Raw genomic sequence first — 57671 nt, 5'->3', positions numbered from 1 at the left:
CAACCGCGATGAAGACTTCATCCATCGGATTCTTCGGGACCACATGGGCCCGGATCTGGCCCGGGTTGTGGTGGACGATGCCGCCGCTGTGAACCGTGTGAGCAGTTTCCTTGGTGCCGAAGCCGGCAATGTGCTGGTGGAGGCTCACAGTGAACCCAGCGAGTTGCTGGAGCACTACAAGGTCAATTCCGCCATCCGCGATGCGCTGAAGCCGCGGGTTGATCTGCCGTCCGGTGGCTACGTGATCATCGAGCCCACTGAAGCGCTCACGGTGATCGATGTGAACTCGGGCTCGTTCACACGATCGGCCAATGCGCGCGAAACCGTCCTGTGGACCAACTGTGAGGCGGCGATCGAAATCGCTCGCCAGCTCAAGCTTCGCAACATCGGTGGGGTGATCATCATCGACTTCATCGATATGGATTCCCGTCGTGATCAGCTCCAGCTGCTGGAGCATTTCACGACAGCCGTCCGTGACGACTCAGCCCGCCCGCAGATCGCACAGCTCAGCGAACTGGGCCTGGTGGAACTCACCCGCAAGCGTCAAGGGCAGAACATCTATGAACTGTTCGGTCGGGCTTGCCCCAGCTGTGGTGGTCTGGGCCATGTGGCCGTTCTCCCCGGCAAAGACCTGCTTCAACCTCTGGCGACGGCCACAGGATTGGTTCGCTCGGCGGCCTCTGCCCGCGCCGAAGTTGTTGCGCCTGGAGAGAGCGGTGGCAATGGCCGGCGGCGGCGCGGTGGTCGAGCGCGTGGCAGTCAGGATGCCGTCCTTCCTGTCGAGACGTCCGATACCACTGCCCCTGAGGTGTCGACCCAAGAGGCTCAGGAGCCAGCGACCGCCCGTCGTCAGGACCCTGAATTGGTTGCCGTCCCGATGACCGACGAGCAACAGCAGCTGTTTGGTTGGCTGGGATTGAACCCTGCCCTGTTGCTGGAGGAGCCCCCTGCATCCGACAACGTGGTGGTCCGGGTTGTGCGTCCTGGCGAGGACGAGCAGGAGGTGCTGGAGGCGGCGCGTCAGCAATTGGCGGCCAGTTCCGGACGCCGCCGTCGTCGTGGCGGACGGGGTGGTCGTTCAGGGTCCCGCAACGGGGCGAGTCAGCCCACTGCGACTCCTGCCGCTGAGACGCCTGTTGTCGTCACCTCATCCGCCCCGGATGAGTCGGCTCCCCTGATGGTGGAGATCACCCCCTTGGAGGCGGTGACCAACCTGACGATCACCGAACCAGAACCGGCCCCCATCAGCGAACCGGCTGAGCCCGAGCCTGTGGCCGTGGCGGAAACAGCTGAGCCTGATGAGCCTCGCCGTCGCCGTCGCCGCTCCTCGGCTGTCGCCACGGTCTGAGTCGGATGACCGCGCAGGACTCCCTACCCCTCGGGCGGGACGTGGCTGGTGTGGATGAAGTCGGTCGCGGTTGCTTGTTCGGTCCTGTGTTTGCGGCTGCTGTGATGCTCGAAGGCTCAGCTGCTGAAGAGCTGTTGAAGGCAGGGCTGACCGATAGCAAAAAACTGTCAGCCAAGCGTCGGGCTGCTCTGGTTCCGGTGATCCAGTCGCTTTGTGTGGCATCCGGTCTGGGCCAAGCGTCAGCGCGCGAAATTGACGCCTGCGGCATCCGCGTTGCCACGGAACGCGCCATGTTGCGGGCGCTGCAGCGATTGCCGCAGCGCCCTGGGCTCGTGCTGGTGGATGGCAACCTTCCACTTCGGCTGTGGCAGGGCCCGCAGCGCACGGTGATCGCAGGGGACAGCCGATCAGCGGCCATTGCTGCGGCGAGTGTTCTGGCCAAGGAGGCCAGGGATGCACTCATCCGGCGCTTATCGGCTCGCTTTCCTGGTTACGGCCTCGAGCGCCATGCGGGCTACGGCACGGCGCAACATCGTCAGAGCTTGATGGCCTCAGGTCCTACGCCCCTGCATCGGCACACGTTCTTGAGGCGTCTGCTCGGTTGAGCCTTGCCCGTAGGTTTCCCGGCACCAGCTGCGGTAGTCGTCGATCAGTTGCTGGCCAACCCGGGCTTTGATGCCAATGAGGATGCCACTCAAGATTGATTCGCCCGTTGATTCCAGCACCCGTTTGGGGATCAGCTTCAGCAGCGATGGCTGGCTGACGCTCACCGAAAGATGGGCATGTCCCTGAAGTCCGTCGGGTGTGGACGTCAGCCGTGCTTCCAGGTTCAGGGCGAAGTCATCAACAATCCCCAGACCCTCCAGTTCGCAGTCGAGGGCCTGCATCACCAAGGTGTCGCCTTCCATGTGGATCTGGAGGGACACCACGGGTTTCACGTGGAGCTGGAAGACCTGCAGGCTGGTTACCACATAGCGGTAGCGCCCTGACTGCAGGCGGGTGAGCTGTTTGGCATCCAGCAGGGCCCCAAGGACGCGCTCCTCCTCCAGCAGGTAAGCGGGAAGCCGCTCTGCTCCGGTTCGGACAGGCAGATCAAGCTTTTGACTGGCTTCGAAGGCCAGGGGCATGGTCTTCACCTGACGCGGCATGATCTTATCGAGTCCATCCAGTGCGGCTTCGATGCCTACACGTCTCGCATTCCTTGGCCCAGTCGGGACCTATGGCGAGCAGGCCGCCCGGGTGTTGATCGAACAGGACGCTCTCGAGGATGTCCAGCTCGTTCCCTGCGTGGGGCTCCGATCGGTGGTGGAACAGCTGGCCGGAGGGCAGTGTGATGCAGCCGTTGTCCCGATCGAGAACTCGGTTGAAGGTGGGGTGACAGCGACCCTCGATGCGCTGTGGTCCCATCCGGAGCTCTGTATCCGCAGGGCTTTGGTGCTGCCGATTCAGCACGCTCTGCTGGGGAGTGGGCCACTCAGCAAAGTCACCGAAGTGCTCTCCCACCCGCAGGCTCTGGCCCAGTGCAGTGGCTGGTTGGCCCAGCATCTGCCCGACGCCTTGCAACTGCCCACCTCATCCACGGCTGAAGCAGCTCGCATGGTGGCAGGCAGTCCCTTCCGGGCTGCGATCGCCTCCCAGACCGCTGCCCGTGAACACGGGTTGGATCAGCTGGCGTTCCCTGTGAATGATGTTGCGGGCAACCGCACCCGTTTTCTGCTGTTGCGTCGTGGCCAGCGAAGTGAGCATGGCGATGTGGCCAGTCTGGCGTTCTCGCTGCATCGCAATGCGCCGGGGGCTTTGCTGGAGGCTCTGGCCTGTTTGGCTGAGCGGGGCTTGAACATGAGCCGGATTGAATCGCGACCGTCCAAACGGGAGCTGGGGGAATACGTGTTCTTTGTGGATGTGGATCTTCCGCCGGCTCCGTCAACGGCGCTGGCGGACTTGATTGCCCAGTTGCAGCCTCTGTGTGAACATCTCGCCCATTTCGGGGCTTACCCCTCCAGCGATTTGAGCGGCTGTTGAGGATCAGTGGCTTTTGAAAATCAACCTTTTCTGATCCGGAAGACGCCGAATTGCATCAGACCGGTGGCGAAGGCCCAGTGCATCAGCAGCAACGTCGGCGTTTCTCTCAGGCCTTGCAGGACCGCTTTCGGTCCCAGGCTGAGCACCGCCCAGGGACGGCGGACGCCCTCGATGATGGAGTCAATCCATGAGGGGAGCGTGGCCTGGGTCCAGTCACCGGTGACGATCTCGCCACGCTGGTGCACGCTGTTGTCGAGGTTCTGGCGGAACCCCTTGATGCTGGCGAATTCAGGGTGGGCCCATTGGTTGAGCAGCTGACGCATCACCCAGCGTTCGGTTCGCGTCATGCCGCCGTCAGATGGATCCCGGCGGTTCCAGTCGGCCACTGCAAGCAGACCCCCCGGTCGCATCACCCGCAGCAGCTCATCGGCATAACGCTGCTTGTCTGGCATGTGGGGCCCGGCCTCCACACTCCAAACCGCATCAAAGGTCTGATCGGGTAGTTGAAGATCCAAGGCGTCCATCACCTGGAAGCGGCAGCTCAGGCCGGATGGGGTGAGTTGTGTGGCTCGTTCCACCTGGGCAGGGCTGATGCTGATGCCGAGAACGTTCAACCCGTAATCCCGCGCCAGGATTCGGGCACTGCCACCGATGCCGCATCCCACATCCAGCACCCGGCTGCCGGCGGGGAGTTGGTCCAGACCGCTCCATCGCACCAGCTCGTGGACGAAGGCTTCCTTGGCTTCGCGAAAGTCGCAGGAGCCGGGCGGGGTCCCGTAATGGCCGAGATGGACATGCTCTCCCCAGAGCTGCTCCAGCAAGCGGTCTTCCGTCCAGGCGTCGTAGGCGGAGGCGACACTCTCCGACGATTCATAGCGCCGGTCGCGGCGAAGCCACAGCGCAACTCCGGTGGCTCCAATGGCCCCGGCCACCACTAACAGAGATCCCAACATCACTTCAGATCCATCAACACAGTGCGGGCTGCCAGTTGGCGTCGGGTGTGATCCAACATTTCAAATTGCTGACTCAACCGTTCGTGGGTGTCGGTTAGTTCCAGAAGACTCTGTTGCTCCGAAGCGGCCTGATCCAGATGGGCGCTGATCCAGAAGGAGAGTTCCCGCGGTAGATCAGGCAGATCGTCAGGCAGTTCCACCTCTCGGTTCTGCAGTTTGCTAGTCAGCTGAACGACGTCGCTCAAGGCTTCGCTCACCTTGTCCCTCAGGCTGTTGAGCTGGTCGGTGTCGGCCACGGGCTCATCCTCCAGCCAGCTCACCATCCCTGTTCGGTAGGGCGTTTCCCGGGTGATGTTGAGCAGCCGGAACCGCTGTTGGCCCAGCGAAACGATGTAGCTGCGACCGTCTTCTGTTGTTTGGTGCTGAAGCACCTCAGCGCAGCAACCGATTTCGGCCATTTCGCCGTTCTCGGGGTTGATGCGAACGATGCCGAATCGTTTGTCGGTCTCCAGAACCGTCTGGAGAAGCATCCGATAACGCGATTCAAAAATGTGCAGCGGCAGGAGCTGCTGCGGGAACAACACGACGTCCGGCAGGGGGAACAGGGGAAGCTCCCTCACAGAAAAATCGGACACGAACGCCGTGTTGTAGGCAACTGAATCCTAGGAAAATGAAGTTCTGATCGAACGGATCAGAGCTTCACTTCGATGTCCACACCACTGGGGAGATCAAGCTTCATCAGCGCATCGATGGTTTTGGCCGAGGGGCTGTAGATGTCGATGATCCGACGGTGGGTGCGGGTCTCGAAGTGCTCGCGGGAGTCCTTGTCCACGTGGGGAGAGCGCAGAACGCAGTAGATCTTGCGTTTCGTGGGCAGGGGGATCGGACCGATCGCGGTTGCAGCGGTGTTATCGGCCGTTTCAATGATTTTCTCGCAAGAAAGATCGAGCATGCGTCGGTCGAACGCCTTCAGGCGGATGCGGATCTTCTGCTGGGCGATGGCAGTGGACATAGGAAGGGAGCGAAAAAGCTTCGAGATCTAAGCAGGACTTCAGTTGTCGAGGTTCTGAGAAATGTAGGAGATGGGGGGCTGAGCCCCTCCATCTCCTGCCGTGTGGTTCAGCTTGCGCTGATCACTCGATGATCTTGGAGACCACGCCAGCACCGATGGTGCGGCCGCCTTCGCGAATAGCGAAGCGCATGCCTTGCTCGATGGCGACGGGGCAGATCAGCTCACCGGTCATCTGGATGTTGTCACCAGGCATCACCATTTCCACGTTGGAACCGTCTTCCGCGGTGAAGGCAGTGATTTGGCCGGTCACGTCCGTTGTACGGATGTAGAACTGCGGGCGGTAGCCAGCGAAGAAGGGAGTGTGGCGGCCGCCTTCTTCCTTCTTGAGCACGTACACCTGACCCTCGAACTTGGTGTGAGGGGTGATGGAACCGGGCTTCACGAGCACCATGCCGCGCTCGATCTCTTCCTTCTGGATGCCGCGCAGCAGCAGACCAACGTTGTCGCCAGCCATGCCCTCATCGAGCAGCTTGCGGAACATTTCCACACCGGTGACGGTGGTCTTGCGGGTGTCCTTGATGCCGACGATTTCGATCTCTTCGCCGACCTTGACGATGCCGCGCTCGATCCGGCCGGTGGCCACGGTGCCGCGACCGGTGATGGAGAAGACGTCTTCCACTGCCATCAGGAAGGGCTTGTCCACTTCCCGCTCAGGCTCAGGGATGCTGGCGTCAACAGCCGCCATCAGTTCCTCGATCTTGGCTTCCCACTCAGCCTCGCCCTCGATGGCCTTCAGGCCAGAGACCTGAACCACGGGGATGTCGTCGCCGGGGAAGTCGTAGCTGGAGAGCAGTTCGCGGATCTCCATCTCCACCAGTTCGATGATCTCTTCGTCATCGACCATGTCGCACTTGTTGAGTGCAACAACCAGAGCGGGAACGCCCACCTGCTTGGCAAGCAGGATGTGCTCCTTGGTCTGGGCCATAGGGCCGTCGGTGGCGGCACACACCAGGATGGCGCCGTCCATCTGAGCGGCACCGGTGATCATGTTCTTCACATAGTCCGCGTGGCCAGGGCAGTCCACGTGGGCGTAGTGACGGGTCTCGGTCTCGTACTCAACGTGAGCGGTGTTGATGGTGATGCCGCGCTCACGCTCTTCAGGGGCGCCATCGATGTCGGCGTAGTTCTGCACTTCAGCCTGACCCTTCTTGGCGAGCACGTTGGTGATCGCAGCGGTGAGGGTGGTCTTGCCGTGGTCAACGTGGCCGATGGTGCCGATGTTGACGTGGGGCTTGTTCCTTTCGAACTTCTCGCGTGCCATGGGTGTTTAAAGAATCGAGGGTTGGATTTGGAGGAGTTTAGAGATCAGGAATTGCCCTGATTCTTGGAAATGATGGCCTCGGCCACATTGCGAGGAACTTCGGCGTAGTTGTCGAATTCCATCGAGAAAATGCCCCGGCCCTGGGTCATGGAGCGGAGCTCGGTGGCGTAACCGAACATCTCGGCAAGGGGCACCTTGGCCGAGATTTTGGACGTGCCGTCTTCGACGGACTGGCCCTCAACCTGACCTCGACGGGAGGACAGGTCGCCGATGATCGAACCGAGGAAATCCTCGGGAGCTTCGACCTCGACCTTCATCATCGGCTCAAGCAGCACAGGGTTGCACTTCTTGACGCCGTCCTTGAAGGCCATGGATCCGGCGATCTTGAACGCCATCTCCGAGGAGTCGACGTCGTGATAAGAGCCATGCACCAGGGTGCATTTCACATCGATGAGGGGGTATCCGGCGATCACACCGGATTCGCAGGTCTCCTTCATGCCCTGCTCGGCGGGCTTGATGTATTCCTTCGGAACGACACCGCCCACGATCTTGTTGACGAATTCGAAGCCGGAGCCGGGCTCGCCCGGTTCCATCTCGATCACAACGTGGCCGTACTGGCCCTTACCACCGGTCTGACGGGAGAACTTGCCCTCGCCACCTGCGGAACCACGGATGGTTTCGCGGTAGGACACCTGAGGTGCGCCGATGTTGGCTTCCACCTTGAACTCACGCAGCATGCGGTCCACCAGGATTTCCAGGTGGAGTTCGCCCATGCCGGCGATCACGGTCTGGCCGGTCTCTGAGTCGGTGTTAACGCGGAAGGTGGGGTCCTCTTCAGCCAGAGCAACCAGGGCCTTGGAGAGCTTCTCCATGTCGCCCTTGGTCTTCGGCTCAACAGCCACGGAGATCACCGGTTCAGGGATGAACAGGGTCTCGAGAACGATCGGATCGTCCTGGGTGCAGAGGGTGTCACCCGTGGTGGTGTTCTTCAGTCCGAGCACCGCACCGAGGTCGCCGGCACGCAGTGCGTCGACTTCCTCACGGTCATCAGCCTTGAGCACCACGAGGCGGGAGATGCGCTCCTTCTCACCTTTGGTGGAGTTGAGCACGTAGCTGCCCTTCTCGAGGATGCCGGAGTACATCCGCACGAAGGTGAGCTTGCCGTAGGGATCCGCCATCACCTTGAAGGCAAGGGCGCTGAAGGGGGCGTTGTCGTCGGACGGACGCACCGCTTCGCTGCCATCGGGGAGCACACCCTGGATGGGGGGGACGTCGACGGGAGCAGGCAGGTAGTCGATCACAGCGTCGAGCACCAGCTGCACACCTTTGTTCTTGAAGGCGGAGCCGCAGAGCATGGGCACCAAACCGTGCTTGAGCACGCCCTCACGGATGCCTTTCTTGAGCTCGTCAACGCTGAGTTCGCCGGATTCGAGGAACTTCTCGATCAGCGCCTCATCGGTTTCGGCGACGGTCTCCATCAAGGTGTTCCGCCATTCGGCGACCTCGTCGGCCATGTCGGCCGGCACGTCGGCTTCTTCGATGTCGGTGCCGAGATCGTTCTTATAGATGTAGGCCTTGTTGGCAACGAGATCGATGATGCCGCTGAGCTCACCTTCAGCACCGATCGGAAGCTGGATCGGAACAGCGTTGGCTTTGAGGCGATCCTTGATCTGGCCGTGAACCTTGAGGAAGTCCGCACCGGTGCGGTCCATCTTGTTCACGAACACCATCCGGGGAACGGAATAGCGATCGGCCTGCCGCCAGACGGTTTCCGATTGGGGCTGAACGCCACCAACGGCGCAGAAGACGGCGATCACACCATCCAGCACACGCATGGAGCGCTCCACCTCAATGGTGAAGTCCACGTGGCCAGGCGTGTCGATGATGTTGATCCGATGGTCCTGCCAGGACGTCGAAATGGCAGCTGCGGTGATCGTGATGCCACGCTCCCGTTCCTGGGCCATCCAGTCGGTCACGGCGGCGCCGTCATGCACCTCGCCGATTTTGTGAACCACACCGGAATAGAACAGGATCCGTTCTGTCGTGGTGGTTTTGCCGGCATCGATGTGAGCAGCGATACCAATATTTCTGACGCGTTCCAGGGGGAAGTCGCGGGCCACAGGAAATTCTCCGGGGGTGGGGCGTGAAAAGGCGGAGAGACTCTACAGGCCAGCCATGAACATCTGTGTTGATGGCTGGCCTGCGAGGCTCAGTAGCGGTAATGGGCGAAAGCCTTGTTGGCTTCGGCCATCTTGTGGGTTTCTTCGCGCTTGCGAACGGCGTTGCCAGCCTCGTTGGCGGCATCCATCAGTTCGCCAGCCAACTTCTGGGCCATGCTGCGGCCGTTGCGGGCACGGGAGAAGCTCACCAGCCAGCGCAGAGCCATGGCGGTGCCGCGCTCCTGGCGCACTTCCATGGGCACCTGATAGGTGGCACCACCAACACGGCGGGCGCGCACTTCCACCAGGGGGGTGGCGTTCTTGACAGCTGTTTCGAACAGTTCGAGCGGATCTCCGCCGGTGCGCTCGTTGATCAGGCCGAACGCGTCGGACAGGATCCGTTGCGCTGTCGACTTCTTGCCGTGCTGCATCAGGCGCACCACCATCATCGTGGCGAGGCGGCTGTTGAACTGCGGGTCGGGAAGAATCGGGCGCTTCTCAGCGGCGTTGCGGCGTGACATTAGGGATCAGAACTTGATGGGGATGGGGAAGAAACCGGTGATCACTCCTTCGGAGCCTTGGCGCCGTACTTGGAGCGGGACTGACGCCGGTCTTTCACGCCAGCGGTATCCAGGGTTCCGCGGATGATGTGGTAGCGGACGCCAGGGAGGTCTTTGACACGACCGCCGCGGATCAACACCACCGAGTGCTCCTGCAGGTTGTGACCGACACCGCCGATGTAGGCCGTGACCTCAAAGCCAGAGGTCAGGCGAACACGAGCCACCTTGCGCAGCGCCGAATTCGGCTTTTTGGGCGTTGAGGTGTAAACGCGGGTGCAAACACCGCGACGCTCAGGGCAGGACTTCAAAGCCGGGGACTTGGTCTTGGCCTTGAGGCGTGAGCGCTCAGTGCGGATCAGCTGTTGGATGGTTGGCATCGATGGTCGGTGAGCGGTCGGACTCCCGACCTGATTCGACAATCGACCACGATACCGGGTGACGGTCCCCCCTCAAAGGCGGCTGAAGGCACTGCCGCAGGCACAGGGTTCAACCCCATCGCTGTTGCGGATCAGAAAACCACCACCACTGAGGTCGCCGCGGTAGTCCAGGCAAAGGCCTTCAAGCAATTTGAGCTGTTCTGCAGGGGCGTGCAGGGTCACGCCATCGGCCCTTGCGATCGCAACGCCGGCCAGATGTCCTGCCCGGATGCGCAGCACATGTTGTGCGCATTCGCCAGGCGTGAGATCGAGATGCATCTGCCCCGGCGTTCCCGCAACGGCCGCCTGTCGCCCTAGCTCGGCAGCAGCGGCAGCGGTCAGCCGCAGATTGGCAGCCATGCTCAGTTCCTCGGGGCCCCCACTGTTGCAGGTCTCAGAGGGGGATGAGTCCCAGACCGTTGTGGACTCTTGGGGTGCTGCTTCGCCCATTCATCACGGTGCGTCCGGCCACCACGAGGGTTGTGGAGCTGCCGCCATCCATGTTCAAGGCATCGCGCAGCCCCAGTTGCTGGGCTGCCAGGGCTGTTTCCACAAGGGTGGGATCACTGCCGGCAGCGCCACGCAAGGTCATCAGCCACTGACCGCTCGGCCCCTGGGCCACCACCGTTCTTGGTGCCGCCAAGCTCATGAAGCCAGGGCTGAATCCCTCCTGGCGTCCATTCAGCACCACGTTGCCGTTCTGCATCAGCAGTGGACCGCCGCCCAGAACATTGGGTTGTTGCGCGAGGGGAGAGAGTGATCTTTCGGTCACCTGGATCCGATCACCAGGCCGTGCTGGCAGCGGCGTGCGTCCCCGGGCTACCACCAATTCAGCGTCTTTGGGGATGGCGATGCCGCGTTGCAGGCTGTTCTTGTCGACCGTTGCTTCGACGCGGCCGCCGCGAATCAACAGTGCTTCCTCCTCGCCGCTCAGGGCCCGGTAGCGGGGCCCCCATGCAGGTGTGTAGAGGCTCAGCCCCTTCTGGACGTAGCCGCTGTTGAGTGCCATGAGGCTCCAACGGCGACCGTTGTTCACCTGCAGCGTCTGATTCAGACGCAGCCGGCCGAACTGCAGATCCCCTGAGGATCCCCAAGCGATCACACCGCGGTTCAGGATCGGACCGGACAGCCAGACCCCCTGATGCCGCACGGCCCCCAAGGGGAGTTGGTTGATCCGGTTGAAAAAGCCTCCGTTCACTGCGACCAGTGCCCCGGCGGGTTGGGAGAGCTGAGGCAGAAAACGCAGACCCTGTTGCTGCTCGGCTTTGACCAGGGGCTGAAGGGTGATGCCGAGACGGTTCAGCCGTCCGCCGGCACGGAACACCTGAATCGGTTTCACCCCCACCTTGATGGTGCGTTGCTCCAGGACGAAGCCCCGCCTCAGCCACTCGGCCACGGCTGGGTTGCGGAGGGGGAGACGTGCGCGCTGGACCGGGCGGCGACCACCGGTCTGCACACCATCCAGCACCACCCGCCAAGGGGACGCCAGGCTCAGGCTCCTCAGCTTGGTGGCTTGTCCCTTCAGCACAAGGCCGCCGTGGCGATGCAGCTGTGGCGAGAGCCCCCATGCCTTGAGTTGACGTTGCTGGGTCCGCGACAGCTTGAGCTCCAGCAACAGGTCGCCGTTCAAGCGCTGCACCAGGGCGGGACCGTTCAGGTCCAGCACCAACCGATCGGCGGTTGAACCCTTGCCGCGGCGCAGGTTGTTCACCTTTGGTAGGGGCAGCCGAAGCTCCAGGGTCTTTCCCCTCACTTGGGTGCGGACGCCAGTCGTGGCCAGCCAGTCGCTCACTTCGAGGCCGACTTCATCACCGAGTGAACGGGTCGCCAATGCGGTCAATGCGACCGTTCGACCAAACCATTCCAATGCTTCTCCATCGAGACGGGACACCCGCCGGAAACCCAGACGGGATTCCAGAACCTCCAAGGGCAGCCACAGTTCCTCCGGATCTGCGTCGCTGCCCCGCCAGAGCCAAATCGCTTTGCTGCGCTCTTTCCCGATCAGCACCTCCTCACCGCTCTGGTTCGACACAGGGCGAAGCTCAGGCGGTGGCGCGGGAAGTGGGGCAAAGGCCAGCATGAAATGCCTTGGCGGAGAGGCGCCTGCCTAGGATCGTCCCTCGAGATGGATTCTGCAGAGCTCGAAGCTGCAGGCCCATGCGATCGTCCGGTTAAGTTCCCTATGTCTGACGCCATCCGTTCCGCTGTCTGGCCTTACTGCGACAGCCCTGCACCCGAGGTTGTTGCGGGCGAGAAGGATGCGTGTGGCGTTGGTTTCCTGGCCCAGCTCCAGGGGCAGGCCAGTCACTGGGTGCTGCAGCAGGCCCTGCGTGGTCTGGGATGCATGGAGCACCGTGGCGGTTGCGGGGGAGATGGCGACTCCGGAGACGGCGCGGGGGTGTTGTGTGAAATTCCCTGGTCGTATCTGAAAGCCGTCTGGCCCGAGGCGGCTGCAGCACGGGGCCTCGGCATGATGTTCATGCCGACCGATGCCAGCCGTCGTGCTGAGGTGCGGGGCCTGTGTGATGAAGAGGCCAAAGCCCTTGGCTTGCAGCCTCTGGGATGGCGAACGGTGCCTGTCGACCCTGCGGTTCTCGGGCCTTTGGCTCGTGCCACAGCCCCCGTGATCGAGCAGTGGGTGCTGAATGGTGATGCCGACGACGCAACCTTTGATGGCCAGCTGCTGCGGTTGCGGCGCCGTATCGGTGCCCGTGTGCGGGCTGCTCTGGGTGCTGAGGTGGCCCAGGACGTTTATGTCGCCTCCCTGAGCAGCCGGACGGTTGTTTACAAGGGAATGGTGCGATCCGAGGTGCTGGCGCAGTTTTATGCCGACCTGCAGGACACACGATTTGAGGTGAGTTTTGCGGTGTATCACCGCCGTTTCAGCACCAACACCCTGCCGCGCTGGCCCCTGGCTCAGCCCATGCGGCTTCTGGGGCACAACGGCGAAATCAATACGCTGCTGGGCAACCTCAACTGGGCCAAGGCTTCAGAAGCCAGCCTCGAGAACGTCTGGGGTGAGGCGGCTGATGACCTGATTCCGGTGGTGAACCCTGCCTTCAGCGATTCCGCCAACCTGGACGCCACTCTGGAATTGATGGTGCGCAGTGGGCGGTCGATCACCGACAGCCTGATCACACTGGTGCCCGAAGCGTTTCGCAATCAGCCCGATCTCGACAGCCGTCCCGATGTGACGGCGATGTACGAATTCAACGCGGGCATTCAGGAACCCTGGGACGGCCCGGCCCTGTTGGTGTTCGCCGACGGCAAGCGAGTGGGTGCAACGCTCGATCGCAATGGGCTGCGTCCGGCGCGTTGGTGCACCACCGCTGACGGCTTCGTGATCATGGGATCGGAGACCGGCGTGGTGGATCTCAGCGGCAAGACGATTGTTCAGAAAGGTCGTCTTGGCCCTGGTCAGATGGTGGCTGTCGATCTTGAACGCGGCGAGTTGCTCGACAACTGGTCGGTGAAGGAAGACGCGGCGCAGCGCTTCCCCTACGCCGATTGGCTGCAGAAGCATCGCCGCGGCGTGGCGCCCCAGCCCTGGACCCAGGACCGGCAGGTGGGTGAACTCGATCTGCTGCGGTTACAGACCGCGATGGGGTTCACCGCCGAAGACTTCGATCTGATCATCGAGGACATGGCTGCCCTCGGCAAAGAGCCGACCTACTGCATGGGCGATGACATCCCTCTGGCGGTGCTCTCCGACAAGCCCCACCTGCTTTACGACTACTTCAAGCAGCGTTTCGCCCAGGTCACCAACCCTCCGATCGACCCCCTGCGGGAAAAGCTGGTGATGAGCCTGGAGATGCACCTGGGTGAGCGCCGGCCCGCCCTGAAGCCTCAGCCGGAAGCTGCCTCCGTCATCCATCTGGAGACGCCCGTTTTGAACGAGGCGGAACTGGCGGCCATCGGTGAGCAGGGTTTGCCCGCCAAGACGGTCTCCACCCAGGTGGCTGTGGAGTCATGTGCGGGAGGCCTGCAACAGGCCATCGCGGCGCTGTGCAGCGTTGCGGAACAGGCGGTGCGTGACGGAGCCCAAGTTCTGGTGCTGTCTGACCGGGTCGATGGCACGGGGGCGGCTGCCCCGCTGACTCCCACAACGGTGGCGATGCCGGCCTTGCTGGCCGTGGGTGCTGTTCATCACCATCTGCTGCGCCAGAAGCTGCGGCTGCAGTGCTCTCTGGTGGTGGATACGGCCCAGTGCTGGAGCACCCATCACATGGCCTGCCTGATTGGTTATGGCGCCAGTGCCGTCTGCCCCTGGCTCACCTGGGAGACCACCCGCCACTGGCTGGATCACCCCAAGACCAAGAAGCGGATCGAACAGGGCAAATTGCCCGCCCTGGATGCCAATCAAGCCCAGTCCAACGTTCGTGAGTCACTGGAGAACGGCCTGCGCAAGATCCTCTCCAAGATCGGAATTTCATTGCTGGCCAGCTACCACGGCGCTCAGATCTTTGAAGCGATCGGCCTGGGAGCGGATGTGGTGGAGACCGCCTTCACCGGAACGACCAGCCGTGTTGCCGGCATGACGCTGGCCGAGCTGGCGAACGAAACGCTCTCGATGCACGCCAAGGCTTTCCCTGAGCTCAACCGCAGCAAGCTCGAATTCATGGGCTTCGTTCAGTACCGCAGTGGTGCTGAGTACCACCGCAACAATCCCGAGCTCTCGAAGGCGCTCCACAAGGCGGTGGCTCAGGGCCCTGGTTACGACCATTTCTCCACTTACCAGGCCTTGTTGGAGAACCGACCCGTGATGGCCCTGCGGGACCTGCTGGAGTTCAAGTTGGCACCCACCCCAGTGCCCCTGAATCAAGTGGAGAGCGTCGAGAGCATCTGCACCCGCTTCTGCACGGGCGGCATGAGCCTGGGCGCTTTGTCCCGCGAAGCCCATGAAGTGTTGGCCGTGGCGATGAATCGCATCGGCGGCAAGAGCAACAGCGGCGAAGGCGGCGAAGACCCTGCCCGCTTCCAGATCCTCAAGGATGTGGATGGCGAGGGCCGTTCCGCTTCATTCCCCAGCATTGGTGGTTTGCGCAATGGGGACACCGCCTGCTCGGCAATCAAGCAGGTGGCTTCAGGCCGTTTCGGTGTGACGGCGGAATACCTGCGCAGCGGCAAGCAGCTGGAGATCAAGGTGGCCCAGGGCGCCAAGCCCGGTGAAGGCGGTCAGCTGCCAGGGCCCAAGGTCGACAAGTACATCGCCTGGTTGCGCAACAGCAAGCCAGGTGTGGCCTTGATTTCACCGCCGCCACACCATGACATCTATTCGATTGAAGACCTGGCGCAGTTGATCCATGACCTGCATCAGGTGCATCCCGCTGCTCCCGTGAGCGTGAAGCTGGTGGCCGAGATCGGGATTGGCACCATCGCTGCGGGTGTGGCCAAGGCCAACGCCGATGTGATCCAGATCTCCGGTCACGACGGTGGCACCGGTGCCTCTCCCCTGAGTTCGATCAAGCACGCCGGCAGCCCCTGGGAACTGGGCCTCACCGAGGTGCATCGTTCCCTGGTGGAAAACGGTTTGCGCGATCGGGTTCTGTTGCGCGCCGACGGAGGTTTGAAAACAGGCTGGGATGTGGTGATCGCTGCCCTTCTGGGGGCGGAGGAATACGGCTTCGGCTCGATCGCAATGATCGCCGAGGGCTGCGTCATGGCTCGCGTTTGTCACACCAACAACTGCCCTGTGGGAGTGGCCACGCAGAAGGAGAACCTGCGCAAGCGTTTCACCGGCATTCCTGAGCATGTCGTCAATTTCTTCTGGTACGTCGCCGAGGAAGTGCGTCAGCTGATGAGCCTGCTCGGCGTCACCCGCCTCGAGGAGCTGATCGGTCGCACCGATCTGCTCCAGGCCCGCTCGGTTGATCTGGCTAAGACCAAGGGTGTGGATCTCTCCAGCCTGCTGGCCCCGATCAGCGGCGCCGAAGATCGCTCTTGGCTTCGCCACAGCGACGAGGCCCACGGCAACGGACCGATCCTTGAGGATCAGCTCCTCGCCGACGCTGAACTGATGGCTGCCCTGGAGAACCACGGTTCCATCAGCCGCAGCATCGAGATCATCAACACCGATCGCAGTGTTTGTGCCCGTCTGGCCGGTGAAATCGCCCAGCGCCATGGCAACCGCGGCTTCAAGGGACAGCTCGATCTCACCTTCCGGGGGGCAGCAGGCCAGAGCTTCGGGGCCTTCCTGGTGCAGGGCATGCAGGTTCGTCTGGAAGGCGAAGCCAACGACTACGTGGGCAAGGGCATGAACAGTGGTTGCATCACCCTGGTGCCATCAGACGGTTGTGCCTCTCCCGGTGACCAGGTGATCCTCGGCAACACCTGTCTCTACGGGGCCACCGGCGGTGAGTTGTTTGCCCATGGCCGGGCTGGTGAGCGCTTCGGTGTTCGCAACAGCGGCGCCCGCACGGTTGTGGAGGGAGCTGGTGACCACTGCTGTGAGTACATGACCGGTGGCGTTGTCGTTGTTCTCGGCAGCACCGGCCGCAATGTCGGCGCTGGCATGACCGGTGGAGTGACCTTCCTGCTGGATGAGGAGGGGCGTGTCGCTCCTCGGGTGAACCCAGAGATTGTTGAGGTCTGCACCATCACCACCCATGAGCAGGAGTCGCTGCTGAAGGGTCTGCTGGAACGGCATGTGGCGCTCACGGGAAGTGAGAAGGCTGCTGCTCTCCTGGCCGATTGGTCTGCGGCGAAGGGTCGCTTCAAGGTGTTGGTCCCCCCCAGTGAGCGGGAGGCGATGGGATTGGCTGACAAGCAGGCTGTGGCGGCCTAGCGCCGTCCCCAGTCCGTGGCCTGGTTCGTCAAGACCGAAACCTTCACGGCCGTCGCCGCCGCTCTCTCGGTTGAGCAGCGGCGACCCACCCTGGAGGCTCACCGCCATTGGGTTTCAGAGGAAGCTGCAGCAGGCCGCCATCTGCGCAGCGGCTACCTGGTGGATGGCGACCGGCGTCCGGGCGGCGGGGGTTTGTTGATCTTTGAAGCGTCGTCCTATGCCGATGCCCTGGCGTGGGTGCAGAACGACCCGATGATCCGCGATGGCCTCGTGGACTGGCAGGTGCAGGAATGGATCCCCGTCAGCGGGGATGGCTGGCCATGAGCCGTTGCACTTCGCCGGCGTGGTAGCTGCTGCGGGTGAGTGGTGTGCTGACCACCTGGAGGAAGCCCAGCTCCTTTTCTCCCACTGTTCTGTAGGTCTCGAATTGCTCCGGGGTGACAAAGCGGTCGACGGCCAGGTGCTTGGGGCCAGGTGAGAGGTACTGACCGATGGTGACGATGTCGACCTTGTGTTTGCGCAGATCCCGGAGCGTCTCGATCACCTCTTCATCGGTTTCTCCTAGCCCCACCATCAGGCCCGACTTGCTGTAGGCCTTGGGCCATTGGTCCCGCACCCGTTGCAGCAGCTCGAGGGAGCGTTCATAGATGCCCTGGGGCCGCGCCAGGCGGTACATCCGCGGCACCGTTTCAATGTTGTGGTTCAGCACGTGGGGGGCGGCGGCCATCACCGTTGCCAGGGCATCCCAGTTGCCGCAGAAGTCGGGGATCAGCAGCTCAATCGTGGTGAGCGGTGAGCGTTGCTTTACCTGTTCGATGCAGGCCACGAACTGGGACGCTCCACCATCGGCGAGATCGTCGCGGTTCACTGAGGTGATCACCACGTGCTTCAGGCCCAGACGGGCCACTGCCTCCCCAAGCCGTTGCGGCTCGGTGGGATCGAGCTCGCGCACGCTCTTGTCGAAGTCGATGTCGCAGTAGGGGCAGGCGCGGGTGCAGCCGGGCCCCATGATCAAAAACGTGGCGGTGCCGCCTGCAAAGCATTCGCCGATGTTGGGGCAGCTGGCCTCTTGGCAGACCGTGTTCAGGTTCAAGTCCAGCAGCAGGTCGGCCACGGCGCCGATTCGCTCGCGCTGCGGAGCCTTAACGCGCAACCACTCCGGCTTGAGCACGGCGAAGCATCTTCAATCCATGACCCTAGTCGCTGCTGAGATCTGCCTGGATTTCGCTTCACTGCGATCTTTTAAGATTGCAGAGCCGGGATGTGGCGCAGTTTGGTAGCGCACTTCGTTCGGGACGAAGGGGCCGCAGGTTCGAATCCTGTCATCCCGATTCTTGGTTTGCATGTCACTGCCTGGTCTTGACGGAGGCCTGAGCTATGCCGAAAAAGACTTGGCGCTCATTGGAGACTCGCCCCGGGGTAGCCCCGCGGCGTCACCATCCAGCCATCCTCTGCACGGCTGCTGCTGTTCCCGATCAGAACCAGCGTGAGCATGTCCACGGATTCCGGCTTCAAGCGCTCAAGGCTCGTGAGCTCACGGGCTTCCTCTGCGCGGCCCAGCTGCCGCGCCAGCGTCACCGGGGTTGTGGGGGGGCGGTGTTTCAGCAGGATTTCCTTGGCGTATCCCAGCTGCCAGTCCCGGCCCTTGGAGCGTGGGTTGTACAGAGCGAGCACAAAATCTCCAGCGGCGGCGGCCTCCAGTCGCTTTTCGATCACGGCCCATGGCGTGAGGCGATCGCTGAGGCTCACGCAGCAGAAGTCATGCATCAGTGGCGCTCCGGCCCGGGCGGCGGCCAGCTGGAAGGCTGAAATGCCTGGATGCACCGCGAAGCTGGGCCGCTCCTGCTCGGGTTGCTGAAGCAGCAGCTCCAGAGCCAATCCCGCCATGCCGTAGATGCCGCTGTCGCCGGAGGAGATCAGAGCAACCTTGGCCCCTTGTTGGGCCAAGCGCAGCGCTTCGGCACAGCGGTCCCATTCCCGGGTGAGCTGGCCATCGAATCGGACCTGATCCGGGCGGCGCAGGGGTTCGAGAAGATCGAGGTAGAGGTTGTAGCCAACCCAGGCGCAGCAACGGGAGAGGGCCGCTTTGGCGTCTCCGCTGAGCAGGGACAGATCCCCTGGACCGCTCCCCACCAGATGCAGTTCGCCCCTCTCTGGCGCGTGGGGGATGGCAGCCTCGGCAATGGCCACCGTCACGGCACCCTGCTCACCTGTTTCCGGACGGCTGATTCGCTTGGGCTGGATCAGATCACCTTGTTCGCCCGCAGCCAGCAAGGCCGCTGCTTCAGCCACAGACGCGGTCCCCATTTCCTGGCGCACCGCTTCGGAGGGGTTTGGCACGTCGATGGATGCAAGAGCGTGCTCCGCAAAGGTTCGGAACGGCCATGCCCTGGTGCGGCTTAGCTCTTTCAGGGCAGGTTCATCGGATTTCCGGGCTGCGCTGGCGATGCCGGCGATCGCCTCCTCCGCCAGTCCTGCTGTTGCCAAGGCTTCGGCAATGGCCTTCTCCACCAGCGAAAAACTGGTGTTGCGTTCACAGCCGATGCCGATCCAGAGCGTTGCTGGATGCCACTGGCAATCACCCTGACGGCGCGCTCCGATCACAAGATCAGCGGCGTCTGGCACACCCTCGGGATCGATGTTGTGCAGCAAGGGATGGCCTTCAGGGCCTCGCCAGGCGGTGGATCCACTGCTCTGGTGAACGCTGATGCTGGATCCCTGGGATTGCCGCACTATCAGATCGCGCCAATGGGCCACCGATCCGCTGCGTTTCCAGCCCCAGCCCTCGCCAAAGGCATCCAGGGGGAGACGTCCTTCATGGGCGCAGGCGCCCGTGATCACCGCCTGCCCGCCGAGATCCATGGCGATTTCCCGGGCGCGTTGTTCGGCCCCTGCGGAATGGCCTCCCAACAGCGGAATGATGAATTCTCCTTTCGGGTCAAGCACCAGAACGGCTGGATCCTTCTCCTTGCCTTGGATCCGAGCTGCAATCAGGCGCGTCACTGCGCCCACGGCGCCCACGAACAACACGACGTTCTCTGCCGTCCAGTGCCCATCAAGGGCGGTGCTGATGTCTTGATCGGCTGGCTTGATCCGGTCGATGTGGCCGCGCAGCAGCAAACGCTCCAACAGCGGCATGGCGCTGGGGCTCAGTCCTAGGCCCAGAGCGGGAGCGGCAGATGTGGGGTTCAGGGCAGGAAATCCGGATCAGGGCTTGCGCAAGCGCCCATCGCTGTTGAGCAACTCACGGGCTGATCCTCCCAGGCTGCTGCTTGGCTTCAGCTTGGTTTCCTCGTCGGCTGGGTGCAGAGGCTCCGCTGGCTTCTCCGGGGCGGGGGTGGGAGGAGTGGACCGAGCAGTTTCTGCTTTGGACGGCTGTTCAGCACGTGGCTGTTCAGCAAGCGGCTGCTCAACAAGGGGCGGCTCAGACTCCTGCTCGTCTTTTTCCTCTGGTGCCGCGGGCTGGGGGCCGGCCTCGGGCTTGGTTTCAACCTCGTCCTTGACGACGGCCTCGGCTTTGAGCTCAGCCTGAGGAAGGTCTCGGGGCTGTTCTGTCTTCTCTTGTTTTTTCTCCTCAGGCCTTTGAGGAGGCTCTGGCAAGGATTCGACCACCTCCAGAACGTCAGGCTCACGGGAGCCGCTCAGGCGCGCTAGTTGGCTTTCGGTGAGGCGTGGGCGCAGCCAGCCCGGCTTGGGACCGGATGCAGCTTTCAGATGGATCAGCTGGTTGTTGAAGACCGGTGTGATCGGCTCACCCAGCCCATTCAGCAGTTCCATCTGAATGTCGTGGCTGCCTGCGCCGTTGGATCCTTTGAGCCAAAGGGCTTCCTGGTGATCAACCAAAAAGCTGTCTCCATCAATGCTGATGCGGAGCCGCCAGCGTCCATCGCCCTCCCGCAGGTTTTGCAGCGGAGCATTCCAGATCAGCCAATCCACCAAAAGGGGTTGCAGGCCCTGCTCTCCGGCTGGTGAGACGGGGACCAGCCAGGGGGCATCGCGTTCGGGTTGTGTGCCCTGCAGTTTTTGCCAGAGGTGCAAGCGTCCTTGGATTGAGGCTCCCGGTGCTTGAACGGCTTCTCCCCAGGGGTAAGCGGCCCAGGCGCTGAACCGGTGACTGCCCGCTTCAAGGTCATCGATGCGGACCTCTAGGCGGTTTCCTTTGCTTTCGCTCAGCCGTAGGGGAGCGCGGTTGTCGATTTGGAGCACCACATGGGGGCCCAGACCCAGTTCGGGGTCGCTGCTGAGGGGCCAGTCGTCGATTTCGAAACGCAGCTCAAGGGCGTCAGAGGTAACGATGCTGTCGTTGCTTGGATCGATCAGCCGCAAGGAGGGGCGGTGCTGTTGCAGGTTCTGGCGCAGCTGTTGCACTGCCCCTGGAGGAGCCACTTCCTGGAGCTTCCCGCTGGGAGCTGAACTATGCAGCGGTTTGGCAGCGGACCCTGAATCGCGATTGAAGAATCCAGGGCGAGCATGAACAGGTAAGCCGGCACCAAGAAACAGCACTGCTGCCAGCAGAACAGCCCATATCGACTTCAGGCCAGGGCGATGCATCGGGCATGAACAGATCCGATCATTCTGAACAATCCGCCCTTCACTGGCATAGTTTTAGTTATTTAGGAAGCAAATATGCGTGAAATTGTATTGCCTACCGCTTGAGATCTTTGTTGTTTCGCTGATTCTCAGCCTTCTGCAGACGCCTGTCGCTGACTGGCTCGCCACGGGATTGAACCTTTGTAACTCAGGGCCCTTTAACCCCCTTCTCCGCCCCTATGCTTCCGCCAGCGGTCCCCTCTTTGGGGCCCCAGCTTCAGTGCAGGCAAGGGGTTTCGACCCCTTTGCCGTACTGACGCCCGAACGCTGATTCCTTGCGAATCCTTGTTCGGGGCCCCGATTGGCTTCGGCCCTTCGGAGGGGTGGCCCACCACCTCGAAACCCGTCCCTCGAGGAACGACTCGATGACCATCAGCCCACCTGAGCGTGGGAGTGACGCGAAAAGCCAGGTCGAGAAGGTTGACAATCCAGCAACCTTCGAGCTGTTCGGTAAGCCCGGACACTTCGACCGAGCTCTCGCGAAAGGTCCCAAAACCACCACCTGGGTTTGGAACCTTCACGCCAACGCTCACGACTTCGACGCTCACACGAGCGACCTTCAAGAGGTCTCTCGGCGGATCTTTTCCGCCCATTTCGGCCACCTGGCCGTCATCTTCATCTGGCTCAGCGGTGCCTTCTTCCATGGCGCCCGCTTCTCCAACTATTCCGGTTGGCTTGCTGATCCCACCCATGTGAAGCCAAGCGCCCAGCAGGTCTGGGCCGTCTTCGGCCAAGAAGTCCTCAACGGCGACATGGGTGCCGGTTTCCAAGGCATCCAAATCACCTCAGGCCTCTTCCAGATGTGGCGGGCCTGGGGCATCACCAGCGAAACCCAGCTCATGGCTCTGGCCATCGGTGCCCTGGTGATGGCCGGCCTCATGCTCAACGCCGGTGTTTTCCACTACCACAAGGCTGCGCCGAAGCTGGAGTGGTTCCAAAACGTTGAGTCGATGCTGAACCACCACCTGGCAGGTCTGCTGGGTCTCGGTTCACTGTCCTGGGCTGGTCACGTCATCCACGTGTCTGCTCCTGTCACCAAGTTGATGGATGCCATCGATGCCGGCCAACCGCTGGTGCTGAATGGCAAGACCATCGCTTCGGCTGCAGACATTCCGCTGCCCCACGAGTTCTTCAATCAGGACCTGCTGGCGCAGCTGTATCCCGGCTTCAGTGCTGGTGTCGGTGCCTTCTTCTCCGGCAACTGGGCTGCCTACAGCGATTTCCTCACCTTCAAGGGTGGTTTGAATCCTGTTACGGGAAGCCTCTGGATGACCGACATCGCCCATCACCATGTGGCGATTGCCGTGATGTTCATCGTTGCCGGTCACATGTACCGGACCAACTGGGGCATCGGTCACTCCATCAAGGAGATCCACGAAGGTCAGAAGGGTGATCCCCTGCTGTTCCCTGCCACCAACGGTCACGACGGTCTTTACGACTTCATGACCAATTCCTGGCATGCCCAGCTGGCGGTCAACCTCGCCATCGGCGGTTCAGTGAGCATCATCGTTGCTCAGCACATGTACGCGATGCCTCCGTATCCGTACCAAGCGATCGATTACCCCACCCAGATCGGGCTCTTCACCCACCACATTTGGATCGGCGGATTCCTGATCGTTGGTGCCGGCGCTCACGCCGCCATCGCCATGGTTCGCGATTACGACCCCGCCAAGCACATCGACAACGTGCTGGATCGGGTGCTCAAGGCTCGCGACGCCATCATCAGCCACCTCAACTGGGTCTGCATCTGGCTCGGAGCCCACAGCTTCGGCCTGTACATCCACAACGACACCATGCGTGCCCTGGGTCGTCCCCAGGACATGTTCAGCGATTCGGCGATCTCCATTCAGCCGATCTTTGCTCAGTGGATTCAGAACGTGCACGCCGCAGCTGCTGGCAGCACAGCTCCCAACGCCCTCGCGGGTGTGAGTGAAGTGTTCAACGGCTCTGTTGTCGCCGTCGGCGGCAAGGTTGCCGCTGCTCCCATGCCGCTCGGCACAGCCGACTTCATGGTTCACCACATCCACGCCTTCACGATTCACGTGACGGTGCTGATCCTGCTGAAGGGTGTCCTGTACGCCCGTAGCTCTCGCCTCATCCCTGATAAGGCCAACCTGGGCTTCCGCTTCTCCTGCGACGGTCCTGGTCGTGGTGGCACCTGCCAGGTCTCCGCTTGGGACCACGTGTTCCTGGGCCTGTTCTGGATGTACAACTCCCTGTCTGTTGTGATCTTCCACTTCTCCTGGAAGATGCAGAGCGACATCTGGGGAACGGTGAATGCCGACGGTTCCGTCGCGCACATCACCAACGGCAACTTTGCCCAAAGCGCCATCACCATCAATGGCTGGCTGCGTGACTTCCTGTGGGCTCAGGCCGTTCAGGTGATCAACAGCTATGGCTCGAACACGGCCGCCTACGGAATCATGTTCCTCGGCGCCCACTTCGTGTTCGCCTTCAGCCTGATGTTCCTCTTCAGCGGCCGCGGCTACTGGCAGGAACTGATCGAGTCCATCGTTTGGGCTCACAACAAGCTGAAGGTGGCTCCCGCCATCCAGCCCCGTGCTCTTTCCATCATCCAAGGCCGTGCCGTGGGTGTTGCCCATTACCTCTTGGGCGGAATTGCGACCACGTGGGCCTTCTTCCACGCCCACATTCTTGTGGTCGGCTGACCTCACCTGACCTCTCCCTCTAATGGCAACGAAATTCCCTTCGTTCAGCCAGGGTCTGGCCCAGGACCCGACAACCCGCCGTATTTGGTACGGGATCGCCACGGCTCACGACTTCGAGAGCCATGACGGAATGACGGAGGAGCGCCTCTACCAGAAGCTCTTCTCCACCCATTTCGGTCACCTCGCGATCATCGGCCTGTGGGTTTCGGGAAACCTGTTCCACATCGCCTGGCAGGGCAACTTCGAGCAGTGGGTCGGCGACCCACTGCACGTGCGCCCCATCGCTCACGCAATCTGGGATCCCCACTTCGGTCAAGGCGCCATTGACGCCTTCACCCAAGCGGGTGCTTCCTCCCCGGTGAACATCGCCTACTCAGGCCTTTATCACTGGTTCTACACAATCGGCATGAAGACGAATGCCGAGCTGTATCAGGGTTCCATCTTCATGATGATCCTGTCGGCTTGGGCCCTCTTCGCCGGCTGGTTGCACCTGCAGCCCAAGTTCCGTCCTTCTCTGGCCTGGTTCAAAAACGCTGAATCGCGTCTGAACCACCACCTCGCTGTCCTCTTCGGCTTCAGCTCCATCGCCTGGACCGGTCACCTGGTTCACGTTGCGATCCCCGAAGCCCGCGGTCAGCACGTTGGTTGGGACAACTTCCTCAACGTTCTGCCTCACCCCGCCGGTCTTGGACCCTTCTTCACCGGCAACTGGGGTGTTTACGCCGAAAACCCCGATTCTCTGAATCAGGTCTTCGGTAGTTCCGAAGGTGCCGGCACCGCCATCCTCACCTTCCTTGGTGGTTTCCACCCTCAGACAGAAGCCCTCTGGCTGACGGACATCGCCCACCACCACCTGGCCATCGGTTGCCTCTTCGTGATCGCCGGCCACATGTACCGGACCAACTTCGGTATCGGTCACTCCATCAAGGAGATCCTCGAAACCCACAACCCCCCGAAGGGCACCCCCGGTGACCTCGGCGCTGGCCACAAGGGTCTCTACGACACCATCAACAACAGCCTGCACTTCCAGCTTGGACTGGCTCTCGCCTCCCTCGGCGTGGTCACCAGCCTCGTGGCGCAGCACATGTACTCGATGCCGTCGTACGCCTTCATCGCGAAGGATTACACGACTCAGGCAGCCCTGTACACCCACCACCAGTACATCGCCATCGCGCTGATGTGTGGTGCCTTCGCCCACGGTGCGATCTTCTTCATCCGTGACTACGACCCCGAAGCCAACAAGGACAACGTCCTGGCCCGGATGCTCGAGCACAAGGAAGCGATCATCAGTCACCTGAGCTGGGTCTCCCTGTTCCTCGGTTTCCACACCCTCGGCCTCTACGTCCACAACGATGTGGTCGTTGCCTTCGGTACCCCCGAGAAGCAGATCCTGGTTGAGCCCGTGTTCGCCCAGTTCGTTCAGGCCGCCTCTGGTAAGGCCATGTACGGAATGGACGTGCTTCTCTCCAACGCCTCCAGCTCCGCCAGCCTTGCTTCCCAGAACATTCCTGGTGAGCACTACTGGCTGGACGCGATCAATGGCAACACCGATGTGTTCCTGCCCATCGGCCCTGGTGACTTCCTGGTTCACCACGCCATTGCTCTGGGTCTGCACACCACCACCCTGATCCTTGTGAAGGGTGCTCTGGATGCTCGCGGCTCCAAGCTGATGCCCGATAAGAAGGACTTCGGCTACTCCTTCCCCTGCGACGGCCCCGGCCGTGGCGGCACCTGCGACATCTCTGCCTGGGACGCCTTCTATCTGGCTGTCTTCTGGGCCTTGAACACCGTGGGTTGGCTGACCTTCTACTGGCACTGGAAGCACCTGGCCATCTGGTCCGGAAACGTGGCCCAGTTCAACGAATCCAGCACCTACCTGATGGGCTGGTTCCGCGACTACCTGTGGCTCAACTCCTCCCAGTTGATCAACGGCTACAACCCCTTCGGCAGCAACAACCTCGCCGTCTGGGCTTGGATGTTCCTCTTCGGACACCTGGTTTGGGCCACCGGCTTCATGTTCCTGATCTCCTGGCGGGGTTACTGGCAGGAACTGATCGAGACCATTGTCTGGGCTCACCAGCGCAGCCCCATCGCCAACATGATGGGTTACCGCGACAAGCCTGTGGCACTGTCCATCGTTCAGGCCCGTGTTGTCGGCTTGGCTCACTTCACGGTTGGCTATGTCCTGACGTACGCCGCCTTCCTGATTGCCTCGACTTCAGGGAAATTCGGTTGATTCCTTCCTGAATTAACCCGCGACGAGTCGTTCCTCGTTTCAAACGTCCCCATCCGGTTCGCCGGGTGGGGATTTTTGTTGTCTGTGCTTCGCAGTGGTTCTTTTGGACCGCGTTGTTCTCGTCTTGCTCTGGGCCTTCTCTAGCCTCAGTCCTCGATCGGGATCGGGCTGAACGTGGGCGAATGGGAGCACCTGCAGCGCAACGTTGGTGAGTGGCGCGGCTGGTTCGACAGCCTGGACCGGACGCTTCAACGCACCAAGCGCCAGCCCTCCCTGCTCAAGCTCGAACCGGCTCCCTCCGGTGTGCCACTGAATCTGACCCTGCTGCTCTGGCCTCAGGGAGCGGGATCGAGTTCTCCCCATCAACCGCCTACCGGCGAGCCTGAAAAGCGGATTGTTCAAAGTTTCACGCGGCTGGATCCCGACATGGGGGTCTTCGGCACCGGTAGTTTTTCAAGGGGGACGCTGCACCGCTCCACCTGGACCAAGCTCTATGCCGAGTTCGGGTTCTTGCATGAGCAACGCCGTCATCGCTTGGTGCTGCTTTGGGATGGTGCGGGGCAATTGGATCGGATTGTGCTGATCCGTGAGTTCCTCACCGGAAGTTCAGCCCTGGAATGTCCACCCCTGGAGCCAGATCAGCTGATCGGTGACTGGCGCTGCGACCACCCTTCGCCAGGGGACAACATCTGTTTTGGCGCAAGCGATCTTGATCGCTGGATCTTTTTGCCGGATGGAGGAGCCTTTCTGGCGCCTGCCCAGATTGATCCCCATCAGCCCTTCAACATCGAAGCGCTTTGGCTATCGAGTGCAACGCGCCTCGAGCGCATTTCACGTCGTTATTCAGAACACGGTGCCCTGACCTTGGTGAACCATCAATTGCTCACCCGTTGAGGCTGGGTTGGCTAGGGGGTGTTGCTTAAGTCAGCCCGGCCTCTGTTGCTGAAGGCAATGTCGAGAGTGCGCAGATAGGTGTGCAGGCCGGCATCCTGAATGGGCAGCACGTAGGCGTCGGCGCCGGATTCGTTGTGGTGAGAGTGCCAGTAGCCGGGCGGGGTCACGAAGGCTGCGCCGGCTGCCCAGTCTTCCCGGTGCCCATTGCGGATCATTCCGTTCTCATCCAGCTCGGTGCCGATCATCGTGTAGCAACCCGGTCGGCAGGCCACCGCAAAATCAAGGGCGATTGACTGGTGTCGGTGGGGCCGCTGCACCTGGCCTGCGGGGAGGATTCCCAACATGGCCCAGAGGGTGTGGGTGACGGTGCGCGTCTGAGGGAAGGCGTTGTTTCCCAACAGCACACTCACGCGATTGGCGTTGGCTCCGCGGGGATTGCTGGCGATGGCATCTAACTGCGCGCGAGCATCCTGGTGGCTGTAGAAGCAGGGTTCGAACACCGGTTTCACGGTGCTCACCCCCAGATAACGAAGCAGGGGAGCATCGTGCACCCAATACAGGCCGGCATGCGATTCGCTGCTGTGAATGGCTTCACCGCCAGCCGGAAGCACGAATGTGTCTCCCTCGCTCCAGTGATAAACCTGACCACAGGCTGCAGTTTGTCCATGGCCTCGGGCCACAAAGAACAGCTGACTGGTCGCATCCGCATGGGTGCGCAGGGATTCCTGATCCAGTCGGATGAAGTTGCCGCAGAGTGATGGACCGGTTGCCGGGCCTTCGCAGTGCAAGTCGGCACTCAAATCAAGAGGTTGCAGGGCCGTTCCGGCTTGATCAAAAAAACTGGCCGAAAAGCTGCGGTAGGGGATCGTGCTGATCAGCCCTTGCTGCAGGGGATTGGCTGCTGAGGCGTAATCGAAGAACTGCGCCTGGGAACTGGTTGCCGTTGTCGCCCGTGGGGTGATGGTCATCGTTCCCTCCAGCAGCAGAACCCTTGGATCGAGATCGCACCCTACGCGGTGGGCCTTCGATCGCGTTTCAGCATCAGATAGACGGCAGGGACGGCAAACAGGGACAGCAACGAGGCCACCAGCAGTCCGCTGAACACCACGGTGCCAATGCTGACCCTGCTGGCTGCTCCTGTGCCCTGGGCAAACAGAAGGGGCAGGAAACCCGCCAGGGATGTGACCGCCGTCAGCAGGATTGGGCGCATCCGGTTCACGGCTGCATCCACAACGGCCTCGCGCAGGGCCAGGCCTGCCGCCATCCGCTGGTTGGCGAATTCCACGATCAGAATTCCGTTCTTGGCCGCCAGGCTCACAAGCACCAGGAGTCCCATCTGGCCGTAAACATCCAGTGGAAGGCCCCGCAATTTCAAGCCGATCAGAGCCCCGAGCAGGGCCATCGGCACCGTGAGCAGGATGATCAACGGGTCAATGAAACTCTCGTAAAGAGCGGCCAGCAGCAGATAGACCACCGTCACGCCAAGGGCGAACAGCACCCAGGTCACCTGCCCAGCCCGTTGTTCCTCCAACGCCAGGCCCGTGAAGGCCAGGCCGATGTTGCTGCCTCCAATGCGATCACCGGCCTGGGTGAGGGCATCGATGGCTTCACCGCTGCTCACGGTTGGCGCCGGGATGGCTGTGATCCGGATGGCCCGGTTGAGTCCGTAGTGGCGAATGTTGTTGACGCCCTCCTCGCGGGTCAGGCTTGCCACGCTGGCCACCGACACCAGCTCACCGCTGCGGTTGCGCACCATCAGCCCGGTGAGGTCTTCCGGCCGACGTCGCTCTCTGCCTTCCAGCTGCAGAACAATCGAGCGGATGCGACCGTCGTCGTAGGTGTCATCGATGTAGCGGCCGCCGAAGGCGGTGCCGATCTCCCGCAGGGTTGCGCCGTAGTCGAGATCGAGAGCAGCCAGTTGGTCGCGGTTGAGCTCCAGCCGCCAGCGGGGGAAGCTGGCATCAAAGCGGGAGCTCACCCGTTCAAAGCGGTCCGTCGCCTTGGCCGTCTGGATGAAATTCTGGGCCACTTGGCCGAATTGCTCCAGGCTGAGTTGCCCTCCGCTGCGGTCCAGCAGTTCCAGCGAAAGTCCTGATTCACTGCTGAAGCCCCGCACGGTTGGTGGGGTGATCAGCACGACCCTGGCCTCACCAACCCGTTGCTGAATCTTGCGATTGAGACGGCGTTTGATGGCGTTGCTGCTCTGCTCTTTGCCAGGTCGATCCTTGCGTGGCTGGAGGCGCAGGTAAAATGAACCACGGTCTTCTCCGCTCTGTCCGAAGGAGCTGCCGGCATAAAAGTTGCCGGTGCGTACCAGGGGCTCATCGCTGACGACCCGTCGGATGTCGTCCATCACGGCCACGCTGCGTTCAAGGCTGGCGCCATCGGGCAGGGTGAAGTAGCCGCGGATCTGGCCTTGGTCGTCATCAGGGATGAACGCCGTTGGCATCACTGCCAATCCTGAGGCCGTGATGACAAGGCCGCTCAGCAGTACGAGTGCGATGCGTCGCTTGCGCTGAAGCCAGTGCTCGAGTTGTTTCGCGTATTGGGATTGCAGGGTTTGCATGCCCTGCCGAAGCCAGTGGCTGAGCTTGCCGATGGCCCCAGGAAGACGGCCGCCCCCTGGGCCCAACACCCGGGCGCAGGCCATCGGGGTGAAGCTGAGCGCATTCAAGGTGGAGAACAGAATCGCTCCGCTGATGGCCAGGGCGATCGGTTGATAGAGGCGTCCGATCGATCCGGGAATGAGCAGCACGGGCAGGAACACGGCTGCCAGAACCAATGAGGTGGCCACAACGGCCGTCGCCAGCTCAGCCATGGCGTCTTCGGCCGCCTGTTCGGGGGGTCTGCCCCGTTCGATGCGTCCGGCAATGTCTTCACTCACGACGATGGCGTCATCCACAACGATCCCGGTGGCCAGCACCAGGCCAAACAGGATCAGGCTGTTGAGATTGGAACCGCTCAGTTTCACCAGGCTGAGGCTTCCCACCAGCGCCACCGGCACGGCAAGGCCAGGGATCAGGGCGAGACGCCAGCGGCCCAGAAACAGCACCAGCACCACCAGCACCAGCAGCACGGCATCGCGCAAGGTGATGAAGGTGCGATCGAGGTTGGCCTGAACCGTGTCGGCCACATCCACGATCATTGAGACCTCGATGCCCGGGGGAAAGCTCGCTTCCAACTGCTTCAGCTTGCGCTTGATCGCCCTGCTCACCTCCAGGGCATTGGCCCCATCGCGCTGGTAGATCCCAACGGCCACCGAACGCTCGCCAGCCAGATTCATGGCCTCGCGTCCGTAGTTGCGCTGTCCGAGGGCAACCCGTCCCACATCCTTCAGGCGCAGCAGCCCGCCGTTCTCGAACCGGCGCAAGACGAGATTCTCGAAATCCGATTGGCTGCGAAGACGCCCTTCCGCTTCCACCGGAAGGCTCAGCACTTGGCCCTCTGGAACTGGGGCAGCCCCGATGCTGCCAACGGCAGCTAAAACGTTCTGTTCAGCCAGGGCTCGGCTGACATCGCCAAGGGTGAGGTTGGTCTGTTCGAGGCGTTGCGGATCCAACCAGAGGCGATAAGAGAGTTCACTGCTGCCGAAGATCCGCACATCACCGATGCCTGGTGTGCTGAGCAGCGCGTCCCGCAGGGTCTGGTCCAGCCAGCCCGTTAGAAAGGTGGGGACGTATTGATCCGGCGGGTGGCTGAACCCCAGGATCATCAAGAGGTCTTCCGAGGAGCGCCGCACCTGGAGCCCCTGGCGCGTCACGGCCTGGGGCAGTCGGCGGCTGGCCAGGTTCACCTCGTTTTGAACCTTGATCGCATTCAGCTCGGGATCACCCGCGTTGAAGCGCAACGAGATGCTGGCGCCGCCCTGCCTGCTGGTTGAGCTGATGCTTTCGACCCCCTCAAGGCCATTCAGCTGTTGTTCCAATATCCGGGTCACGCTCTGCTCCACCACCTCCGGTGAAGCCGCCGGGAAGCTGGCGCTCACACTCACGCGGGTGGGAGCGAGGGGCGGAAGATCCTCCAGTCCCAGGCCGAACAACGCCGTGCAGCCCGCCAAAAGGATCAGCAGGCTGCAGACGACCGTCAGAACCGGCCGCCGAAGAAACGGCTGGGAGATCGACCGCACCGGGGCGTCTCAAATGTGAATGAATCCTGCCAGGAAAAATCCCCCGATCGCCTGGAATCAGGCAACCGGGGGATGAATAGTTTTTGTCAGAGGGTTCAGTGAACTGCTTCAGCCGACGCTCCAGACACCAGCAGCGATCTTGAACAGTTCCTGCACGTGAACGGTGTTGCACAGGAACCAGGCGAAAACGGCACCGCCGCAACCACCCAGCCAGAACCCACTGGTGAAGTCAGCCCAACCGGTGCGGGTGAACAGGTCGGCTGGGGGATTCTCAACCGTCACATCTGCAGGGGGGATGTTGGGTTGCTTGCCGGGCTGGTTGTAGAGCAGGAACAGCAGGCTGAGGATGTGCACGGCGCCAATGGCAGCCAGCAGACCAGCGGTTTGCTGGTACTCCGTGGCACGCAGGGGACCACAGATGGTGAAGGGGCCGTAGAGCAGATAACCGAAGGCTGCACCGGTTTCCAGGCCACGGAAGTTCGGGGAAATCCCGGGGCGGTACAGGGGCAGGTTGTTGATCAGGCCCTTGATGAAATAGCCGCTGTTGACGGGTGTCGCAAGGTTGCCGACGCAGGGATCAGCAGCAGGAGTGACGGTCATGAGGTACGAGTGCTGAGGGGTTGAAACGGTCCGCAGGTCGCGGTCACTCGGCAGCGGTGATCACTCGACCAACAAGGACGATGAACACTGCGGGGAACACGATTCCGGTGATGGGCACGAAAATCGCAGGCAGCCAGGCAGCAGCGAAATCTCCAGTCATGTCGAGGCCAAAAGCTTCGCAGCTACTGTAAGTAGGTCCGTTCTGACGGCCTGCTTTAGGCCCCGACGGCGACATAAAAGTTCAATCCGCATGCAGAACGTTCTCCTCCCCGGTGCCGTCGTGCTGCTCACGGTGGTGCTCTGGTTGCGCAGGAAGCCGGTGAAGCCGATGCTTTCCAGCACGGATGCCAGCCGTGTCGCACAGATCAATCGTGCCCAGTTGGAACTGGTGATTGAGTCCGCTGCTGATGGGGAATCTGCCGATGCTTCCCTGGAGTCCTGGACGGCGCCGACCAGTCCCTTGGAGCGTCTTGCCCTGGAGCGTCGTCTCAAGGCTGATATGGAGGTCGGACCGGAGGAGCGTTTGCGCGCTGTTCGTTTGGCTGCCCGATGGGGACACCGTTCGGCGCTGCCCCTGCTGCGCCAGGCGCTGCGTGACAGCGATGCGCGTGTGGTGGAAGCAGCTGCCGCTGCGATCGCACCGTTCCGCGGCGCGCCGGCCGCTGCCCCGATCCGTCAGCAGGCTCGGCCGCCGCGCAATGTTTCGCGGATGCGATAAATCGGGCGATCCTGGCTTTCGTGGTAGGTGCGGATCAGCAGTTCACCCAGCAGTCCGAAGCAGAACAGTTGAATGCCAGCCAAGCCAAGCACCACCGCCAGGGTGAGCAGTGGGCGATTGGCAATGTCGCCTCCCATCACCTTGATCACAAGGAGATAGGTGCTGGTGATCAGGCTGGCGGCGATGGCCAGCAGCCCTCCGAAGCCGAACACGTACATCGGCCGGGTCAGAAAACGCTTCATGAACCAGACGGTGAGCAGATCCATCAGCACACGGAAGGTGCGATCGATCCCGTACTTGCTGCTCCCGAACTGACGAGCCCGGTGGTTCACCTTCACTTCGGTGATCCGTGCACCCTCGATGAAGGCCAGGGCGGGAAGAAAGCGATGCAGCTCCCCATAGAGCCGCATGTCTGAGAGCACCTCGCGGCGATAGGCCTTGAGGGAGCAGCCGTAGTCATGCAGCCGCACACCGGTTACCCGGCCGATCAAGCGGTTGGCGATCCGGGAGGGAAGTTTGCGCTGGAGGGCGGCGTCCTGGCGCTGATGGCGCCAGCCACTGACAAGGTCGTAACCCTCTCGCAGTTTGGCCAGCAGCATGGGGATGTCGGCTGGATCGTTCTGCAGATCTCCATCGAGGCTGACGATCACCTCTCCGCCAGCCACATCAAACCCAGCTGCCATGGCTGCGGTCTGGCCATAGTTCTTGCGCAGCAGCACAGCCACCACTTCGGGCACTTCGGCGCTGAGCTTGGCCAGCACGTTCGCGGTGCGGTCGCTGGATCCGTCGTCGACCAGAACCAGCTCAAAAGCCTCATCGGTTGGACGCAGCGCTGAAAGGAGCTGCTCAACCAGATGAGGCAGGCTTTCCTCTTCGTTGTACAGCGGCACCACCACCGAGAGATTCAGGGGTGCACTCATGCCGGTCGCGCTGCGAGTCGCTCAACTTAAGCAGGGGCCCGGTTCATCCGGCAGCCAGCGTCAGGAGAGATGCGATCCGTCATGGCAACGCACCACACGGCCTGCGCCGCGGAATTCAGCCCTGTAGTGGCAAGCCACCGGGTGTTGATCGCTGCTGTGCAAGCTGTCGATGCCGATCCCATTGCGCCCATGGTTCTGGCCTGAGCTGTGGCGGTAGCGGCCCTCGCCGAGATGGATCCCCACATGGGTGCAACGCCGCCGTGTGCCAAAAAACAGCAGATCTCCAGGGCGCAGCAGGCTGTGATCGTCGGGCAGAGCTGCAACAGGTTGGCAGAACCGCTCCTGTTGATAGGCATCTCGCGGAATCCAAATGTCCTGGCTGGCGAAGGCCATCTGCATCAGACCGGAACAATCCATGTCCGGTTCTGTGGTGCCTCCCCAGAGGTAGACATTGGGGTGCTGCTGGGCGGTTTCGCTCCAGGCGAGCACGCTGGGTAGGCGTCGTTCAATCTCCGTCGCGCTCAGCGGCGACGGTCGCCAGGCCGCGCATCGCTCAGCTCGCCCCAGAACCGCATCGAGTTCAAGCCAGCAGCGGTAGCCATCCTCCAGCAGCTGAACAGCGATCCTCTTGGGCTGCCTCTCCAGAATGCGAAAACGGCGTCCACGACAGGCCTGGGTGGTCAGACTCGCGCCGTCAGATCGCGAATAACCATTCACGTCAGCGCACAGCTGCCAACTGGAGCCTGTCTGAATCAGGTCCGGGGCCAGCAGGGTGCCTAACGTCGCCATGGCCCAATCGAATCGCTATGGCGTTCTACCGTCCCGATCCCGCAATGGCGGCTCGGCTTGAGGCGGCCCTCGATGGGCTCGATGCCGACGGTCGCCCGGGGCTGCGCAACAGCCTGGCGATCACCTGGGTGCGGTACGACGACGCTGCACCGGAGGCGGGTCAGGGCCGTGGTGCTTCCTGGAACCAAGACCGGATCCTCTATCCGGCCAGCGTGGTGAAGCTGTTCTATGCCGTCGCCGTTGAGCAGTGGCTGCAGCGTGACCTGATCCCTGAGAGCGACGAAATGCGGCGCGCGATGTGCGACATGATCGCCGACTCCAGCAACGATGCCACGGGGCTTGTGGTGGATCTGCTCACAGGCACTACCAGTGGCCCTGCCCTCCATGGCGAACGCTGGGAGCTTTGGACGCAGCAGCGTCGGTTGATCAATGGCTGGTTGCAGAGCCTGGCCTGGCCGGAACTTGAGGCGGTGAATTGCTGCCAGAAGACCTGGGGTGATGGTCCCTATGGCCGGGAGAAAATGTTCTACGGGGGCGACAACAGCAACCGCAATGGCTTGTCCACGGTTGCGACAGCCCGGATGCTGGAGGCTGTGATGACCGGTGCGGTGGTGTCGCCACCGGCCTGTCGTCGGCTGCAGGGTCTGTTGCGGCGCTCGCTCGATCAAAAGCAGCGTCGCGCTGATCCTGAAAACCAGGTGGATGGCTTTCTCGGTGAGGGCTTACCTGAGGACGCTCTGCTGTGGAGCAAGGCGGGCTGGATGAGTCAGGCCCGTCATGACGCCGCCTGGTTCCAGGCGTCTGAACAGCAGCCGCCCAGCTTGCTTGTGGTGTTCACCACGGGGCCTGATCGCGCCAGGGACGCATCGCTTTTGCCCGAGCTGGCACGGCAACTCAACCAATTCACCAGCTCCGAGGAGCGGGCGGATTGAGTTAATGAACTTGGAACGGAAAGACAGCAATACTGACTGATAAGTAGAGGCACTGGAATAAGGGGATAGATAACGACCCCGGCGCCTTCAAGGGAATTTCCATACTTGCAATAATGTCATTACGTCTTTTGAATGCGTAGCCTTCCTCAAGAACAATCGTCTGCGTATTTTTTCAAATAAATTATTGTAAGCGAGAGGGATTGTCTAGCTAATTGCAATAGCTGCTTTGGTAAAGCAATATTTACTTGCTGGGGATTTTAACAAGAGGCTGATGATCTTACGAGGCTCAGCATTTTGATCTTAATTTTGGTGTAGTACATCTTTGGACTCCTGACGTCGCTCTTGCAGCTACTCACTTCATTGAAATTGCGATTCTCTGCATTGAGCTGCCCATAATCATCAGGTCTTTGCTGTCACTACTTTAGGTGGCCTTTGATATTTAGAGCAAGCAATCGTAAGACCGTATGCGTGCATTGGACACTACTGAGGTGTTCAACTTTTCTTCGGTTCGCTCCTTCTTCATTGGTGGCGATTGGCGCTAAAAGAAGAACATGGACGATATCAAAGCTTTTTTAGACGTGGTAGCCCGTCTTTGATAGGTGAGCCATATCACTAACTTCTTAAGTTCTTGGTGAGGAGACGGTTGTATGCGCCCGGAGTGAGCACTTTTAGCTGGCATGGTAGTGAGGTGACAGAGGTTGATAGAGCACTCTGTGCCGATTGCGAGGTCAGAGAAAGCCTTCGATCCTTAGAAGTTATATCCAGGATGAACACACAGAGCAGCAGGATCTTCCAATTCAAAGGGTCTGCTAGCTGTTGGACGCATGGTCTTTAAGTGAGCCTCAAGTTTGCACACGACCATTGTATAAGAAATGCTAATCAAGGCTGTTTCCCGACCACCGGTATTGCTCGATTGAACTCTGGCTTGCCGGCTGCTAAGGCGCATCTGCCCAATGAGCGTCAAGCATTCAAAATCCTGTATACATGCATTTAACTGAATCTTGTCTATACGTATTGACGCAAATGAGAGTAAGCATTGTCGTGTCAATTTTGTATTTACGACAATTCGAGGTTTGTCCATACAAGTAGCCGTAGACACATCTCTGGTATGCGCAGATACTTGGAGAAGTCCTCACGGATGATCTAGTAGGCATCCCAGCATGGCACATGAAAACTCCACCTCTGAGACCTCGAGTTTCATAGATATTTCAGATATTTTTAGTGCTTCGGAGTTTTTAAACGATGATGCAGATATAGTTTTTGATAATTTTGAGTTTGCCAGTGTTGTTACTGGCTTGCTTCTTCAGCCTGGTCAGAACCAAGATGATTACATCGGATTTTTACCTCCAGATAATGGATCCCTGCAATGGAATATTCGTGATGATGGAGTCATTACCAATTGGAGAAATGTCCAAGAGGGTGATTCAATCAAATTTAGCGCTAACCAGCAAGGTAATTATCATGTAATTGGCGAACAAGAAATTGGATCAGATAGTTTTTCAAAGCTTGACGATCTTATTTTTCGCTTTGCTCCTAGCGCAGAAGCTAATATTGCAACTAAGACTGCATTCTTTGATGACAATCATTATGCTGAATTATTTGGATTTGAAGCGAACCAAACCGTAAAAAATCAACTCAATGATATATCTCTTGGGATTACCAATTCAGCGGCACAGTCCTACGCCGTCGGGCAGGCTGTAGGCATCAGTGGTACTGAGGCGAGTGTCGGTGGAGATTTAAACATTTCCACACCTGTTCAGGGAGCTGTAGCGTCGGGGGCAGCCGCTGTTACATCGAACAGCGTCGCACTTACAGAGGGTACGAGTTTTGGAGGGATCTTTGGAAACACCATCAAGAATTCACAGTCTGACAATTTATCTTTGAATGCAGCTGCTGATCTTAATGCTGTTGCGGACGTCACCTCCTCTCTCTCTTCCTTTGCAGACACAAAAGCGGACTTATCGCATGCATTAGTCGATGCTGATGCGCATACCCGCGTTGGGATGAAATTACCAGCCGATGGCGGTTTTGGTCTGTTGTTGGATCCTACAAATGGCGGTTTTGGTATTGCCAATATTGATATGACTGGAGGCGGAGATGTCCAAATGTCTGCGGATGTTCTCATAGGTGCCGATGCAGGTGCAAAGAGTACCGAGGGAAGAGCAAGAGCTATCGTCGAAGTATCTAAGGTGAGTGGCCTTGAGGATTCAGCTTCAGTTTCAGGTGATAATCTTGATATTAAAGGTATATCAGGAGCGGAATTGAGTTCCACTTCATACAGTGATCGTGGCAATGCAGAATCTAAAGTTTCGATGAATGAGTCTATGGGAATTCTTGCGAGGATGGACGATGAGCAAGAATTAATGAATGGTGGAACAGTTGTTGGAGATTCTGATTCGACTCCATATCAGGCGGGTGGAAGCCTTTCAATTTCGACGGGCTCGCAGTTAAAGGCTTCTACCCGCTCCGTCATTGTTGGTGATGGTTTGCAAGATGCATTTGAGATAGATGGTTTCGACCAAGCTATTTCAGATGCAGATTTAGGTGAAGCTTTTGGTCTTTTTAGCGAAAAACCAATGGGGCTCAAGATGAAAGCAGCTGACTTAATGGATCTTGATATTGAGAGTGACGTTGATATCTATACGACAGCAAATGCCACACTCGGTAATGCGACATCATCTAGTAGTATTTTTCAGAATAATGGAGCCTACAATGCAAATATTAGTGCTGGAAGTAACGGTTTGATTGATGCTGACGCTTTGACGCAGATAATAACGGCTGCAAATACCGTAGTTGGGGATACGGAAGCTTCTGGCACAGCTTTGAATACAGCAGCTATTGGATCATCGCAGTTTTCTTTTCCAGGCCTGGAAGCAGAAATTGATGCTGTATCTGGTTCCATAGGCGAAAGTCAAGCGATCAGCACTAGTGGTGTTGCAGAATCTTCACTTGCACTCAGCACCATGGGTATCAACGGTATTAATTCTGGTGGAGTAGTAGCAAAGGTTGAAGGTGCAGAACTTATTAATGCGGTTGCAACTAGCACAGGCTTCAGTGAATCTGCAGCTGTATCTGGAAGTGATTCTCGCGATTTGGTGAGCGCAGATACAAATCAATCGGCATTGGGATTGAATGATTACTCGATTAGTACGGATAATAGCCTTGAAATTACTTCGATTGCAGATATTGAATCAGGCGCTACATCCATTTTCGGAACAACAACGATTTAGCATTCTAACTTGTTGATTTGATTTGACTCTCTATCCTACTCCTCTCATCGTATTTAAAAAATCCCTATGACCATGTCGAAATGATTCCCTTTTAGATTTCTTGCACGGTTTTTGTTATCAGTTATTTCTTGCGAAGAAGTTTTTCATCTGAAAGTATGGGATAATTAATTGTCGCCTAGAAATCCTAGAAGGAGCTCTGTTGTGGAGCGTAAAGTTTGTCATTGTTCAGGCATATCCACGATGTTAGATTTTTTACTAATTTGTTTAGACTTGGCAGCCCCGATTCGCTTGGATCTAATTCTTGATGAAGCTTAGCACGAGTAAATTTACCCTTTACTCGTATTTCAATCTTGTCTACGTCTTTGTCTTTGCATGAAGCTCTTAGGCTTTGTTGGCTCTCGATCTGCTTTGCCCAGAAGTTCTTTGATCTTGAGAGGTTGCCAATTTGCATATGCCACCAATTATCTTTTTTGATTGGTATAGTGCTGTAGATAAAGTAATAAGCACTCCACCTCTGTTCTTTTTTTTCGTCTTGATTTGCCTGTGCTATTTCTTCAGACTCCCCAAAGAATCTTTGTGGCTGAGGTTTAAAGTTATTGGGTACTATAATTTTATCTCTATTTTGATCTGAAACAATCGGCAGAGTATTATTGACTTCTACAAACTGCTCATCAATAAATATCCAATTCCTCTTTAGCTCTGGATTGTTTGTTTTTTTCCATGCTTGCGCTGCTTGAGCCGTTTCTTTTGGTGGTATCCATGGTCTTCCTGAGGAAACACATCCATTCAGCAGCAGAAGAAGTTGGCCTAAAGCTAGACAATTTTTATATCTGATGGATCTAAATCCGATGAGCCGTCTGTCTGGCGGACGACAGCAAGAACATCGCTTCCTTGAGTCCAATCTCCATCTTGGTCGAACATCACTGATTCTATATCGTGTGCATAGGCCATTTTTATTGACGTGGCTTGTTGGCCTTGAATATTTTCCAAAGTGTCGTAGATCATCGCTGCATCATCGTTAACACCCTCAGCCATTGCAGCGGTTATGAAAATTGGTTCTGCGCCCCTGTTGATACCCGTTAATGCAGCTGAAAGTTCAAGTGCGTCACCCTCAGACGCATTGAAATCACTAACTATGTCTGTTCCTCTTCCAAAGCTACTCACATCAAATACAAACCGATCTGCACCCGCACCACCCCTCAATACGTCAGACCCAACACCTCCACTGATCATGTCGTTGCCATTCCCACCAATAATGACATCCTCACCAGTTCCACCAAATAGTTGCATCGATTTCGATTCATTGGCAATTGCTATGCGGTCATCACCGCTTCCAGCATCAACAATGGAACCCTCTGCGCTGTCCATTTCGATGCGATCATCACCGGAGCCGCCGTGGAGAACGCTGTTGATAACCGAACCATTTATTTCATCATCACCCGTGCTGGTGTTGATGTACGAGTCAACAATCCCCCTTGATGTGTCCAGATGAATACCCTCACCACTAATCTTTCCTTCCACTAGATCATCCCCAGCACCTGTATTTATTGCACTGTTGTTGATTCCCGCTGACTGTGAAAGTGTTTTCGCTAAAGCGCTGTCTTCCTCTAAATCTTGACCAAAAGCATTGCCCAAGTTGATATCTTGCACTGCTTCGCCTCTTACTATGTCAGCACCTTTTCCGAGAATAATATTAGTTTCATTGAGTCCCATTGCAACAAACTCATCAAGCTCTGATCCTGTGAATCCAGCCCAATTGGAGAAATCTGCTTCAATTACTGCTTCTGCATCGATGACATTGCTTCCATCTCCATCTCCAAATATTGTTGTCCCTAGAATGCCATAACTGCTTGCACTTGTACTTTCACCAATTTCAATGTCTCCGATGTTATTTTCGGCGTCTGTAACACTGCTAGCAGCTTCATCTATAGATACCTGATTGTGTGCAAGAAGGGTGCTACTACCGTCTTCATCCAAAAGAATTACGGTATTGTCGTCTCCTTGGAGGTCCTCAGAGTTCAATTCAGCAGCATCAACAAGCTTGATATTGACAGAGGAGTAAGAATCCGATTGAACAAATCCCTCTCCAATAAGATTAATATCTGTATCGTTGATCCCGATTGAATGGGCTTGCAACGATTCAATGATACTGCTGTCACTCACACCGCTTAATTGAGCTGTGGCTAGGGCATCAGCCTCCACATTAGAAGTAATTGTCAGAGTTGTGGTCTCATTCCCATCATTTCCATCAATCGCAGTGGCGAGTGAGTCTGTATTCAAGATATTGTTGGCACCATTATCGATTCCTAAAGAACTAGCAACTGCCTCAACATTTAGGCCCTCTTCAGAATTGGTTGTAAAGTCCGCGTCACTCCAACCAATTGCTTGAGCACTGGTGTCGATGTTGATTTCGTTTAGATCGCTTTGGGAGCTCGCGTCTGCTTCTATACGCAGTGTCGCACCTTGACCAGCCGTAGCTTTAAGAAGTCCATCAGGGTTAAGTGTTAACAGCTCTGGATCCCAATCTGATTCTTGATGTGTGCTGAGGCCATAGGCCTCTGCTTCCGCAAGCACTTGATCTGTTCTAGCTGAGCTGAAGTTCAGAATGTCTGTTAGTTGTTCGTCATTTTTTGTTCCTACCGCTTCAGCACTTGATTTTGATTCTAGATCAATTTTGCCACCCACATCAATCTGATTCGCCATTTCGACGGCGTAGGACTTCGAGCTAGCTACAGCACGCTTCACATCGTGACTAGCTACAAGACCCGCTTCAGCGGTGTCTTCGAAGTCCATTTCAAATAGGTTGAGCTCGCTGGCCATCGCCAACAATCCAAACTGCTGTCTTAAAAAAATACTCTTTAAAGCGCCTTGTTGCAACCTCGTCAACCTCTTTTGGGTGTGTAGATAGAGCAATACTCAGGATCCAATTTTCTTGCTTTAAGTCCATGCAAATTTTTTTTCTTTTTCGGCCAAATCCATTCTGCCGCAAGCCCTCTCGAGCTTTTGCTCTAATTAATATCGCTCACTATATGTATTGTTAGTTGTCTATACGTGTTCACGTCGTGTCTAGATGTATAGCTTCGTATGTGTAGAAAATCTCAGTCTCTTTGGGGCTTCTGCCCTGGTATGGCTTTTCGGTATATACGTATTGATTTGCGCTGAAATTATTGATTAGTATTGCTTATCTTGATGCTCTTTCTCTGGCTTTGTTCTGCGACTCCAGAGGTTGTGTTGCTCCAGCAATACAACGCAGTCTTCTTTGAAACGCTAGTTGTGCCCTTGTCTTTGAACTTCTTTGATGCCAATTATTGCCTTAACTACATTATATCAATGTATTATCCACGGCTCTGTCTATACAAATACCCCTTAGAACCCCTGCCACCAGTGGCTTTTACGTGTTGTTGTTGTCTTCTTTCTGCTGCTAGCTTCTGACTAATGGCGACTTTGTTGGGAGCATGGCCCTAACAACTATCCCTAGCAGCCCTTCTGTCCTCTATGGCAGCGGCAGTGGGGAGAGCTATGGTTTTGCCCCGGGAACAACCTATGTCTTTGGTGGTGGTGGAAACGATAATTTCCTGGCTAGTACAAGCTATACCGCTCTTTATGGCGGTTCCGTTCAAGATTACGCCTTCACAGTTTCAATAGGTGATGGCGGTAACGAGATTCTCTTCATTGAGGATCTTCGAGTCGGATCGCCAGATGGTGTCGACCGTTATGAGGGAGAAGGCTCACTGGGATTCGGATTTGATTCAAATTCGATCGCCGCAAACCAAGTCTTGGATCTTCGATCCTCTTCAGACCTTAGGGACGCTTTTCCTTCTGCACCTAATAATTTACCAACAGCAGTTGTAGATTCGATCAGCTTGTCGGAAGATCAAGCCCTCGAGTTTAATGTTGTGGCTAACGACATAGACTTAGATTCAGACTCTTTGCGTGCCATCGCGGTTTATAATCCACCTGGTAATTCTGGTGTAGCGACTTTAGATTTTTCTGGTGATATTACATATTCAGCAATTGGCAGTTTTGATTATCTAAGTCCTTCTCAATCTTCGACCGAATCCTTCACTTATATTGTCAGCGATGGTCATGCAGGATCTGACGAGGGTTTTGTAGATGTAACTATTACCGGTGCTAATGATGTCCCGGTTGCCAGGCCTGACCAGATTACTTTAAGGCAAGATCAGGCTAGAACATTCAGCCCTTTACTCAATGACGTAGATGTTGATCAAGTTGACTCTCTCCGCATTGTCGACGTCAGCGGACAGCCCGGTAATCAAGGCCTTGTTGAGATTAGCGATGATGCATTAAGCCTCACCTACACCGCTTCTGATCGTTTTGATAGCCTACCAGCCGGACAGACTGGCTTTGAATCTTTTTCGTACACAGTTGAGGATGACTTCGGTGCACGTGCTCAATCGGAGGTTAATGTAACTATTGTCGGCATTAATGATAAGCCGTCGGTCATTGATGACTCTATTAGCCTAACGGAGGACCAGGCACTTAAGTTCGATCCTGCGGTCAATGATACTGATATTGATCAAGGACAGACAGTCAGGCCGAGCGCTGTAACTCAGCCTTCCGGGAGCAATGGCACCGTAGTTGTTGATCATGATGGCAATATTACATATTCTGCAATTGGTAATTTTGACTATCTTGGCTCAGGAGATACTGCTACAGAAGTTTTCTATTACACCGGTGTTGATGGTTACGGTGGAAGCGATTCAGGCTTAGTCAATGTGGTTATTGAGGGTGTTAATGATGCGCCTATCGCCCAACGTGATCAAGTCATTGTAAGCGAGGATTCAGTTCTAACCTTTAATCCCTCTGGTAACGATATTGACCTAGATCAGGCTGACAGCCTCCGTACCGTAGATGTATTTAATCCTGCTGGCAATAGTGGTAATGCATATTTATTGGATGGACAAGCAGTTTATGAAACCAATTCTGCGTTTGAATCCCTGCCTGTTGGTGGACAAACGACCGAAACTTTCTTCTACGAAGTATCCGACCAAAACAATAGTGTGGATCAGGGACAAGTCGATGTAACGATTAAGGGTGTTAACGACGATCCTGTTGCTGTCGCTGATTCAGTTCTAGTCTCAGCGAATAGTATTATTGAGATTGATGTTACTTCAAATGATACTGATATAGATGCGGGCGATAAGCTGAGTGTTTTGAATGTTGTCAATCAACCTACAAACAAGGGCCAGGTTTCCTTTCAGGCTGGTCGCGTTATTTATAATCCCGTTGATCGTTTCGATGATGTTCCCCTCGGTGGATCGGCCAGTGAATCATTTGAGTACACCGTAACAGATGGCAATGGCGGCTACGATGTTGCTTCTGTTACCGTCCAAATTCAAGGCGAGAATGATAATCCAGTATCTAATCCTGATAACTATACTGTAAATCAGGGTGAATTTATTTCTGTCGATCCAGCATCAAACGACACTGATATTGATAGGGGTGACACACTTGCTGTTATATCTGCCTCAGGCAGAGTCGGATCAGGTGGAGGTGTGAATGTAGATTCTTCGGGTTCGGTAATTTATAGTGCTAGTAGTGGTTTTGAATATTTAGCTCAAGGAGAAACTACAACAGAGACATTTGACTATACAGTTTCTGACCAGCATGGTTCAACCGATCAAGGGGAGGCGATTGTTACTGTCGTTGGTGTTAATGATAGCCCCGTCGCATCCGATGATCAAGTTGTCCTTTCGGAAGAACAGATTCTTGAAAACGCCAATACATTATTGCTTGCTAATGATAGTGATGTAGATAATAATTCTCAGCTCAAGGTCTCAAGTGTTGAGGATAATAGTTCTAACCGCGGTGCTCTTGATTATACTTCAGAATCAGGTCGTGTTATTTACAATCCTGTTGGTAAATTTGATCATCTTGCTGAGGGAGATCAAGAGTTCGCTACGTTTAATTATTCTGTTTCAGATGAGTATGGTGCTACGCATGAAGCTCAAGTTAATGTCACTATTACCGGGGTGAACGATGCCCCTGTTGCTAATTCAGATAATATAAGTCTTTTTGAAAATGAATCTCAAACATTTAATCCAGCGGACAACGATACTGATGTTGACTTAGGTGATACACGTCGTGTTACTTCAGTCACTAATCCTACCTCAAATTTTGGAACTGCAATCTTAGATCCTGTCACAGCATATGTTTCCTATACCACCGGGTCTGGATTCGACTACCTGGCTGAGGGAGAGCAAGCGACTGAAATTTTCACCTATACGGTTGAGGATCGCTTTAATGGTACCGATCAAGGAGATGTGATTGTTACAGTCACTGGTGTTAATGATACGCCTGAAGCTGTTAACGATGTTCAGTATGTGAACGAGGACTCAAGCAAAGTATTTGATCCAACATTAAATGATCGCGATGTTGATAATGGCGATGTCCTGCACCTAGCATCAGCTCATTTGAATTCTGGTGCCCGAGGAGAAATTGAAATACTTGCCAATGGTCAGATTCATTATGACTCTTCCAACAAGTTTGATGAATTACCTCAGGGAAGTAGTGCAACCGAATCTTTAACCTATGCGGTTAGTGATCAGATCGGATCTCAAAGTGTTGGTACTGTTGATATTGTGATCACTGGTGTTAACGATGCTCCCGTTTCCAGGCGTGACATCTTGGAGTTTATGGAAGATGTAAATCAAGATTTAATCTCAGAGACACTTCTAGCAAATGATTCTGATGTCGACTTGGGCGACTCAGTTTTTGTTCGTGAATATGATCAAGGTTCTGTTAGGGATTCTGTCCTTGCTTTACAGGAAGGAAAATTATCTTTCAGCCCTTCCGGATATTATGATGATCTATCTCAGGGAGAGATCGAGAATGCTTCCTTTACATACATAGCTGAAGATTCATTCGGTGCTTTATCTGATCGTACCACCGTCGATGTCGCTATACTTGGTGTTAATGACACGCCCCAGCTCAAACAATATTCGGATTTATCTGTCAATGAATCTGGTTCGGTTGATGAGATTGGAATAGCTGATGTTGCCTCGGACATTGACACAGGTGATGTAATTCGTTTCGATGAGCCTCAGCAAACGGCTGCAAATATTGAAGGTTCTAATGGGGGCCGATTTATTGTTTCGCCAGGAGGAACTAAAATTTCTTTCTCCCCTGATGGGGATTTTGAATATTTGTCAGATGGTCAAACTGCTGTTTCCTCTTATCAATTTACGGTTTACGATTCATTTGGTGCATCTCAGGACGGCGTCCTTAATGCTGTTGTTACTGGCGAGAATGACTCTCCTCAATTATTGAATGATTATCCCATACACTATCGAATAGGTGAAGATTTTACATCTACGATCATTGATCCAGTTGCTGATGGTCAGGTTTTTGATGTTGATCAAAGCGATATCCTCCAAATTAATAATATTGATGCGGTCGCCCTCTCTGGCCTTTTTCTAGATCGTACCTCTAACTTATCCAGCCTTATTATTAGCAAAGCGTCTTCTGATAATTCTCACAATGATATTTTGATCGGTGACTATGGTTATGACTCCTTCGATCTCCTGGACCAAGGCGAATCGCTTTTTCAAGATGTTACTTTGACCTTTGTTGATCAGGAAGGTCTTGAGGTTAATGCCGATGTACGCCTTGAGATTCAAGGCCGTAATGATGCACCAATTCGTCTTAATGGAGAGTTTACAGACCTTGGCCTGCAACCTTTAACTACTGCTACAAGAATTACTCAAGATCAACTCATGGATTCGTCATTTTTTGATGTTGATGATGATCCTCTTTTTGTCTCTGATGTTGTTGTTGTTTCAGGTGGTGGAACAATTACATCTGTCGAAGGTGAACAGGGAGTTTGGGAATACATGCCGGACACTGCTGGTGACGTCTCGATTGCATTTACTGTTACCGATGGTGATGCCGATCTTGCTGCAGTTGCCAACTTGGTTGTTGTACCACCCTTTCTTGGAGACGCTGCCGATCGCTATGTGATGTCTAGATCCGACAGTGGTTATTGGCAGGTACAGGAATATGCTTCTGATCAACTTGAGGTAGAGATAGGTGATGCCATTATTTTGAATGATGGCCGTGGTAATTCTTATGGAGATCAGTTTTTACCTGAGGGTTATACTCCCGTTGGTTTTAATGCCGTACATGTGAGTGGTGATCCTGATTCTGATTCGCTGCATCAATGGACCTTTGATTTAGTTTTGCGTGGCGATGATCCTGTTACTGGAGATAGTGGTTATCGAGTTCAGTCTTTTGTTGAAATGGGTCTCAACTCTAATGGCCAGAGAGAAGCAACAAGTCTCCGGAATGACGAGGCTATGACTTCTTCAGACGTTGTTTTGTTGGAGACGGAGCTCTTTAAAAGTTACTCTGATGAGGACAATTGGAAGCAGGTTGATATTGATGGAGATGGTCAACTTGGCTTGGATTTTGGTGGTGATGTTTTGGCGCAATCAGGTGATATTAAGGTTATTGATGCTGGACCTGCCATGCTTTTGCACCGTGAGCAGGTAGATGTTGATCAAAATGGCGAGATTGACTATGCCCCGGTCAATCTGTCCAATAGCAGTATGCTAACCAATTCTGATGGTACAGAAGTTTTTGAACTTAATGGTTTCCAAGCAGCCGCTGTATCAAACTTTGAAGGCTCTAATCAGGTTATTTTTGCAGGTGGTTCCGCATCAGCTCCGGAATATTCGTCGCAAGCCTTTGATGAAAATGGTTCCGCACTTGGTGTCAATCAAATAGTAACCAGTCAGGATTTTGAGAATGCTGCACAGCTGGGTCAGTTGGCTGATCAGAAGCAAGATGATTTTGTTGCTGACCTGGCTGATACCTCTGATCTGTCTTCAAATGTCTCCATTGATATAAGTGACGAGGCCTCCGTTTAGTTTTAAATTGGATCTAGGACTGGTAGTAATTGTTGGTGGGATATCTTGCATAGCCAATAATCTTCGTCTGGACTTAACTCACTTGACTTGAGTATTCTCCCGAATTCGTCTACTGCCACAATTCCTTTTACTACATTTGCCTGTATCGGCTTTAATTCAGGCCTTTCATTTGACATTGCTTTCATTAAAATCTGTGGATCTTCTGGTATGGGAGTTTCTGAAAACTCGGATATCAGTGATTCACCGTCACCTAGATTCCAGCAGAGAACTCTAAGGTGCCACATTACTTTCCAAGTGATTTCACGTGGCATGACTAATCGATTGGAATTATACGATTGTAGTATCTGTTTGAGGTGCTAACCCCGAGTCAACGGGTGTTGCTGCCTCTGTCTCAACTGCGACAATAGTGCTTGTACTTTCCTGTTGTTCAGCTGCGCTGACCTGACTGCCAAGTGATGTCGCATCACTGAAGGACTGAGAATTTGCAATGTTTGCAGTGCTTCTCGTATTAATGCCTATTTGTATACTTTCGCTTGTGATATCAGACGCGTTTCCATCTAGGCTTAGGTTAGTAATTGTACGCGATCCTTGACTCCAATCTCCATTTGAGTCGAAGAGTAGATCGCCTGTATCTGTTGCGTAGGCTAATCTTGCGTTTGTGTGTGTTCCAAGTGAAAGAATATTTCCCATTGTATCGACAATCATTGACTGGCCGGTATTAGTTGTTTCTTCATTTTCAATCTGATTTGCGCTTACGAATTCCAAAACCGTTCCTTCGTCAAGCCCCAATAGGCTGTTGCTGAGTACGATTGAATCACCTTCAGCAGCGTTAAAATCATTAATCTGATCACTACCGCGAAGCATATCGACCGCTTTGTAGATAAATTGATCTGCTCCAGCTCCTCCTTGGATCATGTCATCTCCTACGCCTCCTTGAATGACATCGTCTCCTGATCCTCCTTGCATCTGGTCATTGCCGATACCACCGCGAATCTCAGAATCGTTCGAAGCACCGTTAATACTCAATTGGTCTGCTCCAATTCCACCATCAAGAATTGAGTTCTCGCTTGCTTCTAATGCAATTTCGTCATCACCAATTCCTGCTTCAAAGCTGCTATTATTTGCACCCCCTGTGATTTGATCGTTACCAACGCCAGTATCAATGATGCTGTCTACAAAGCCTCTCGTTTCTGACAGACCATCACCACTGGCATTTCCGATAACAACGTCATCTCCTGTTCCTGTAATTACAATTGAATTGATCATTCCCCCACCAGCTACATTCAGTGCTTCCTGTTCATTCAGCATTTCAAACTGACTTATTGAACTTGTTGCAGTAGCTTCAATATGGTCGTTGCCTGAGCTTGTTGTGATTGAGGCATCCTTTACTCCGACACTGGAAAGCTCGTCAATCTCTTTTGTCTCTATATTATCCCAGCCATCAAGCTGTACATTTAGGTCGGCATTGCCACGGATTGTGCTCCCATCTTGATCATTGCTGCGTATATTCGTGTCTTCGACGGCTACAGCCGTGGCACTTACCTCACGCATTTCATCAGCACCCCCCACATTTGATCCCAGATTTGATGCTGAAATGCTGGAACTGACTTCTGCTCCAATCGTGTTGCTATTACCGTTGGTTGTGATGTCTGCATTTTCAATTCCGACAGATTCTGCCTTAATATTTCCTAAAATAAGCTCTGAATCTTCACCCCCGATTACGTCTGCTTCTGCGCTCACCTTTGCATAAGGATTTCCTGAAACTGTTATTGCTTGGTCAGCAAACTCTGTTCCTTGAAGTCCGTAAGCCGTTGCGTCTGCTTCAATCGTGGAAATAATTCCAGCATCGCTTTGTGCTTCTGCTGACGCATCAATCTCGATATCAATATCTCCTTTACCATCAGTGTGTACGCTTACGTTTTGCAAGCCGATTGCGATTGCATCTGCATCAGCTTCTGAACCTAGTGAGCCTGCTGCATCTGCATTTGCAAAAGCATCAATATCAATGCTGCCTCCATTGGTGCTCGTGAGTTGCAGCAAACCTGCTGCATCAGCGTTGAGGAAGGCATCTAAAGTCCCCTCGTGCTCAATAGCTATTGCATTGGCTTGTGCAACAGCATCTGCGACGTTATCTTCTGTCAGATTAAAGGCTTGATCTACCGCTTCGGCGATAGCATCTGCACTTAAATCAAAACTTCCACCAGCCCTTAAAAGCGTTTCGTCTGTTTGGATAGCTAGTGCATTTGTTATTGCTTCTGCACCTGTGAATATATTCGGATCATCGGCTCCGTGCAGTGTAATTGATATCGTTTCTACTTGCCCATCAGTTGTCGATACTTCAAAGTTTTCAATTACTGTTTGCCCAGTAGTCAGTGTGTTGAATAGTTCATTTTCTTTGTCAGGTGTGTAAACCCATTCAACATCCTTTGTGTTTCCACCCACGAAACTAAATGTTCCGTATTCACCCTGCTCTCCGTTGTAAGGGAGCAGTTTTGTTCCGGATGGTTTATCAGGCGCATCCGTTGTATCTGGATCGACAACTGTTATAACTCCTCTTTGGCTATCAGTTAGGCCCTCAATAACTTTTCCAGTTAGAATGCCATCGATGCTTGAGAGATCATCTTCTCCGCTTACTGCAATATCAATTTGATATTCGGCTCCTTGGCTGTCTTCTATTAGATAAGTATCAATTGCGTATTCGCCGCTATCTAGGCTTCGTCCAGGCTGGTAACTCCAAGAACTGAATCCATTGCTATCCGGTGCTGTTATGCTGAAAGCCCCAAGGCTGCTTGGTGCGTAATTCTCTGGCTGTAAATCGGCCCAGCCTTCTCCGTCAATATCGTTGAAGCTTAGGGATCCTGTGCGGCCGTTAATATCTCTTTCGCTGACTTCTAGCGTCAATCGCGGAGGTGAATTGCTTTCACTTGAGTCCTCCTCTTCTACTGCATCTATTTGTACGATTGGTGAATCATTAATGCTTTCGCTTTCGGCTTGGATTCCTGCTATTGCATTGTTGATGAAGTTATTGTTTCCCTCTGGAAAATCATCATCTATTCTGAGTTCTTCTTGCGGTTGAATTGTTAGCGGTGTTTGAGTCATTGTTTTGTTGGTTAAGGGACAATCTTCAGTAGTGCGTTTAGCTTTCTGTGGTGCTGCTGGCCCTTACGACCACGTTAGAACTGAAGGTTGCATCCCCTTCGACATCCAGAGCATCTACTTGAACCCCTACAGCTGTAAGTTTTTCGTCTGCTGTCGCTATTCCTTGTACTGATGAGGCTTCAGTAAAGCTTGTGTGGCTCATGACGGAGCTCACCGATACATCGCCGGCTAATTCATTGCCTTCCCCGAAGAATCCAATGCCCAGTAACGATTGGTTGGTACTAGCTGAGGCATCACCCTTCACCGTTTTGGCCGTTGTGTTGAATTCATCCAGTAAGACGGATGTGAAGGCTGCATCACTTTCTAGATCCAGCCCGTTGAGTTGCATGCCAGCCAAGCTGTAGGCATTCCCTAACCCCTCATTGTTGCTGCTAATGGCATTACCTTCGATGTTGTCTGCACTGACGTTGGCTTTTGCTGAGGTCTGTGTTGCGAAACTGGCGATCCCTCCTACTTCGAGTGCTTCGCTAATTTCGAGAGTTAGTACTGAGAGATCTGTTGTAGCTTTTGCTTCCCCGCTGCTGTTTGTTTCTGCTGTGATGTTGGAGACATCGATCAAGCCAATGCTTTGAATGTCTGCGTCGCCACCAATGCGGGCATTTTCCATCTGGAGCCCAAGAGCCTCCAAGTCTGCTATCGCAATTGCTTTTCCATCTGTATTGGCTGCGGATACATCGGTCTGTAGGCCGCCTGTGGCACTCAGTGATGCATTTCCTGCTGCATCGAGCCCTTGATCATTGGCTCTGTTCTCAAGATTGATTGCTTCTGCCTTCAGTTTGGCTTTTGCGCTTGCGAGATCTGAGTCACCATCTCCATTGCCATCAATCCCATCGCCAACCGTCGTAGCTGTTATGTTTCCTGTGTTGACAGCTGTTGAAGTGACATTGAATTCAGCTTCCGATTCAAAGGCGCTTTGGTAGATACCAATAGCATCGCTGATGCTTATAGCTTCGGCTGTTTCGCTGATGCTCTGTGCAGTTACATCTCCGTCACTGTTCGTGGCAGCTGTAATGGTGGTGTCACCACCAACGCGAATGACGCTGTTATCCACAGCGATGTTGCGCATGGCTGATGCCTCACTGCCCACCATGGCAATTGCATCGTCATGGACTGATGTGGCATCAACTATGGAGCTGCTGCTGTTGGTTGCTTTGACTGTTGCTTGATCGCCTACCTGCAGGTTGTACGTTTGCAAGCCAACCCTGTTGGCGCCGATGGCTTGAGACGTGGCCTCACCCGCTGTGGATTCAGCAGTGGTGTTTGTTGTGTTGGCTACTTGGCCTGTCACATTGCCAACACCATTGACAATCAGGCTCTGCAGGTCAACACCAAACTGATCCCCGCCTGCACTGGAACCTGTTGTTGCTGTTGCATTACCTTCGGCACTGTTGGCGGTGACTGTGTTGCTGTTGCTAATGGTGCCTGTTACTGAGCCGTCGCCCTTTACATTCAGCTGTGCTGATGGGTTGTTCTCGTGACTGATGCCTTTTGAGTTCTTGATTCCTGCACTCGCATTGACATCGCCACCGCTGACGTTTGTTGCACTCGTGTTGTTGTTGAGTGCAACGGAGCCACTGATAGCTGCGTCTCCGCCCACATTGAGCGTCGAATTTCCAAGACGTGCACCATCGATAACCTCACCGTTATTGCTGGCTGTGGCAACACCTGTTGTGGTGTTGGCTTCTGCTGTGGTGCTTAGAGTTGTCTCGGCATTAAGTGCTACATCAGCGCTGAGATTTTGAACGCGACCAGCTGCCGCTTCTGGTTCGTCTTCACCTGCGGTTGTGTCGTCTTCTGCTGCAGTAGTTGCCGGCGCCGTTGGTTCTGTTGATGTGAGTTCAAGCGCTGCCATGTCGACGGCACTGTTGCTCGCATCGGCAGATCCTGTTGTGGCAGCGGCATTTGCATTTGAGCTGGTGCTTACTGCTGCACTGAGGTTGGCGTTATCGCCTGCAGCAACCTCGTCAAGACGGATGCCACGTGTCGTTGTGACTGTGTTGCTTGCAGAAGCACCGTCTTCAGGCTTGGTGTCAGCAGTGGCATTGGTTACTTCTGCGGTGCTGCTGAGCGTATTGTTGGCGGCACCGGCCAGGTTGAGCTCTCCTTCTGCAGCACTGGTGGAAACATCAATGCCAATGCTTTCTACGAGATTTGTTGAAGCCTTGGAATCTCCACCCGTGGTGGCACTCTCTGCTTGAAGCTGCGTGTTGACGTCGCCGTCGATTCTGTTGCTGCCGTCAACCTCAATGGTGTCGGCTTCCAGCGCTGTGGTCCGTTCAACCTCGCTTCTTGCAGAGCCATCCCCAGTTACACCAGTGGCATCGGCACTGACTTCAAGCAGATTTTCGACATCGACCGTCGCGCTACCGCCTACGTCCAGATTGCTTGTTTTGAGGCCTTCTGCAGTTTTGAGATGCGATTTGGCATCGCTTGTTCCGTCTGTCGATGAAGCCTTTGCGGCAACTTGAGCGTCTATCCCTGATTCGAGAGAAGCATCTGCGCTGACCTCAAGCGTGTCAGCGACGAGACCTTGGAGTAGCTCGATCTCCTGCCTAGATGTGGAGTCAGCCATCGAGTTAGGGGACAGAACGCCCAGTTGGTTGCTCTAAACGTAGATCCAACGGTGCAACCTTTTCACGCAATCCCCCCTACATTGGTTTCTAGGTGTTGCAAGAACCCTGTAAGGCAAAGCGATTGCGGGTTGTTAAGTATTACTTATTGAACAATTGGTATCTACTGAGGCACACCAAGATATACATCATTTTTGTATATTTTGGTATTTATCTGTATTTCGGGCAAATAAAAAACGCCCCCGGATGGAGGCGTGAATGGTTTTTGTGTGGATCAGGCGCATAGCGCACATAGGGCCATCAGCGACTCATCGTCAGAAGAAAGGAGTTGATCAAGGCAGAGAGAGGCTGATTCCATGAGGTCATCTGATATGAGGACAAGGTAGTCAGCTGCCTCTCCCAGCACTTTGGACATGATTTTCAGGATCTGTTTGACCGAGACGGAAAGTCCGGCAAGCAGGTCTTGAAGTTCCGAAGCGGCATTGCCGATCAGATCCTCAATTTCCGACTCGCTGATGGGATCGAAATCAATGTCGATCCCCTGCACTGTGGATGAATTGAAGTCCATGGCATGGAACTCGGTTGATTGACCGGAGCCCGCTGTTGCTCTAAGTGAGCTTCATGCGTGCTCCGAATCATTCGTCCGATTTGATTAGACGGCGGCTGTGCTGGAACCGCCGACGGTGCTGGAATCAGCAGCGGAATCGACGCTGACGCTGGATGTGAGAACCGCATCGCTAGCGATGTTGATGTTTCCACCGTCAAGGCCAATGGCATCAACAGAAGCCGTTGCGGAAGCATCGCCGCTTACGGAGCTGGCTTCCACAAAGTTTGCATCCTGAGCGATGGCACTGATGGATCCAGTGCCGCCGAAGTTGATCGCCATGTCCGCCATGCCAACGAGGCTTTGTGAGCCATTGGCTGTGGCGTCAGCGGCTGTGGATTCAGCAGAGGTGCTGAAGTCGCCAAAGGCAGTACCAAGAACGGTGCCATCGCTGGCGCCATTGAGGACTGCGGTGTCGATGCCACTGATGTGGTTCGTCAGGCTGGTGCTTGAGAGACCAGAGGTGGCCGTCGCGGTGCCGTCCACAGATTCAGCGGAGACATCAGCGGTGGCCTGTGCCTGGCCGGCCAGATCCAGAACGCCGCCCACATTCTTCATGTATGAACTGTGGACGCCAGTTGCATCGAACTCGCCCGTGGCAACGCTTGCCCCACCTGTGCTGGAGGCGGAAACACCACCGTTGATTACACCGGTGCCGGAGAGGGTTCCGTCAGAAGCGCTGGTGAAGATGCCAGCGTTCAGGCCCATGGCATCGAGGTTGCCAGTGGCTGTGGATGCACTGCCGACGCCTGATGCAGAGGCATCACCTGTGACGTTGGCACTGGTGCTCAGGGTTCCAATTCCACCGGCATTGAGGTCGATGCTTTGGATGCCTTGAGCATCGAAGGTCATGTCGGCAGTGGAGATGGCGCCGCTTGTGCTGGATGAATCCGCACCACCGACGATGGTGGAGTTGGAGCTGACCATGGCATCAGAGGAGGTGTCCATGTCGAGTCCGCCTGCGATACCCACGCTCTGCTGAAGAGCAGAAGCATCGGTCGATCCAGTCACGCTGGATGCGGAAGCATCAGCGGTGCCTTGAGCAGTTGCAGCCAAGGTGCCAATGCCGCCGATGTCCAGGGTGAGGCCTTCTGCGAGACCGGTAACCATCGAGTCTGCATTGCCAGCATCTGCAGATGCAACACCACCGGTGCTGGAAGCAGATGCGTCAAGGTTGCTGAAGCCTTGGGCTGTCAGTGAGGCGTCCGAAGCCACATCGATTTCCTTGGCAACCAAACCTGTAACGGCTTGTCCAAGGCCTGCATTCGAAATGGCATTGTTTCCGAGGCTTCCCACATTGGAAGCGGATGCTGAGGTGTCGAGTTGTGCTGCTCCTGTGATGTCGGCAACTCCGCCAACGTTGAGGTCTGGAAGCAGAGCACCAACTGCGCTGTCATCCTTGCCAGCGTTAGCTGTTGCACCTGAAGCGGTACTGGAGGCATCGGCACCCAGGGAACCGATGGCCATACCGGAAACGCTGGCGTCAGAAGCGATGTCGATAACCTCGTCTGAGCCGATTAAGCCAGTTGCCGCATCAGATTGAGCAACTGCTTTGGATAAACCGCCTTCAACGTTGCTGGATGCAGCGGAGAAGTCAAAGTTGGCTTGACCAGTGATCGATCCAAGTCCACCGACAATGACTTTGCCTTCACTCAGGTCAGCACCAGTGATGGTTGTTGAGGTGGATTTGGCCTCAGCTGCTCCGTCGGTTGTCCCTGCAGAAGCTGCTCCAGAGATGTCAGCAAAACCTTGAACACTCGCGTCGCTTGCAATGTTGAGCTTGCCGTCGAGATCCAAGCCTTCCGACAAGTCAATTTTGCTTAGGCCAAATGCTGCCCCAGTGACGTTGTTTGCATCAGCATCAGAGGCGAAAGTGGCTTGAGCTCCGATGGTGCCAATTCCACCGATCTTGGTGTTGCCGAGCTCAGCACCTTGGATTGACTCAGCAGTTGCCTTGGCAGTTGCCGAATCGCCGAAGGTTGCTGCTGCGCTAGCTGCGTTGCTGACTTCAGCGATACCGGTGAGATCACCATCGGAGCTGATTTTGGTGGTGGATGCTTCCAAGCCTTGCGTGTCGCTAAGACTGGCGAGACCTTTAGCTTGGCCCTCAACGGTTTCTGCAGAGGCAGAACCGGCTACGGAGCTTTGACCGAGGAGATCACCGACGCCACCGATCTTGGTGGTGGAGAGATCAGCACCAGTTGAGTCATCAATTTCGCTGGTGGCGAAGGCGTTGCCGGTGGTGGATGCAGCACTAGCGACGTTGTCGAGACCAGCGATACCGGTGAGACCACCATCGGAGCTGATTTTGGTAGTGGATGCTTCTAAACCTTCATTGTCGTTGGCAAACCTGGCGAGACTTTCAGCCTTGCCCACAACGGTTTCTGCAGAGGCAGAACCGGCTACGGAGCTTTGACCGAGGAGATCACCGATGCCACCGATCTTGGTGGTGGAGAGATCAGCACCTTTGGAGTCATCAATGTCGCTGTTGGCGATGGCGTTGCCGGTGGCGGATGCAGCACTGGCGGCGTTGTCCACACCAGCGACACCGGTGAGACCACCATCGGAGCTGATTTTGGTAGTGGATGCTTCTAAACCTTTATTGTCGTCAAGCCTGGCGGAACCTTCAGCCTTGCCCACAACGGTTTCTGCAGAGGCAGAACCGGCTACGGAGCTTTGACCGAGGAGATCACCGATGCCACCGATCTTGGTGGTGTAGAGATCAGCACCAGTTGAGTCATCAATGTCGCTGGCGGCGAAGGCGTTGCCGGTGGTGGATGCAGCACTAGCGACGTTGTCGAGACCAGCGATACCGGTGAGACCACCATCGGAGCTGATTTTGGTGGTGAATGCTTCTAAACCTTCATTGTCGTCGGTAAACTCGGCGAGACTTTCAGCCTTGCCCACAACGGTTTCTGCCGAGGCGGAGGCGGCAACAGTGCTTTGGCCTTGGAGGCTACCGACGCCACCGATCTTGGTGGTGGAGAGATCAGCACCAGTTGAGTCATAAATGTCGCTGATGGCAAAGGCGTTGCCGGTGGTGGATGCAGCACTAGCGACGTTGTCGAGACCAGCGATACCGGTGAGACCACCATCGGAGCTGATTTTGGTGGTGGATGCCTCCAAGCCTTCCGTCTCGTCGAGCTTGGCGATACCTTCAGCTTTGCCCTCAACGGTTTCTGCAGAGGCAGAACCGGCTACGGAGCTTTGACCGAGGAGATCACCGACGCCACCGATCTTGGTGGTGTAGAGATCAGCACCAGTTGAGTCATCAATGTCGCTCTTGGCGAAGGCGTTGCCCAGGCTGGATGCAGCACTGGCGGCGTTGTCCACACCAGCGACACCGGTGAGACCACCATCGGAGCTGATTTTGGTGGTGGTTGTCTCCAAGCCTTCCGTATCGCTGAGCTTGGCGAGACCTTCAGCTTTGCCCTCAACGGTTTCTGCAGAGGCAGAACCGGCTACGGAGCTTTGACCGAGGAGATCACCGATGCCACCGATCTTGGTGGTGGAGAGATCAGCACCTTTGGAGTCATCAATGTCGCTGGTGGCGATGGCGTTGCCGGTGGTGGATGCAGCACTGGCGACGTTGTCGAGACCAGCGATACCGGTGAGACCACCATCGGAGCTGATTTTGGTGGTGAATGCTTCTAAACCTTCATTGTCGTTGGCAAACTTGGCGAGACTTTCAGCCTTGCCCACAACGGTTTCTGCCGAGGCGGAGGCGGCAACAGTGCTTTGGCCTTGGAGGCTACCGACGCCACCGATCTTGGTGGTGTAGAGATCAGCACCTTTGGAGTCATCAATGTCGCTGGTGGCAAAGGCGTTGCCGGTGGTGGATGCAGCACTAGCGACGTTGTCGAGACCAGCGACACCGGTGAGACCGCCGTCGGAGCTGATTTTGGTTGTCTCGAGGTTTAAGCCGTCGAGCTCGTCGAGCTTGGCGAGACCGTCAGCTTTGCCCACAACGGTTTCTGCAGAAGCAGATCCATCAAATTGAGCTTGTCCAAGAAGATCACCGACGCCACCGATCTTGGTGGTGTAGAGATCAGCACCTTGGATTTTGTTGGCGAATGATTCTGCTTCTGCGTCGCCATCGGTGGTTGCAGAAGAGGCGCTGTTGGTTAAACCAGCCAGGCCCTGGATACCAGCGTCTGAGCTGACTTTGATG

At 56.2% G+C, this 57671-nt stretch carries 38 protein-coding genes and 1 tRNA gene (1 of these 39 running past the window's edge); 13 read left to right on the top strand and 26 right to left on the bottom strand.

The window, feature by feature from the left end; all coding sequences use genetic code 11:
• Together NCN05_RS12345 and NCN05_RS12340 are read left to right on the top strand one after the other, a co-directional pair.
• A protein-coding gene (locus NCN05_RS12345) for an Rne/Rng family ribonuclease (protein WP_250398284.1) crosses the window boundary here: on the top strand, positions 1-1348 show its 3' portion. The gene continues 593 nt to the left of window position 1, outside the view; 1348 of the gene's 1941 nt are visible here — the last part of the coding sequence; the start codon falls outside the window, past its left edge; its stop codon occupies positions 1346-1348.
• 5 nt (positions 1349-1353) lie between these two features.
• On the top strand, positions 1354-1953 hold the full coding sequence (locus tag NCN05_RS12340; protein ID WP_250398283.1) for a ribonuclease HII: 600 nt from the start codon (positions 1354-1356) through the stop codon (positions 1951-1953).
• Here the strand turns inward: NCN05_RS12340 and NCN05_RS12335 are convergent.
• Positions 1900-2496 (bottom strand): DUF1997 domain-containing protein, encoded by a 597-nt coding sequence (locus NCN05_RS12335; protein WP_250398282.1) that lies wholly within the window; start codon positions 2494-2496, stop codon positions 1900-1902. The two genes, NCN05_RS12340 and NCN05_RS12335, sit on opposite strands and share 54 nt — an antisense overlap.
• 31 nt (positions 2497-2527) lie before the next feature.
• Here NCN05_RS12335 and pheA point away from each other — a divergent pair, with 31 nt between their 5' ends.
• Positions 2528-3370: a prephenate dehydratase gene (pheA, locus tag NCN05_RS12330; protein WP_250398281.1), complete on the top strand. Its 843-nt coding sequence runs from the start codon at positions 2528-2530 to the stop codon at positions 3368-3370.
• A 20-nt stretch (positions 3371-3390) separates the two neighbouring features.
• Here the strand turns inward: pheA and NCN05_RS12325 are convergent, their stop codons facing one another.
• From NCN05_RS12325 to NCN05_RS12285, 9 genes are all read right to left on the bottom strand, one after another.
• Positions 3391-4323 (bottom strand): methyltransferase domain-containing protein, encoded by a 933-nt coding sequence (locus NCN05_RS12325; protein ID WP_250398280.1) that lies wholly within the window; start codon positions 4321-4323, stop codon positions 3391-3393.
• The gene (locus NCN05_RS12320) at positions 4323-4958 is read right to left on the bottom strand and encodes an LON peptidase substrate-binding domain-containing protein (RefSeq protein ID WP_114987187.1); all 636 of its coding nucleotides are present in this window, start codon (positions 4956-4958) and stop codon (positions 4323-4325) included. The genes NCN05_RS12325 and NCN05_RS12320 overlap by 1 nt, the downstream gene beginning before the upstream one ends.
• 56 nt (positions 4959-5014) lie before the next feature.
• Complete coding sequence (gene rpsJ / locus NCN05_RS12315) at positions 5015-5335, bottom strand: 30S ribosomal protein S10 (protein WP_011363346.1); 321 nt, start codon at positions 5333-5335, stop codon at positions 5015-5017.
• A 121-nt stretch (positions 5336-5456) separates the two neighbouring features.
• A complete protein-coding gene (gene tuf / locus NCN05_RS12310) occupies positions 5457-6656 on the bottom strand; it encodes an elongation factor Tu (protein ID WP_115080435.1) in 1200 nt (399 codons plus the stop codon).
• A gap of 44 nt (positions 6657-6700) precedes the next feature.
• On the bottom strand, positions 6701-8776 hold the full coding sequence (gene fusA / locus NCN05_RS12305) for an elongation factor G (RefSeq protein WP_250398279.1): 2076 nt from the start codon (positions 8774-8776) through the stop codon (positions 6701-6703).
• Between the two features lie 89 nt (positions 8777-8865).
• Positions 8866-9336, bottom strand: coding sequence for a 30S ribosomal protein S7 (rpsG, locus tag NCN05_RS12300; protein WP_006849937.1), 471 nt, complete (start codon positions 9334-9336; stop codon positions 8866-8868).
• 41 nt (positions 9337-9377) lie between these two features.
• Positions 9378-9752 carry a 30S ribosomal protein S12 gene (gene rpsL / locus NCN05_RS12295; RefSeq protein ID WP_006850614.1) on the bottom strand — a complete coding sequence of 125 codons (375 nt, stop codon included), beginning with the start codon at positions 9750-9752 and terminating at the stop codon, positions 9378-9380.
• A 72-nt stretch (positions 9753-9824) separates the two neighbouring features.
• On the bottom strand, positions 9825-10151 hold the full coding sequence (locus NCN05_RS12290; protein WP_114987195.1) for a HesB/IscA family protein: 327 nt from the start codon (positions 10149-10151) through the stop codon (positions 9825-9827).
• Positions 10152-10185: 34 nt separating this feature from the next.
• The gene (locus NCN05_RS12285) at positions 10186-11871 is read right to left on the bottom strand and encodes a phosphodiester glycosidase family protein (RefSeq protein ID WP_250398278.1); all 1686 of its coding nucleotides are present in this window, start codon (positions 11869-11871) and stop codon (positions 10186-10188) included.
• 102 nt (positions 11872-11973) lie between these two features.
• On the opposite strand from NCN05_RS12285, the gene gltB reads away from it, so the two are divergent.
• Together gltB and NCN05_RS12275 are read left to right on the top strand one after the other, a co-directional pair.
• Positions 11974-16575 carry a glutamate synthase large subunit gene (gltB, locus tag NCN05_RS12280; RefSeq protein WP_250398277.1) on the top strand — a complete coding sequence of 1534 codons (4602 nt, stop codon included), beginning with the start codon at positions 11974-11976 and terminating at the stop codon, positions 16573-16575.
• 15 nt (positions 16576-16590) lie between these two features.
• Entirely contained in the window at positions 16591-16899 is a 309-nt protein-coding gene (locus NCN05_RS12275) for a YciI family protein (protein ID WP_250398276.1), read from the top strand.
• Here NCN05_RS12275 and lipA read toward each other — a convergent pair.
• A complete protein-coding gene (gene lipA / locus NCN05_RS12270; protein ID WP_114987206.1) occupies positions 16877-17746 on the bottom strand; it encodes a lipoyl synthase in 870 nt (289 codons plus the stop codon). The genes NCN05_RS12275 and lipA overlap by 23 nt on opposite strands.
• A gap of 86 nt (positions 17747-17832) precedes the next feature.
• Here lipA and NCN05_RS12265 point away from each other — a divergent pair.
• Positions 17833-17906 (top strand) — tRNA-Pro (locus NCN05_RS12265).
• 67 nt (positions 17907-17973) lie between these two features.
• Here NCN05_RS12265 and cobJ read toward each other — a convergent pair.
• On the bottom strand, positions 17974-19713 hold the full coding sequence (gene cobJ / locus NCN05_RS12260) for a precorrin-3B C(17)-methyltransferase (RefSeq protein WP_250398275.1): 1740 nt from the start codon (positions 19711-19713) through the stop codon (positions 17974-17976).
• Positions 19714-19782: 69 nt separating this feature from the next.
• Positions 19783-21126 (bottom strand): hypothetical protein, encoded by a 1344-nt coding sequence (locus NCN05_RS12255; RefSeq protein WP_250398289.1) that lies wholly within the window; start codon positions 21124-21126, stop codon positions 19783-19785.
• Between the two features lie 404 nt (positions 21127-21530).
• Here NCN05_RS12255 and psaA point away from each other — a divergent pair, with 404 nt between their 5' ends.
• The 3 genes from psaA (at position 21531) to NCN05_RS12240 (ending at position 26964) form a co-directional block, all read left to right on the top strand.
• Positions 21531-23834: a photosystem I core protein PsaA gene (gene psaA / locus NCN05_RS12250; protein ID WP_115010450.1), complete on the top strand. Its 2304-nt coding sequence runs from the start codon at positions 21531-21533 to the stop codon at positions 23832-23834.
• Positions 23835-23856: 22 nt separating this feature from the next.
• Positions 23857-26070: a photosystem I core protein PsaB gene (gene psaB, locus NCN05_RS12245; RefSeq protein ID WP_250398274.1), complete on the top strand. Its 2214-nt coding sequence runs from the start codon at positions 23857-23859 to the stop codon at positions 26068-26070.
• 174 nt (positions 26071-26244) lie between these two features.
• The gene (locus NCN05_RS12240) at positions 26245-26964 is read left to right on the top strand and encodes a DUF3598 family protein (protein WP_250398273.1); all 720 of its coding nucleotides are present in this window, start codon (positions 26245-26247) and stop codon (positions 26962-26964) included.
• 11 nt (positions 26965-26975) lie between these two features.
• On the opposite strand, the gene NCN05_RS12235 is transcribed toward NCN05_RS12240, so the two are convergent.
• The 4 genes from NCN05_RS12235 to NCN05_RS12220 all read right to left on the bottom strand — a co-directional run bounded on the left by NCN05_RS12235 (position 26976) and on the right by NCN05_RS12220 (position 31850).
• The gene (locus tag NCN05_RS12235) at positions 26976-27932 is read right to left on the bottom strand and encodes a cupin domain-containing protein (protein ID WP_250398272.1); all 957 of its coding nucleotides are present in this window, start codon (positions 27930-27932) and stop codon (positions 26976-26978) included.
• 41 nt (positions 27933-27973) lie between these two features.
• Entirely contained in the window at positions 27974-31090 is a 3117-nt protein-coding gene (locus tag NCN05_RS12230; RefSeq protein ID WP_250398271.1) for an efflux RND transporter permease subunit, read from the bottom strand.
• 108 nt (positions 31091-31198) lie between these two features.
• On the bottom strand, positions 31199-31690 hold the full coding sequence (locus NCN05_RS12225; RefSeq protein WP_011363361.1) for a photosystem I reaction center protein subunit XI: 492 nt from the start codon (positions 31688-31690) through the stop codon (positions 31199-31201).
• A 43-nt stretch (positions 31691-31733) separates the two neighbouring features.
• Positions 31734-31850 carry a photosystem I reaction center subunit VIII gene (locus tag NCN05_RS12220; RefSeq protein WP_006851672.1) on the bottom strand — a complete coding sequence of 39 codons (117 nt, stop codon included), beginning with the start codon at positions 31848-31850 and terminating at the stop codon, positions 31734-31736.
• Positions 31851-31940: 90 nt separating this feature from the next.
• Here NCN05_RS12220 and NCN05_RS12215 point away from each other — a divergent pair, with 90 nt between their 5' ends.
• Positions 31941-32408, top strand: a complete 468-nt coding sequence (locus NCN05_RS12215) for a HEAT repeat domain-containing protein (protein ID WP_250398270.1) — start codon at positions 31941-31943, stop codon at positions 32406-32408.
• Here the strand turns inward: NCN05_RS12215 and NCN05_RS12210 are convergent.
• Positions 32366-33328, bottom strand: coding sequence for a glycosyltransferase family 2 protein (locus NCN05_RS12210; protein ID WP_114987227.1), 963 nt, complete (start codon positions 33326-33328; stop codon positions 32366-32368). The two genes, NCN05_RS12215 and NCN05_RS12210, sit on opposite strands and share 43 nt — an antisense overlap.
• Positions 33329-33388: 60 nt before the next feature.
• Positions 33389-34117 (bottom strand): C40 family peptidase, encoded by a 729-nt coding sequence (locus tag NCN05_RS12205; protein ID WP_250398269.1) that lies wholly within the window; start codon positions 34115-34117, stop codon positions 33389-33391.
• Positions 34118-34134: 17 nt separating this feature from the next.
• Here NCN05_RS12205 and NCN05_RS12200 point away from each other — a divergent pair, with 17 nt between their 5' ends.
• Together NCN05_RS12200 and NCN05_RS12195 are read left to right on the top strand one after the other, a co-directional pair.
• Positions 34135-35049, top strand: coding sequence for a serine hydrolase (locus tag NCN05_RS12200; RefSeq protein ID WP_250398268.1), 915 nt, complete (start codon positions 34135-34137; stop codon positions 35047-35049).
• A 1160-nt stretch (positions 35050-36209) separates the two neighbouring features.
• Complete coding sequence (locus NCN05_RS12195; protein ID WP_250398267.1) at positions 36210-38279, top strand: hypothetical protein; 2070 nt, start codon at positions 36210-36212, stop codon at positions 38277-38279.
• Between the two features lie 184 nt (positions 38280-38463).
• Here NCN05_RS12195 and NCN05_RS12190 read toward each other — a convergent pair whose 3' ends face one another.
• Together NCN05_RS12190 and NCN05_RS12185 are read right to left on the bottom strand one after the other, a co-directional pair.
• A complete protein-coding gene (locus tag NCN05_RS12190) occupies positions 38464-39180 on the bottom strand; it encodes a hypothetical protein (protein ID WP_250398266.1) in 717 nt (238 codons plus the stop codon).
• Positions 39093-41099 carry a calcium-binding protein gene (locus NCN05_RS12185; protein WP_250398265.1) on the bottom strand — a complete coding sequence of 669 codons (2007 nt, stop codon included), beginning with the start codon at positions 41097-41099 and terminating at the stop codon, positions 39093-39095. Before NCN05_RS12185 ends, NCN05_RS12190 begins: the two co-directional genes overlap by 88 nt.
• Positions 41100-41734: 635 nt before the next feature.
• Between NCN05_RS12185 and NCN05_RS12180 the strand changes: the two genes are divergently transcribed.
• Complete coding sequence (locus NCN05_RS12180) at positions 41735-47167, top strand: cadherin-like domain-containing protein (protein WP_250398264.1); 5433 nt, start codon at positions 41735-41737, stop codon at positions 47165-47167.
• Positions 47168-47169: 2 nt separating this feature from the next.
• On the opposite strand, the gene NCN05_RS12175 is transcribed toward NCN05_RS12180, so the two are convergent.
• The 5 genes from NCN05_RS12175 to NCN05_RS12155 all read right to left on the bottom strand — a co-directional run bounded on the left by NCN05_RS12175 (position 47170) and on the right by NCN05_RS12155 (position 57466).
• Positions 47170-47478 (bottom strand): hypothetical protein, encoded by a 309-nt coding sequence (locus NCN05_RS12175; RefSeq protein ID WP_250398263.1) that lies wholly within the window; start codon positions 47476-47478, stop codon positions 47170-47172.
• 16 nt (positions 47479-47494) lie between these two features.
• A complete protein-coding gene (locus NCN05_RS12170) occupies positions 47495-50266 on the bottom strand; it encodes a VCBS domain-containing protein (RefSeq protein WP_250398262.1) in 2772 nt (923 codons plus the stop codon).
• A 37-nt stretch (positions 50267-50303) separates the two neighbouring features.
• The gene (locus NCN05_RS12165) at positions 50304-52898 is read right to left on the bottom strand and encodes a beta strand repeat-containing protein (protein WP_250398261.1); all 2595 of its coding nucleotides are present in this window, start codon (positions 52896-52898) and stop codon (positions 50304-50306) included.
• A gap of 272 nt (positions 52899-53170) precedes the next feature.
• Entirely contained in the window at positions 53171-53464 is a 294-nt protein-coding gene (locus NCN05_RS12160; protein ID WP_250398260.1) for a hypothetical protein, read from the bottom strand.
• An 84-nt stretch (positions 53465-53548) separates the two neighbouring features.
• Positions 53549-57466 (bottom strand): beta strand repeat-containing protein, encoded by a 3918-nt coding sequence (locus tag NCN05_RS12155; protein ID WP_250398259.1) that lies wholly within the window; start codon positions 57464-57466, stop codon positions 53549-53551.
• Positions 57467-57671: the final 205 nt, after the last annotated feature.

It is taken from the genome of Synechococcus sp. MU1651, assembly GCF_023630635.1.
Classification (GTDB): Bacteria; Cyanobacteriota; Cyanobacteriia; order PCC-6307; family Cyanobiaceae; genus Parasynechococcus.
Note: the sequence above shows the minus strand (reverse complement) of the source record. Positions and strands in the feature narration are given on the sequence as shown.

What these genes read in the sequence shown, in the direction of transcription:
- psaA (WP_115010450.1), top strand. Translation starts at nt 21,531, where the DNA reads ATGACCATCAGCCCACCTGAGCGTGGGAGTGACGCGAAAAGCCAGGTC.
- cobJ (WP_250398275.1), bottom strand. Translation starts at nt 19,713, where the DNA reads ATGCCGCTGTTGGAGCGTTTGCTGCTGCGCGGCCACATCGACCGGATC.
- rpsJ (WP_011363346.1), bottom strand. Translation starts at nt 5,335, where the DNA reads ATGTCCACTGCCATCGCCCAGCAGAAGATCCGCATCCGCCTGAAGGCG.
- NCN05_RS12215 (WP_250398270.1), top strand. Translation starts at nt 31,941, where the DNA reads ATGCAGAACGTTCTCCTCCCCGGTGCCGTCGTGCTGCTCACGGTGGTG.
- NCN05_RS12335 (WP_250398282.1), bottom strand. Translation starts at nt 2,496, where the DNA reads ATGCCGCGTCAGGTGAAGACCATGCCCCTGGCCTTCGAAGCCAGTCAA.
- NCN05_RS12290 (WP_114987195.1), bottom strand. Translation starts at nt 10,151, where the DNA reads ATGGCTGCCAATCTGCGGCTGACCGCTGCCGCTGCTGCCGAGCTAGGG.
- rpsL (WP_006850614.1), bottom strand. Translation starts at nt 9,752, where the DNA reads ATGCCAACCATCCAACAGCTGATCCGCACTGAGCGCTCACGCCTCAAG.
- NCN05_RS12210 (WP_114987227.1), bottom strand. Translation starts at nt 33,328, where the DNA reads ATGAGTGCACCCCTGAATCTCTCGGTGGTGGTGCCGCTGTACAACGAA.
- NCN05_RS12160 (WP_250398260.1), bottom strand. Translation starts at nt 53,464, where the DNA reads ATGGACTTCAATTCATCCACAGTGCAGGGGATCGACATTGATTTCGAT.
- NCN05_RS12220 (WP_006851672.1), bottom strand. Translation starts at nt 31,850, where the DNA reads ATGACTGGAGATTTCGCTGCTGCCTGGCTGCCTGCGATTTTCGTGCCC.
- NCN05_RS12205 (WP_250398269.1), bottom strand. Translation starts at nt 34,117, where the DNA reads ATGGCGACGTTAGGCACCCTGCTGGCCCCGGACCTGATTCAGACAGGC.
- NCN05_RS12235 (WP_250398272.1), bottom strand. Translation starts at nt 27,932, where the DNA reads ATGACCATCACCCCACGGGCGACAACGGCAACCAGTTCCCAGGCGCAG.
- NCN05_RS12340 (WP_250398283.1), top strand. Translation starts at nt 1,354, where the DNA reads ATGACCGCGCAGGACTCCCTACCCCTCGGGCGGGACGTGGCTGGTGTG.
- tuf (WP_115080435.1), bottom strand. Translation starts at nt 6,656, where the DNA reads ATGGCACGCGAGAAGTTCGAAAGGAACAAGCCCCACGTCAACATCGGC.
- NCN05_RS12185 (WP_250398265.1), bottom strand. Translation starts at nt 41,099, where the DNA reads ATGGCCAGCGAGCTCAACCTATTTGAAATGGACTTCGAAGACACCGCT.
- NCN05_RS12195 (WP_250398267.1), top strand. Translation starts at nt 36,210, where the DNA reads ATGGCACATGAAAACTCCACCTCTGAGACCTCGAGTTTCATAGATATT.
- gltB (WP_250398277.1), top strand. Translation starts at nt 11,974, where the DNA reads ATGTCTGACGCCATCCGTTCCGCTGTCTGGCCTTACTGCGACAGCCCT.
- NCN05_RS12255 (WP_250398289.1), bottom strand. Translation starts at nt 21,126, where the DNA reads ATGCATCGCCCTGGCCTGAAGTCGATATGGGCTGTTCTGCTGGCAGCA.
- NCN05_RS12285 (WP_250398278.1), bottom strand. Translation starts at nt 11,871, where the DNA reads ATGCTGGCCTTTGCCCCACTTCCCGCGCCACCGCCTGAGCTTCGCCCT.
- rpsG (WP_006849937.1), bottom strand. Translation starts at nt 9,336, where the DNA reads ATGTCACGCCGCAACGCCGCTGAGAAGCGCCCGATTCTTCCCGACCCG.
- psaB (WP_250398274.1), top strand. Translation starts at nt 23,857, where the DNA reads ATGGCAACGAAATTCCCTTCGTTCAGCCAGGGTCTGGCCCAGGACCCG.
- NCN05_RS12175 (WP_250398263.1), bottom strand. Translation starts at nt 47,478, where the DNA reads ATGCCACGTGAAATCACTTGGAAAGTAATGTGGCACCTTAGAGTTCTC.
- pheA (WP_250398281.1), top strand. Translation starts at nt 2,528, where the DNA reads ATGCCTACACGTCTCGCATTCCTTGGCCCAGTCGGGACCTATGGCGAG.
- NCN05_RS12170 (WP_250398262.1), bottom strand. Translation starts at nt 50,266, where the DNA reads ATGACTCAAACACCGCTAACAATTCAACCGCAAGAAGAACTCAGAATA.
- NCN05_RS12165 (WP_250398261.1), bottom strand. Translation starts at nt 52,898, where the DNA reads ATGGCTGACTCCACATCTAGGCAGGAGATCGAGCTACTCCAAGGTCTC.
- NCN05_RS12225 (WP_011363361.1), bottom strand. Translation starts at nt 31,690, where the DNA reads ATGACCGTCACTCCTGCTGCTGATCCCTGCGTCGGCAACCTTGCGACA.
- NCN05_RS12325 (WP_250398280.1), bottom strand. Translation starts at nt 4,323, where the DNA reads ATGTTGGGATCTCTGTTAGTGGTGGCCGGGGCCATTGGAGCCACCGGA.
- NCN05_RS12200 (WP_250398268.1), top strand. Translation starts at nt 34,135, where the DNA reads ATGGCGTTCTACCGTCCCGATCCCGCAATGGCGGCTCGGCTTGAGGCG.
- NCN05_RS12180 (WP_250398264.1), top strand. Translation starts at nt 41,735, where the DNA reads ATGGCCCTAACAACTATCCCTAGCAGCCCTTCTGTCCTCTATGGCAGC.